Source organism: Candidatus Filomicrobium marinum, from assembly GCF_000981545.1.
Lineage (GTDB): Bacteria > Pseudomonadota > Alphaproteobacteria > Rhizobiales > Hyphomicrobiaceae > Filomicrobium > Filomicrobium insigne.
Genome location: NZ_LN829119.1, coordinates 798350 through 854501, shown reverse-complemented (window position 1 = coordinate 854501; position 56152 = coordinate 798350). Strand labels below are relative to the sequence as shown.

Sequence of the window (56152 nt, the reverse complement as noted above, 5' to 3'; positions counted from 1 at the left end):
GCTTCCGATAGGGCCTGATTCATTGCGGCGTCGCCAAGCGAATCCGTGTGACCTTCAATGCGAATCCGGAGACCGGCGCACTCGCGGGCTGTGGTAACCAGCTGCTTGAGGTCACGGTTGCTTTCGGAGGTCAGTTTGGCGCTTCCGGTGGCGAACTGAATGGAGCTGGCTTCCGTGATCTGACGTAGCGCTTCTGTACACGTCAGAGCATCAGAGCGAACATTCCGGGCCAGCGAGATGGCCGCGACTTGCGTGTGGGCCAACATGTTCCAGCGGGCACGGCGCGCAAGGTAGGCGTCGAGCGTGACCACCGGCAACGAAACATCAGCTTCGGAGCTTGTGATCGATGGTGATGAACCCCACGAGGCCCGGTCATTCAAGAGGTCGGTCAGAGCAGCGTTGACCGTGTTTGAATCGAGTTGGGCCAATACGGGCGCTGGGCGCTCGTCCGCGGGGTGAATGATGGGCGGCGTCACAGGACCTGCTTCAGGAAGAGCCGTGATCTTCGGCAGGCGCCGATTTGCGCCGGCGGCTAGCTTTACCCGAACTTTTTTGGGTTCGGAGCCCTCTCCCCATGCGGTGCGGCGGGCAAGGAACCGATCGAGATCGGTGGCTTCCCGAGCAACGCTGAGGGTCGGTTCGGTGCCGTATGAGGCCCGTTCGCTCAGCAATGTCGTCAGCGATGTCTTGACCTCGTTGACTGGTATCGCCGTCAATACCGGTGCCGGGCGATCCTCAGCAGGGTGAATGATTGGGGCCGGACCGCTCGTATCGACAGAGCGGCTCGGGATAACCGGCAAACGCCGTTTTGCGCCGGCAGCCAGCTTCACACGGATCTTCTTGGGTTCCGGTCCGACGCCCCAGCGATCACGGCGTGCGAGATAGGCACCGAGGTCTCCGGCGACGCGCGCTTCGGCGACAACGGGTTTCGATCCCCAGGATGCGCGCTCAGCCAGGAGCTTTTCTAAAGCGCCGTTTGTTTGGCTGGCGGGAATATCGGTGAGCTCTGGAGGGCGCTGTTCGTCGGCATGATGAATGATAGGTCTCGCCGCTTCGACTTGCGGAGAGATCTTCTCGATGCGGAGACGCGACGGGGCGCCGGCTGCCAATTTGACACGGATTGGCTTTGGCTTCGGACCCTCGCCCCAGCTGTCCCGACGCTTCAAATAAGCTTTGAGATCTCCTGCAAAGACGGCATGGCCGAGTGCTGGCTCGCTGCCCCAGGCTTCACGGGTGGCAAGCAATTCTCGTAGCGCTTTGCGAATGCGCAGCTGCGGAACCTCGGTCAAGTGTGGCACCGGCCGCTCTTCTGCAGCATGGATGACCGGCGAACCGGAATTGGTTACGGGGGCCGTCGCCAATCTGGGGAGTGTGCGGCTCGCACCAGCCGCCAAGGGGGCAGCAATGCGCTTCGGCTCTGGTCCGGGGCCCCAGCTTTCTCGTTTCGCCAAGTATTCGGCGAGTACACTGGCATTATCCATCGGCACAGCCTCGGGACTTGCGCCCCAGCTGTCACGGCGTGCCAGATATTCTTTCAGGTCCGTCGGCTCGCTGGACTGAGCAGATGCGTTCCAGGCGTCGCGACGGGCCAGGTAATCGTCTAATTCGTTCCGGGTATCGACGACAATGATAGCATCCTGCTGGCCGGAGTTCTCATTCCAGGCAGCGCGTGTATTCAAAAGGTTCGCCAGCGCCCTTTCGATAACGTTCTGGGACGGCGTGGCGTTATGGTGGGGAGCTGCTTCGGCCGCAAGCGGGCCGGCGCTCAAACAAATGAATCCAATAGCAGCGACGTTGCGCAACATAACTTGGGTCCTCCGTCATGGGCACACATGTTATGACAGGGTTTACCTTAACTTTCAGTAGCCATTTGCTTGTCTATGAGACTGAATCGGCGGTTTTTTTCGTCAACAAACTAATAACGAGGGGTCCGAATACCGAGCCCCTCCATTAGAGGTTGAGATTGAAGCTTTTCCTCGACTCAGCGAACCGAAAATTCGATACGCCGATTCTTTGCGCGATTTTCAGGGCTGGAATTCGGTACTAGTGGCCGACTTTCGCCGAACCCGATGGCTTCAATACGGCTGGAAACCACGCCGCCTTTTACAAGATAGTTAAGGACCGCCATCGCGCGTTGTTCCGAAAGCTTTTGATTCGTGCTTTCGGAGCCGCGGTCGTCTGTGTGGCCTTCCACGTGGATTGTCGTGTTACGGCAATTCTTTGCTCGTTGTGAAAGCTCGTCGAGAGTTGAGAAGCTTTCGGCATCGAGAATGGCGCTGTTGGTGCGGAACAATATCGTTCCCTTGCCAACGGTGTTGCGCAGCTCCGTTTCGCAGGCGTCCGCTTCGGCGGAGCGTGCGGCAACCTGCTGACCTGCGGAGCCAGGCGCGGTGCCCCAGCTCTCCCGTTCGGAAAGAAGCTCCGAGAGGGCTTTGTCGACATCCGCGCGAGGTATTTCGGTCATCTGCGCTGGAGGGGTCTTTTCGGCGGCGTGCACGAGAACGGATTGTTCGCTGCTGTCCGATGCAGGACTTGCCGTTGCGGTTGCTGTTGCGGGAAGTGGTGAGACTGCACCCGCGGCGAGGGGAGCTTTCACGGGTTTGACCGGGTTGCCAGGCCCCCAGGAGGCGCGACGGGCCAAGTATCCGGCGAGGGTATCGGGCTCAGCCTCTTCTGCCGAGGCCAGTTCAGATTTTGGTGTCGCGGCAACTTTAGGTGAAGGTTCAGTTCCCCAGCTTTCCCGTTCGGCCAGGAGATCAGTGAGAGCCTTACTAATATCAGCTTGAGATACTTCGGCCGTTTGCTGAAGTTTTGGCTCATTGGCGTTTAGAGGTTGAGCGGCTTTCTCAGCAGGACCCTTGCCCCAGCTATCCCGCTCGGCGAGGTAGTCGGCCAAGCTACCGACGGTGGCTGTACTGATCGGCGAGGCTGTTGCGCCACTCCAGCTTTCGCGTTGAGCGAGAAGGGCAGCCAGATTCTCTTCAATGATAGGTTGAGGGACTTCGGTGATCTTAAGCGGAGGGCGCTCCTCGGCGGGATGCACGATCGGAGGCGTGGCGTTTGCTGCAGGTGCGGCTGTTGTGGCACTCTTGAGTGGTATGGATGCTCCGGCTGCCAATCGAACATTCTTTGGCGTCAGCGAACTTTCTCTGCCTTTGCCCCAGCTTTCGCGTCGTTTGATATATTGCTCGAGAGTTTCTATCTTATCGGCGTCGCCTGAAGTTGCTGGCGTGGAGGTTTCGGAGCTGGAACTACCTATCGCAGATGGTACCGTCGTTCCGGTGGCAGCGGTATCGATTGTTCTAAGCTCTCGACCATGCAGTACTTGCAATTCGAGGCATTGAGAGAGAGACCGATAGCTTACGTAGGGCTCTTTAACTTCGCCGAGGCACGCATTCCGGTAATCATCGGGTAGCAGGCCCCAGCCCCCAAGGATTGCGTGCTTGGCTTGGAATTCGAAAAGTTGACATTGGCCGGCTGCGTTTTCGCTGGCGCAAATGGTGGCGATATTCCAGTTTGGAAGTTCAACCGCCTGCGCTGACGTGGCGTAAAGGAGTACCACTCCAGAAGCCAACTTGGAGACTCTCGACATCACGCACCTCCCCAGGTGTTAAGCAAGCTTAATCACGCCCCAACTTTTTGTGGGCAAGGTTTTTTGTTAGACGTTCCCTATATCAAAGAAACAGCAACCTTACAGAACACGCAATGTCTAATCTCGATACCCGACGCACCCAGAAGAACGATAATCAGATAAAGCGCTACAGCGCCGAAGACTTTGAAGGGATGCGCCGGGCGGGACAGCTCGCAGCAGCGGCGCTCGATATGCTCACCCCGCACGTTAAACCGGGCGTGACCACCGAGGCGCTGGACGAGATGGTTTTGCAGTTTGCGCTCGACAATGACGCGATACCGGCACCTCTCAACTATCGCGGCTTTCCCAAATCGATCTGTACGTCGATCAATCATGTAGTTTGCCATGGAATTCCGGGGCCGAAGCCGCTGAAGGAAGGCGATATCATCAATATCGATGTGACGTTGATCGTCGATGGTTGGTATGGCGATACGAGCCGTATGTATGCCGTCGGAGCAATATCGCGGCGGGCTGAACGTCTGATCGAGGTGACGTATGAATCGCTGTGGCGCGGTATCAACGCAGTGAAGCCGGGCCACACGACGGGACATATCGGTGAGGCGATCCAGACCTATGCCGAAGGTGAGCGGTGCAGCGTGGTCCGCGATTTCTGTGGTCACGGTTTGGGGCGGCAGTTTCACGAGCGGCCGAACATTCTGCATTATGGCGAGGCGGGTGAAGGCCCTGTACTTGAGCCGGGCATGCTCTTCACCATCGAACCGATGATCAATCTCGGGCGGGCGAATGTGAAGGTTCTAAATGACGGCTGGACTGCCGTGACCCGAGACCGGGAATTGTCTGCTCAGTTCGAGCACACCATCGGTGTGACCCAAGATGGATGCGAGGTCTTTACGCGGTCGCCCGGTGGATATGATTGCCCGCCTTATGTCACCGCAGCCTAGCATCACGCCTTAAACGCAGCCTTCCGCCTCTTCAGCGGCAGTACGGTGCCCATGACCGATCGACGTAAGGCCGAACGGCCAGAAGCACCCGAGACGGCTTCAGCGCAGGATGGCGGACAGGGGGCTTTTTTCGAATCTTCGACCCCGTCGCACGTTGGCCACCGCAGCAGGCTGCGGGAACGCTTCCGCAAAGGTGGGCCCGAGGCGTTACCCGATTACGAATTGCTCGAACTGGTTCTGTTCCGTGCCATTCCGCGGCGGGATACCAAGGAGCTGGCAAAGCGGCTGATCGCGCATTTCGGTTCGTTCGCGGAGGTGCTCAACGCGCCGGAGCACCGTCTGAAAGAAGTGAAGGACGTGGGCGATTCTGTTGTAACCGAGTTCAAGCTCATTCGGGCAGCGGCGGTCCGGTTGGTGAAATCGGAGATCGTTGAGCGTCCTGTTTTGTCTTCGTGGAGCCAGGTTCTCGATTACGTTAAAGCCGCGCAGGCTTACGGACACCGTGAACAGTTCCGTATCCTGTTCCTAGATAAGAAGAACCGCTTATTGGGGGATGAAGTCCAGGGGGAAGGAACGGTCGACCATACACCTGTCTATGTGCGGGAGGTCGTAAAGCGCGCTCTTGAGCTATCCGCTACAGCGCTGATACTGGTCCACAATCACCCGTCGGGAGACCCCACGCCGTCGCGCGCGGATATTGACATGACGCGGCTGATACAACAGGCGGCGCGTCCCTTGGGGGTTAGTGTTCACGATCATATTATCGTTGGGCGGGAGGGGCATACGAGCCTGCGCGGGCTAAAGCTGATTTAGTCTGGCTTGTTCTGCCGTGCACTGACTGCTCCACAACCGGGCCTCTGACGTAGATCACTGGCTATCGCATGACGGAACGTTTCGCCTTATATGAGGAAGCGTTTTTGAGGGGTCGAGATATGCCCGGCGAATTCGGAATTTCGGGTTCGTCCAATGGAAAGGAACACCAATGGCAGCAACACGGCACGTAAAGGTCTTGATTCTGGGTTCTGGGCCGGCCGGCTATACCGCAGCCATTTACGCCTCGCGCGCGATGCTGAAGCCGCTCGTTCTCCAGGGCATTCAACCCGGCGGACAATTGACCATTACGACGGATGTCGAGAACTATCCGGGTTTTGCTGAGCCGATCCAGGGGCCATGGCTGATGGAGCAGTTGCAGGCCCAGGCAGAGAACGTCGGAACTGAAATTGTGATGGATCATGTGAATTCCGTAGATCTCAGCAAGCGGCCGTTCCGGCTCGTCTGTGAATCGGAAGATATCTACACATGTGACGTGTTGATTATTGCCACTGGTGCTCAGGCGCGCTGGCTCGGTATTCCTTCCGAAGAGAAATTCAAAGGCTACGGCGTTTCGGCATGCGCCACCTGCGATGGCTTTTTCTATCGTGACAAAGAGGTGGTCGTGATTGGTGGTGGCAACACGGCTGTCGAAGAGGCGATATTCCTGACTAATTTCGCAAAGCGGGTGACGGTAGTGCATCGCCGCGACTCCTTCCGCGCCGAAAAGATTTTGCAGGATCGATTGTTCAAAAATCCAAAGGTCGAGGTCGTATGGGACAGCGCGCTGGAGGAGATAATCGGAACGGAAGAGCCGAAATCGGTGACCGGTGTCCGTCTCAAGAACGTTAAGACGGGTGCGATCGTGGAGCGACCTGCGGATGGTGTGTTCGTTGCCATCGGGCATGCGCCTGCGACGGAGATGTTCAAAGGACAGCTCGAGATGAAGGGCTCAGGTTATTTGATCACGAAGCCAGATTCGACGGCGACCTCGATCCCCGGCGTTTTCGCTGCTGGCGATGTTACGGATGATATCTTCCGGCAGGCCGTGACCGCTGCTGGGATGGGGTGCATGGCCGCTCTTGAGGCTGAGCGCTACCTCGCAGGTCTCGAGGTGGCTGCTGAGGCTGCGGAATAGGCGTTGGTCGAAACGAAGCAGCAGCCCGTTTTGCGTCTGCTCTTACTTGGACAGGCTTGAGCATGGACTGGGATAAGCTGCGCATTTTCCACGCTGCCGCCGAAGCGGGAAGCTTTACTCACGCCAGCGAGGCGCTGCAAATGAGCCAGTCGGCGGTAAGCCGGCAGGTCTCATCGCTGGAAAAGGACCTCGGCATCCCGCTGTTTCACCGGCACGCACGCGGGCTGGTGCTTACGGAACAGGGGGAGCTGCTCTACACGACCGTTGCGGAAGTGATGAACAAGCTGCAAACGGCGGAGGCGCAGCTTTCCGAGACGACGACAAAGCCGGCTGGCGAGTTGCGGATCACCGCGCCTGTTGGGTTTGGAACCGTATGGGTTACCCAGAGGATAAGGGAATTCCTTGAGCTTTATCCGGAGATAAATATCGAGCTCATTTTGAATGATGAGCAGATGGATATTGCGATGCGCGAGGCCGATGTGGGCTTGTTTGTGCAGGAGCCTGGGCATGTTGAGCTCATCCGGCGCCCGCTTTTTTCAATGACGGTGCGGGCCTACGCCTCAGTGCAGTACATACGGAAATTTGGGGCGCCGCAAAACCTCGCCGGACTGGGAAAGCACCGGATCGTTTCTTACAGCGGTCCACCTGCTCAGCACCTCAGCGCGATTGCCTGGATTGAAACCGTGGGGTTGACGGGTAAAGAGGTTCGCCATCCGCACTTCCGGGTCAATAGCATTATGGCTATGAAGTACGCCATTCGCACCGGCGTCGGGATCGGTATGCTGCCTGACTATCTCGTGGAAGGTGAAACGGATCTCGTGCCAATTCTGACGGAGATAGATCCGCCAAAGTTGCCGGTCTATTTCGTTTATGCGGAAGAGATGAAGGGTTCGAAGCGCGTTCAGGTTTTTCGCGATTTTCTGGTCGGGAAGGCGCGTCAGTGGCGGCATTGACACCGCTTCTTCCATGGGCCGCTTCGAAAAGAATTGATCAAGTTTAAAATTTTGGAGATTTTACTGGACTTGAGCTCGCGTACATGGCCTTGATCCGCCTGCGCGCGAGTCATCGCGTCACTTTAGCCAACCGGCGTCGCGTGCGGTTTCTTGCCACCACCTCATTCGATACTGGAAGGCTACGACGTTTGCCTCAATGCGCCGGGTCGAGGTTTATTCGATCCGGCATTTTTCTTGCCCTGAGGCGTGTCGGCTGGAATAGCCTATTTGATGCGACGTTCGCAGCGTTTGCGCGCGGCGTTGCCAATCGCTATCTAGTGTGCTGCAAAGAACAAAGTGCCCCGCAAAGATTGGCGATCCTTCGGTGGCGCGACATTTCATATCCGAAAAGAAAGAACGGCAAACCGTTATGGCAAAGACGCTGTACGACAAGATTTTCGATGACCACATTGTAGACCGGCAAGAAGATGGCACGTGCCTGCTCTATATCGATCGTCATCTCGTGCACGAAGTAACGAGCCCGCAGGCGTTTGAAGGCCTGCGTATGAGCGGCCGTAAGGTCCGCGCTCCGGAGAAGACGCTTGCCGTCGTTGATCATAACGTGCCGACTTCTGAGCGTACGAACGGGATCGATGATCCTGAGAGCCGGCTGCAGGTTGAAACTCTAGCGAAGAACGCGGCTGACTTCGGCGTCGAGTACTACAATGAACTCGATATGCGTCAGGGCATTGTTCACGTTGTCGGACCGGAGCAGGGTTTTACGCTTCCTGGTACAACTATTGTTTGCGGTGACAGCCACACGTCCACCCACGGTGCTTTCGGAGCGTTGGCCCACGGCATCGGCACGAGCGAGGTGGAGCATGTTCTGGCGACGCAAACGCTGATCCAGAAGAAGGCCAAGAACATGCGGGTGCTGGTCGACGGCAAGCTGCCCGAGGGTGTGACGGCCAAGGACATCATCCTGGCGATCATCGGTGAGATCGGAACGGCCGGCGGTACGGGCCACGTCATTGAGTATGCCGGTGAGGCGATCCGTGCGCTTTCGATGGAAGGCCGGATGACTGTCTGCAACATGTCAATCGAGGGCGGTGCGCGCGCTGGCATGATCGCGCCGGATCAGGCAACCTTTGATTTTATCAAGGGCCGTCCCAAGGCACCAAAGGGTGCCGCCTGGGATATGGCTATGAAATATTGGGAAACGCTCACGACGGACGAGGGCGCGCATTTCGATACCGAAGTGAAGCTCGATGCCGCGTCGCTTCCGCCGATCATCACCTGGGGTACGTCTCCCGAGGATGTCGTGTCGGTATCCGGCGTCGTTCCTGATCCCAACGCCGTCGCGGATCCCAATAAGAAGGGTTCCATGGAGCGGGCCTTGTCTTACATGGGGCTGACGTCTGGTACGAAGATGACGGATATTCCGCTCGACGTCGTGTGGATCGGATCATGCACCAATGGACGTATCGAGGATCTGCGCGCTGTTGCGAAGATCGTCGAGGGGCGCAAGGTTTCGGAACGTCTGGACTATGCGATGATTGTTCCGGGATCAGGTCTTGTGAAGGCGCAGGCCGAAGCAGAAGGCTTGGATAAGATCTTTGTCGATGCTGGATTCCAGTGGCGCGAACCGGGTTGCTCGATGTGCCTGGGTATGAATCCGGATCAACTTAAGCCAGAACAGCGGTGTGCTTCGACGTCAAACCGTAACTTCGAAGGCCGCCAGGGCTATAAGGGCCGTACGCATCTTGTTTCGCCGGTTATGGCGGCCGCGGCGGCGCTCGAAGGCCATTTCGTCGATATCCGGTCTTGGGCACATTAATCCTGAGAGGACCGGAGATGGATTGATCGGCAAGGCCGCGCGGAATTCGATACGCGCGGCCTTGTTGTTTTTCGGGCTGCTATTTACGCGCGCTGCCCTTAGTTGGCCCCTCTCGTAGAGGAAAAGGCCTCATCCAAATGCGGAGGTTCGCCAATGTCTCAAACGCTTGTTCAGCAGCAGTTCGGACCGAGCGCAAAGCATTATGCAGAGTGTGAAGTGCATCGCTCGGGAGCCAGTCTCAACCGTGTTGTTGAACTCGTCGGTCCGCACCGTAATTGGCGAGTGTTGGACGTGGCGACGGGTGCCGGGCATACGGCAGCGATTTTCGCACCTCACGTCGCTGAGGTTGTCGCCAGCGATATTACGGACGAGATGCTTGGGCAGACGGAAGCGTTGGCGCGAGAGAAGGGCCTCGGCAATTTACGGACGGCGAAAGCCGAAGCCGGAGAGCTGCCGTTTGATGCGGCGTCGTTCGACCTCGTAACATGCCGGTTGGCCGCGCATCATTTTCCCGACATTGCTCAATTCGTCGCTGCGGCACGCCGTGTGCTCAAGCCGGGCGGCCGCATTGCCGTGGTCGACAACGTTACGCCAGATGCGGAACGGCTTGCAGGTCTGACCGACGACCAAATCAGAGAAGCTGGTGTCGCCTACAATGCGTTTGAGAAACTGCGCGATCCCAGCCATGCCAGAGCGCTCTCCGTTGATGAGTGGGTTGGGATCTTGGACAAGGCTGGTTTTACCGTGTTGGCGCGGGAACAGATTGGCAAGGAGATGGGTTTCCAGCCGTGGGTAGACCGCATGCGCTGTGGGCCTCAGACGGTCGCAGAGTTAGAGCAATTGCTATGTGCGACGTCGCCGCTCTCGACGTTTCTGATGCCGCGTGAGATCGATGGGGATCTGCACTTTACGCTACAGGAATTCATCGTCGTGGCTGAGCTTAGCGATTAAGGGGCTTTATGTTGTTAGAAAATCGCAACGACTGACGCCTTATCAATCTAAACGGTATTTCTTGCCCCGCGTGGTTCGGAATCCGTGGGTCTTTGAAGTCCAGGGGTTGAAGACCGGGCTATTTCGGGCAAGGGTTGGATGTGCAGTCATCTCGCAACTGTCGGAGCGGGGATTTTAATGGGGCTTGGAAAAACGGCTGGTTGGATCGCGGTTGCCACTGCCACGTTCCTTTTTGCGGCGGCTGGCGCTAAGGCAGATGGCCCGCCGACACCGGAAGAGTACGTTTCGCACGTTGGCGGAACTGCCAGGATTCTGTCCCCGGGTGAGTTCAAGCTTGACGGCCAGACGCAGTGGTGCGGCCGCCGGCCCGTCGTGGTCGATCCGCAGTTGGATGACTACGGTGCGGCCTATCCGGGCTTTCTCATCATGAACCCGCGGTTGCTCGACAAGGTTTCCATCTCGGTGAAGCAGTGGATCTTTGCACACGAGTGCGGGCATCAGTTTCGCGGCCCAGATGAAGAGACCGCTGATTGTTTTGCGGTCCAACGCGGACGCCGCCAAGGTTGGTTGACCCCTGCCGGTTTGGATGAGGTTTGTACGTTCATTGCGCCGGCGAAGGGCGACATGATGCATTTGTCCGGCTCGCATCGCTGCGAGTACATGCGCAAATGCTACGCCGACCCTAAGGTCCATTAACGTTCATCTCGGCCTCGGGTCAGGAATCTATCTTAGCGTCTGGTTTGTCCCCGCCCCCGCCCACAATTTTAGGATTTGTGGGAAGCGGCGAGGTGATGGGTGACGGCTTACGCAAACAAAATCCTGAATTTGGCGCTGGTTTTGCACCAATGGTTGGGCGATCTCGCCGGGCTAGAACCGGAACGTCGCGCCCGTGTCGCTGATTATGCCGAGGCAATTGCCGAGACCTTGAACCGTGCAGGGGACGCCTTAGCTCGGTTTGAGCGCCGGCGCGGCGATCGATCTGCTCGGCGTCAGGTCATTCGGGAATTCGGGCGGATGCGCGGATATGTCGAGACAATCGTAGACGTTCTGCAGCATCGGCTTGACGGACGTAAGCTGGCTGGCGTTAAAAGGCGTTTGGAAACCATCTGCGCCAGTGAATTGCGGGATTCTGAGGCTTTCGCGGTCAATTCCTTCCGAATCGACCGACTGGCTGATGCTGAAGGCTATTTCCGCGCTTTAGCCGATGGACTACGCGCCTAACGCGATGCATGGCCGTAGGCCAGAACGAGGATTGAATGGATAAGTTCACGACTTTGACCGGTATTGCTGCTCCCTTGCCGCTGCGCAATATCGATACCGACATGATCATTCCCAAGCAGTTTCTTAAGACGATCAAGCGCACCGGGCTTGGTAAGTCGCTGTTTTATGAAATGCGCTATGGGCAAGGTGGCTCGGAAAATCCGGATTTCGTTCTCAACAAGCCTGCATACCGGAGTGCGCAGATCCTCGTTACGGGCGACAACTTCGGTTGCGGTTCGTCGCGCGAGCATGCCCCGTGGGCACTGTTGGACTTCGGTATCCGGTGCGTTATCGCTCCAGATTTCGCGGACATTTTTTATAACAACTGCTTCCAGAACGGGATCTTGCCGATCAAGCTGCCGCAGTCTGAGATCGACAAGCTCATGGACGATGCATCGCGTGGAGCCAATGCGACGATTACCGTCGATTTGGAAGCCCAGGAAATTCGCGGACCGGATGGCGGTGTGATCCGCTTTGAAATCGACCCGTTCCGCAAGCATTGTCTACTCAACGGTCTCGATAATATTGGGCTCACGCTCGAAAAGGCGGATAAGATCGATTCCTTCGAGTCGCAGATGTCGCAGTCGCGTCCTTGGGCGTGACGCGCAATTAACATTGCCGTTGGCCCGTGCATTTGCCGTTTGCACCTTCGTGGCTACATATGGGGCCATACGCGTAACGCTGCAGGTGATTGATCTATGGTGCTCGTCGTCGACGCGCTTGACCCCAAGGACAAGGCGTCCGTAACCAGACCGGAACCGTTGCCTAGCCTCGCCGGGGCTGGGCGCGGTGAGCTGTGTGCGGCGCTGACGTCGGTTGGGGTGCCGGACAAGCAACTTCGGATGCGGGTCAATCAGCTCTGGAGTTGGATGTACGTACGCGGTGTTCCTTCGTTCGACGCTATGACGGATGTTTCGAAGGATCTGCGCGCGCGGCTGGCTGAACGCTACTCTCTCGACCGTCCGGAGATTGTTAGCGAACAGGTCTCGCAGGACGGCACACGCAAATGGCTTCTCCGTTTGCGGCGCAGTGGTACGGAAGTGGCGGCTCCAGAAATCGAAACCGTTTACATCCCAGAGTCCGATCGCGGTACGTTGTGTATTTCTAGCCAGGTAGGCTGCACGTTGACGTGTACCTTCTGTCATACAGGTACGCAGCGCTTGGTGCGCAATCTGAGCGCGGATGAGATTGTCGCTCAAATTCTAGTGGCGCGCGATAGGATCGGGGATTGGCCGGATGCCGTTGCTCCGGACGATGGGCGGTTGCTACCCTCCACAGAGCGCAAGATCACAAATATCGTGCTTATGGGCATGGGGGAGCCGCTCTACAATTTCGATAACGTCAAAGCGGCTATGGCCATTGCGTCTGATGGTGAAGGACTTTCCGTTTCGAAGCGCCGCATTACGCTCTCGACTTCTGGGGTCGTGCCGGAGATCGCGCGTTGGGGCGGCGAAGCGCAGACAATGCTGGCGATTTCTCTGCACGCAGTGCGCGACGACCTGAGGAACGAACTGGTTCCGATCAACAAAAAATACCCCATCAGCGAATTGCTCGATGCGTGCCGAAGCTATCCTGGTCTGTCCAACGCCCGGCGCATCACGTTCGAATATGTCATGCTGAAGGGCGTGAACGACAGCCTCGCCGATGCCAAAGCCCTGGTGCAGCTGCTCAAGGGCATTCCGGCGAAGATTAATCTTATTCCGTTTAATCCGTGGCCCGGGTCACAATATGAATGCTCGGATTGGGAGCAGATCGAGCGGTTTGCCGAGGTCGTCAACAAGGCGGGATACGCCAGTCCTGTGCGGACGCCGCGCGGACGGGACATTTTCGCAGCTTGTGGTCAGCTGAAATCTGAAAGTCTCAAGATCAGGGCTTCCGCGCGGGGGGGCTCTGTAGCCCAATCCGGCACGGCCGGCTCCGGACAGGGAGCTTAACGGGGACGTGGGGCGCGCACTTGGGCGATTGCTGGTTGTACCCTTGTCGTTTCTCATCGCAGCGGTGGTGACGATGGCCGTGCTGTTTACGCTAGGGTTAGAGCGCGTGACGCACGTGATGCACCGTTACGGCGATGTCGAGAACCCTGATGTCCTCTTTGGCCTGATGGAAGACGGCATCCTACTGGTCGCGGGAGCCACGATCATTCCGGCGCTTGCCGTTGTCGTGATCGGTGAGGTGGCCCGCATCAGGTCGGTGATTTACTACGTGGTCGGGGGCGGAATCGCGCTGGTCTCCATCCCGTTGTTCTCCGGATTTGCGTCAGGCTTTGGCGCGGCTGACGTCACCTTATGGCAGGTGTTCGCGACCGCAGGTTTTGCCGGGGGATTTGTTTATTGGCTGCTGGCCGGTCGATGGACCTGAAGCCATCTGCTCAATTTTGCGTCCTGCGCCTTTTGGCGTAGGGTCTTCCGCTACGGGTCCAAGAGTTATTTTGCCAGGCAGATTATGATCGCGTCGTTCTTGCGCATTCTATTGGGGTTTGTATTCGCCTGTCTGGCGGCAGCGATGACGAAGGTCGCTTTCGTTATAACGCCGGCCGACATTTTGGCTTTGGGTCCTGACGCCCAATTGGAGCGGCTCGCGCGTGCTGGTGCGTTAATCCTCGCAGTTGCCACTCAATCGGCGATATTTGCGCTCCCCTTCGCGGCGATTGCAATCGGTCTCGCCCATTGGCTCCGTATCCGTGGGTGGCCGTACTATGGTTTTGCTGGTCTGCTTATTTCTCTTTTGGGTTTTGCCGCTTTGTATGCGTCCGAGCCGTCAGGCATCCCGACGATTGCCAATGCGTATGCTGTTGCCGCCTACCTTTTTGCCGGAGTGATCGGTGGTTATGTTTATTGGGTGATTGCCGGCCGTGTTGCGGGACGGCGATCTCCTCCTCCTAAGCCCGATTTTGTGGCGCGCCGAGGCGAAGCTAGGGACGGAAACGGTGAGGGACGGGGCGCGACCGGCGAGTCCGCACCTCAGGACGAGCGTTTGGCGCAGGTCAAACTGAATGCTCGGGTCAATGGTACCGGGTCTGCGCCTAGGAGCGGCAGGCAGCTACAAGCCTAAAGCGTGTACGCCGGAAGATCGGCCTCATTTGAGCTCTTGCTGCATTAAAATTCAGCTTCCGCGTCAAGTTCGCCTTGTTGCACTGCAAAAATTGAAGTACTTTTGGTGCGGCACTATTTCGCGATCGGCAAAAATACTCGCCAGGGCGAAGGCAGCCAGATTTATCCGTCGCCTTATTCCGCAGAGGAAAGTTTGATCGCCATGTTTGATGCACAGGCTCAAACCCGCATTAACAAGTGCTGCAGCGATGCGGCCTTTGGCTATCTGACAGCGACGGGGGCTGCTTATGCCGCTTTTGCGGAACAGGCAGCTGGCTATTGGACGGAAATGCTGAAGGCGGCTGTGCCTGCCCCGGCTCCGGAAAAGCCGAAGTCGTGGTATGTGCCGCCGCCTGAGGTTTCATCATCGACAAGCCGCGCGTCGACACCCGCTGGACCATGGGCCTGCATGATGCCTTGGATGGGGGCCAGTCAGATGTCGGCAATGCCCGGTGCCGCGAATGACAGTCTTTTGGGGTTTCCGACGTGGATGTGGGGGCCCTTCGCTCCATGGGTGGCAATGTCTGATCCGCGCACGGCCATGGCTTGGCCGATGGCCTGCGGAATGATGGCTATAGGTGTTCCACAAACTGTGGCTTGGCCGACGGCGCAGGCCAATGTCGCGGCTATGGATGCGCTGAATACCGCGGCCAAGTCTGTTGAGTCGGCGGTTGTGAGCTACCGCTCGAGCGGTGGTCATGCCGTGGCTCGTATCGTAAACTCGGCTCCTGTTGCCGCGCCATTTGCTTTGCTGTTCTTGATAGCTCCGCTCTCTGCTGAGGGCTTAACGATGCTCTCCGACCTGGGGCGCGTGGGCTTCTGGTAAGGCATAGCGGCCGACGGGTCGGTACGAATCTCTCTTTGACGCAGCCAAATATCTTGGTGTCCCGCTTGTCGGCGTTCGCGCGATGCCTATAGTGCGGCGCGCGATGCGTCATGCGTCGCATGCTTTCATACACGCAGCACTGATGGACGGTGCGCGGTTCAGCGACGGGAAGACACATGGCCTCGGGCAATTCAAACGGCAGCGACAAGGCACAGGCAGGCAAGATCAAAAAGGTCGTGCTCGCTTATTCCGGTGGCCTTGACACCTCAATCATCCTCAAGTGGCTGCAGGAAACGTATGGCGCCGAGGTTGTTACCTTCACTGCTGATCTGGGACAGGGTGAAGAGCTGGAGCCCGCTCGCCGCAAGGCTGAACTGCTGGGCATTAAGCCTGAGAACATCTTCATTGAGGATCTGCGCGAGGAATTCGTCGCGGATTATGTTTTCCCGATGCTGCGGGCCAACGCACTCTACGAGGGTATTTACCTGCTTGGAACGTCGATCGCGCGGCCGCTCATCTCCAAGAAGCAGATCGAAATTGCCCGGGCGACTGGGGCTGATGCTGTCTGTCACGGCGCAACCGGGAAGGGCAACGATCAGGTTCGGTTCGAACTTGGCTATTACGCGCTGGAGCCATCTATCCGCATTGTCGCGCCATGGCGGGAGTGGGATTTCAATTCCCGCGAAGACCTGATTGCGTTTGCGGAGAAGCATCAGATCCCCGTGGCGAAGGACAAGCGCGGAGAAGCTCCGTTCTCTGTCGACGCGAACCTTTTGCACTCGTCATCGGAAGGCAAGGTACTCGAAGACCCCAACGTCGAGCCACCAGACTATGTCTACCAGCGGACAATCGCGCCGGAGGATGCACCCGATAAACCGACCGTCATCACGATCGGATTTGCCAAGGGCGATGCCGTTTCCATCAACGGTGAGAAGCTTTCGCCGGCAACGATTTTGGCGCGGTTGAACGATCTCGGCCGCGATAATGGCATTGGGCGCGTCGATCTGGTCGAGAACCGGTTCGTGGGCATGAAATCGCGCGGTGTTTATGAAACGCCGGGTGGAACGATCCTGCTCGCGGCGCATCGGGCAATTGAAAGCCTGACGCTGGATCGCGGCGCAGCGCACTTAAAAGACGAGTTGATGCCGCGTTACGCTGAACTCATTTACAACGGCTTCTGGTTTTCACCCGAGCGGGAGATGCTGCAGGCTCTGATCGACAAGAGCCAAGAGCATGTCGAGGGTGAAGTGAGGCTGAAACTCTACAAGGGCAACGTGATCGTCATTGGACGCAGCAGTCCGCAATCGCTTTATTCGGAAACGCTGGTTACGTTCGAGGACGATAAAGGCGCTTATGATCAGAAGGATGCGGAAGGGTTCATCCGTCTGCAGGCGCTGAGATTGAGGACGCTGGGTTTGCGCAATCGTGGTGGGGCGTAAGACGCCTGTCCGGGGCTAGGCACAAGGCGTCGTCGCTCGAAGGAGTGTGATGCCCGTGCCGCGAGCCGCCCGATGACCCGGACCAGTCTCAATAAGAAGCTGTGGCTGGTTTACGTTTCGATACTCCTAGTGATCGGAGTGTCCTTTCTCGCGACGTTTGCCGATCTCGTTCCGGGGCTTCCTCCAGCATTTCTCGCCGCAGCCGGTAAGATCTACAAGCTCGTGAGTGATATGGCGCTTCTGATCGCCACGTTGGCTGCTGCCTATCTGGCCAACGTCTTTCAGAAGCGCGCCAGCTTCGTCACGGCACTGGAAGACGAATGGCGCAGCATTGTTCGGACGAAGTCGGCGTTGTTCACCTTCTGCGAAAAGCAGAACCCTTCGGCGGATGATTACATCGAGGCTTACTGCCGGGTGTCAGAAGTCATCGATACGATGCGGGTCGTTTATAAGAACGCCGGCGAGACGGATGATCTGATCGGGCTTTATCCTTACGCACCGCTCCACGATATGCGCCGTGCGCTACAATCGGTCGATCCACGCAAGCGTTCCAATATTACTGCAGAAGAGCGCAAACTCGCTGGCGATGCGATCATGCAGTCCTTTTTTGCGCTCCGCGAAAATTTCCTCGAAGAGCTGGATCTGGAAGAGCCGCGCCATCCTTTGCTAATCGCTGCCGGACGCCGCTTAAAACGGCCCGGCGCACGAAGTTATGCTCGCAAACGGCAAAATCGGCAAAGGCGACAACAGGACCGAGATGCGTCTCAGCGGCCGGATATCGATGCCTTCTTGTGGGGGCTTTACGCAGACGAGAACGGTGGTGCGGACAGCCAGGAGAGGTCCCGTGAAAGCGTTCCTCCGACCGTCGCCCGATGACACCGTCAATCGTGACGCGGGCGCTGGAGCTGGACAGGGTTCGAAGTTGTCTTAGTTGATCTGGCGCGTTCTCATTGCCATATAAGCGTCTCTCGTCGCCGCGTCACGAAACCTAGAGCCCCCTTTGCTGAAGCGGAGCAAAGGCGTGGTTAAGACCAACCGTGGCGGCAAATTGCTGAGATTGAGCTTTGGATCGCTCCGGGAGGTTGTGCGGCAAGCCGCTGGCGGTTCAGCCTGCAATATGCTACGTCCCGGCGACAAAATGGTGCGCTGCAAAATTGGGCGGCACCGTATCAATACATTATCCGATGTCGGAGTTTTCATGGAATTGCGAAACATTGCCATCATCGCTCACGTCGATCATGGCAAAACAACCCTCGTGGACGAACTGCTGAAACAGTCAGGTGTGTTCCGAGAAAATCAGCAGGTCGCCGAGCGGGCGATGGATTCTAACGATATTGAGCGCGAGCGCGGCATCACTATTCTTGCCAAGTGCACATCGGTGGTTTGGAAGGACACGCGGATCAACATTATCGATACGCCCGGCCACGCTGATTTCGGTGGTGAGGTTGAGCGTATTCTCAACATGGTTGATGGTGCCATCGTTCTTGTCGACGCTTCAGAAGGTCCTTTGCCTCAAACGAAATTCGTCGTGTCGAAAGCCCTGAAGCAAGGGCTGCGGCCGATCGTTGCGATTAACAAGATCGACCGGCCGGACGAGCGTCATCAGGACGTTCTGAACGACATCTTTGATCTGTTCGCTAATTGTGACGCGAATGACGAACAGCTCGATTTTCCGGTTCTCTACGGTTCGGGCCGTAACGGCTGGATGGCTGAAGATCCGGCTGGGCCGCAGGAAAGTCTCGCGCCTTTGTTCGACTTGGTTTTGCGTCATGTGCCGCCCCCGAAGGTTGACACTGGTCCGACGCGGATGCTTGCCACAACGCTTACGGCTGATCCGTTTCTTGGCCGTATTCTGACGGGGCGCATTACGTCCGGGAGTATCAAGCCTAACCAGGCTCTCAAAGCGTTGCATCACGACGGCTCGTTGGTCGAGAATTTCCGGGTGTCGAAAGTGTTAGCCTTCCGCGGCCTTGAGATGACGTCGGTCGATCTGGCCGAGGCTGGTGATATCGTCGCGATTGCTGGGATGAGTGAAGCGACGGTTGCGGACACGCTTTGTGATCCAGAGGTTTCGGAGCCGCTAGCCGCTCAGCCAATCGATCCACCGACTCTCTCGATGCTGTTTCGCATCAACGACGGGCCATTCGCTGGTCAAGAAGGCGATAAGGTTCAGAGCCGCGTCATTCGCGATCGGTTGTTGAAGGAGGCAGAACGCAACATCGCCATTCGGATCACCGAAACGGCTGAGAAGGACTCTTTCGATGTTGCGGGGCGCGGAGAATTACAGCTCGCTATTCTGATCGAGAATATGCGGCGTGAGGGGTTTGAGCTTACGGTGTCGCGGCCGCGTGTTGTCTACAAGAGAGATGAGACAACGGGGCAGCGGCTTGAGCCCATCGAAGAGGTGATTATTGACGTCGATGAGGAACACTCCGGCGTCGTTGTTCAGAAGCTTTCCGAGCGTAAGGGCGAGTTGATTGAGATGCGCCCTTCCGGCGGCGGACGCACACGCATGGTACTTTATGTGCCTACGCGTGGTCTTCTTGGCTATCAGTCCGAGTTGCTTACGGATACGCGCGGTACGGCGGTGATGAACCGAATCTTCCACGAATACGCACCTTATAAGGGTGAGATCTCCGGGCGTCGTACAGGGGTTCTGATCTCAAATGGAAATGGCGAGGCTACGGCCTATTCGCTGTTCAACCTGCAGGATCGCGGGCCATCGATGATCGGACCGCAGACGCGCGTGTACGAAGGGATGATCGTCGGGGAACACACCCGCGACAATGACCTTATCGTCAATGTCATTCAGGGTAAGAAGCTGACCAACGTCCGAGCTTCCGGCAAGGACGATGCGCTGATCCTGACACCGCCGATGCGTTTGTCGCTTGAAAAGGCAATGAGCTACATCATGGACGATGAGCTTGTTGAGGTGACGCCGGAAAACATCAGGTTGCGCAAGCGCTGGCTTGACCCCAACGAACGCAAGAAGCAAGAGCGCAAGAAGGAAGCCGAGGCTGCTGACGCCAACGTCGCTTAAGCGACGTTGGCGCGTCCAACGCAACGGCCTCGGCTGGACCTAATTTGCGGTGGTGTCTAACGCATAGGCCAGGCGCAACCCGCCCCAGTGCTTTCCATTGACGTAGATTGGCGACGACAGATCGACCATGGCGGCGAAGTGACCACCACCCATGTCGCGCTGATAGGTCTGAACAAGGCAAGGCTTCTGGTTGCGTCCCGCACCCAAACCTACGCGATCGTTGAAGAAGCGGCGGTTGCGGCTTCGTGCAGCGTTTTCGACGGGATCATCGCCCTGCGGCCGCGAGAACTTTGAATTGTGTGTCGGCAGGTAGCCGTTCTCGTCGATCGCGGCACAGAAGACGCAACGCGGATCGAAACTCAAGGCGCGATCGAAGATTGGCTGCAAGGTGTGGTCGAAGAAATCCAGATAGCGGGTGCGAAACTGCTCCGGGTTGGTGCCGGCGATGGCTTGGTAGCTGCGATCGAAGACCGTGCTGTGATCGAGGGTGCCAGAGGTGACAGCCAGGCTGAGGATTTCCGAGATTTGTGCCGCAACTCGCTGCGTTTCGGTGGCGAAGCGTGAGTCCGCGGTTTCGATACCGCAATCGATGGTGGTCTCAACCAAGGCTTCGGTCGAGATCTGTAGATCCGTCATTCGCTGCTTCGTGCGTACAAGGTTCTGTCCGGTCTTCTCGAAAACAGTGGCCAGCCCATCAATGGTTCCAGCTAAAGCAGCTCCGCGTGTGTCGATGGCGGTTGCCGCTTTCAAGATTCCGGAAGTTTCGTCGACAACTTGTTTCACGCTGGCTTCGACGCCATCGAGTGTGCTGCCAATCACGGACGACGCCGATCTTGTGGTCTCCGCGAGCTTTGAGCTGTTCTCTCCCTGACGCAGCAGTTGCTGGGACTTGCCTTCCAGGTCCGCAACGGTGCCCGCGATGGCTTTTGTGGCACTCGCTGTCTGGCCTGCGAGCGTTTTCACTTCATTGGCCACTACAGCGAAGCCACGACCAGCTTCCCCGGCTCGTGCGGCTTCGATCGTTGCATTCAGTGCGAGCATGTTGGTTTGACGCGCGATGACTTCGATGCCTTGGGCGGCTCGCGCCACTTCGGTGAGGGCTTCGCGTAGCGAGGCGATCAAGGTCTGCCCCTCTGACACGGTCGTCGCTAGCGCTTCCATGCTGGAGATGGAAGCGCGGACCTGTTGGACAGACTGCGCTATGTTCTCTCTGGCTTGGTCAGCTACGGCCAGGCATTCCTGCGCGCTGGCCGCGATCAGAGAGTTCTCGCCCTGCAACTCCTTCATTTCACAACGCACTTCGTTCAGCAGCACATCCTGCTCGGTCATGTGCTTTGAGAGTTCCTCGATGTTGCATGATACGTGTGCGAGTCGATGAGCTGTCGTCGTGGCGTCCTGAGCAAAGCGATTCAGGAGCGCGTCAGTATCCTTGACATCCGATGTTGTTGATGAGGATGGAACGAGTTGGGATGTATCTGATTGCAATTGCAGCATGGCTAATATCGCTTCCAAATTAAAATATAAATGCCCGTGCGGGGGTATTCTCTGTTACCTAGCTTGCATGAAGCTAAGCACTCATCTGTTGACAGTCCGGGGGGTGATTTTGACAATTGCCCGTGCACGTCCTAAGCGGAAGAAAGCTCTCGGTGGCGCCTATTTGGCGCTGCTTGCGCCGTTGATTTGCGGGATGTTTGTGTGCGTTGTCCACTCGCCGCGCGAGATCGCTGTTGTGAAGCCAATACCCTTGAAGCAGGCCCTATGACCAACGCCGTCGCCGTCTGGCCGGCCGGGTTGACTCCGACCGAAGAACACCAAGCGGCGCTTGACTACGCGCGGCATGGCGAGGGGCATCTGTTTGTTACGGGGCGCGCCGGTACAGGGAAATCGACCCTTCTTCAAAGCCTAAGGGACATGGTCGAGGGGGAAATGGTCGTGCTGGCGCCAACGGGGCTTGCCGCCGTGAACGTGGGTGGGCAGACGATCCATTCGTTTTTCGGTTTGCCGCCACGTCTGATCCGCACAGAAGACATTCGCAGGAGCCGTAATGGCCGCGTGATGCGACGCCTAAAGCTCGTCATCATCGACGAAGTTTCCATGGTCCGTTCCGATCTTATGGCAGCGATGGACCAATCTCTGCGCATCAATCGTGGTCGTCCGCGCGAACCCTTTGGCGGGTGCCGCCTTCTTATGTTTGGTGATTTACATCAGCTGCCCCCGGTCGTTCAGGAGGCAGAGGTTGCTGAGCATCTCGAGTCGAATTTCGGCGGTCCGTTCTTTTTCTCGGTGCCATCGCTACGGGAGGGTGCGGGTACAGCGCTTATTGAGCTCGCGCAGGTGTTCCGGCAGCGGGATGAAGCGCTTATTCGCGTGCTCAACCGGGTGCGCGACGGTGAGGCGGATGAGGATGATCTTAATGAGCTCAACGAGCGCGTTATGCCGATCCGGACGCTGAGCGAGGGTGATCCTTTTGTGATCCTTACGCCGACTAATGCCGCGGCTCAGCGCATCAACATGGCCTATCTCGATGCGCTCCCCTCCCAGTCTCGTTGCTACGATGCGAATATTACGGGCGAGTTTAATCAGAACGCGCATCCGACCGACACTCGGCTTATTTTGAAGGTTGGCGCCAAGGTCATCTTGTTGCGCAACGATGCCGATCGTCGCTGGGTGAATGGTACCGTGGCGCGTATTTCGCGCTTGGAAGAACGCCAGGTGTGGGTCGAGATCGAGGGCAAGGAATATGAGATCGAGCCCGTGGCGTGGGAAGCGCGTCGGTATGCCTACGATCAGACGCAGGACAAGACTGTCGAAACGGTTTCGGGCACCTTCACCCAATTTCCCGTCCGTTTGGCCTGGGCACTGACGATCCATAAATCGCAGGGTCTCACGCTAGATCGCGTTTATATCGATCTCGGACGGGGAACCTTTGCGCACGGTCAAGCATACGTCGCATTGTCACGCTGTCGGACATTGGAAGGGCTCGCGTTAGCGCGTCCGCTCCGGCCAGGGGATATTCTCTTTGACCGTTCTGCTATGGGTTATCGCGATCTTTTCGATAACCTTGCCTGATCGCGGTTTTAACTTTTTGAATTACCTGTAGGATTTGTGAGCATATGCACAATCTCTATAGGACTTGCAATTGGTCGTAGATGCACCAAAATGCTTAAGAGCGGCTTAAACGCTTATGTCTGAGCATGGTGCAGCGCAAAATGTCGCGGCGCCTTTAGTTGCGGGAGTTTCTGTTGCACCGCACAAAAAATCGCACTATATTGCTTTTCGTCGGATACAGAGAACCGACGAAAGTTTTCGCTGAAACGAGCTCTTATCAGTGCCGTTCAGGCCAGTTCTTACGTGCCGCCGCCCCAAAGCCACCTTCCCCAGGAGATTGTCATGACTGAGCAATTTACACGTCAAGCCCAAGACATGTTTGCCGCCGCCAAAGACGCCCGCATCCCTGAAAATGTTCAGGCCTTCGCTGAAGAAAGCGTCGCAAAGAGCCGCGAGGCCTATGCCAAGTTCAACGCGACCGCTCAAGATGGCGCGAAGGCTATGGAAGAAGTGATGTTGGCTGCGCAGGCTGGCGCCAAAGCTATTGGCGATAAGCTTGTGAACAATACTGCTGTTAACACCGAAGCTGTGTTTGACGCAGCGGAAGCCATCGCCCGCGCCAAGACCCTTCCGGAAGCGGCTCGCCTGCAAGCCAATTTCTTTCAGCAGCAATTTGCTGTTGCTGGTGCTCAGACAAAGGAATTGTTCGAGCTTTCGACGAAGGTCACGCGTCAGACTTTTGAGACGATGAATACGGCGGCCTCTAAGACGTTCGACCAGATCAAGAAGTCGGCTTAAGCCCCTCCGTTCGAGGTCGAAGTCAACGGTCAGAGGCGGTGTGCTCCTTCGGGGTACGCCGCCTTCGCTTTTTCATGGCAGCCAGATTATTTTCTCACGCAAGCGCGTTCACTCTGCTAGTCTTCTCAGTATGCTGGGGTCGAGTGCGACAGTAAGAATTAGGTATGCCGAGCCTAAGGATGCCGGGGCTCTGGAGAATGTCTATCAGCGTTCCTGGCGGCATGCTTACGCGGGCATTATTCCCTACGATAAACTCGACCGAGTCATTTCTCGACGGGGCAGTGGTTGGTGGCGCAGGACACTTAGATCAGGTGATCGTGTGCTGTTGCTCGAAGTGATGGAGCAGGTCGCCGGCTACGCTACGTTCGGCCCTTCGCGCCATGGTGGAGGCGAAGAGGGCGAGATCTATGAGCTTTATCTCGCTCCGCTTTATCAGGGCCTCGGTTTTGGAGAGATCCTGTTTGAGGCTTGCCGATGGCGGATGGACCGGCGCGGCCTTAAAGGGTTGATCATCTGGGTTTTGGCCGAGAACGATGTCGCGCGAGGGTTCTATGACCGTCGCGGTGGCCGGCCCGTTTATCAACGGCTCGACCGTAGTTCCGGATATCCGCTCGAGAAGATCGCGTATCTTTGGGAATAGGTGCGCCGCGCCCAGACTGTTCCAGTTGTTCGAGCCCATGGGAATTCTGTACGAGTGTCCATATGTCGCGTGCGGCTCGGATGCTGTGGCGGTTTAGTTCGTCGTCGGATACACGTCCGCCAAGCACTATTTTCATACGACAAGGAGAGAGAACCGATGCGTATTGAGGCGATCGCCATTGGCAAGAGCCCGCCGCATGACATCAACGTCGTGATCGAGGTGCCGCTCGGCGGTGAGCCGATCAAATACGAGATGGACAAGGCTGCGGGAACCCTCGTTGTCGACCGGTTCTTGTATACGCCGATGCTCTATCCTGGGAATTATGGCTTTGTCCCCCATACGCTATCCGCCGATGGCGATCCTATCGACGTGCTGGTGTGCAATACGCGGGCGATTTTCCCTGGTGCAGTGATGAACTGTCGCCCAATCGGCGTGCTCGTCATGGAAGATGACGGCGGTGGGGATGAGAAGATCATCGCGGTTCCAAGCGCTAAGCTCACGCGCCGCTATGATCGTATTAAGTCGTATACGGACCTCCCTGAGATCACGATGCGCCAGATCGAGCACTTCTTTGCCCATTACAAGGATCTAGAGCCTGGAAAATGGGTGAAAATCAAACACATGGGTGATGTCGACGAGGCAAAGCAACTCATCCTTGAGGCTATTGATCGTGCCGCCAAGGCGTAAGTATTAACGGCATCGCGATGAGTAGACTTGCGGTGCCGCGTACGTTCAATGCAATCTGTATCGCGGTGATGGCTTCCCCCCTAAGACTTTCGCTGGTCTCCGGGGGCTGCTATAGCCATGGCCTCCTCCTGAACAGCAACGGACTTAGCTAGGTTCATGAACGACCTCAGAATCGCGATAATGGGTGCTGAGGGGCGTATGGGCCAACAGCTCGTGCGCGCCGTTGCCGCGTCGGAAGGTTGTGTGGTGGCCGGGGCGACGGAACGCCCTGGATCTGTCGCGGTGGGCAAGGATATCGGCGTGCTGGCCGGCCTCGGACCGATGGGTGTCAATGTTAGTGACAACGCCGAGGCGGTCATTGCAGCGTCAGATGCTATTTTGGATTTTACGGCTCCGGCGGCGACGTTGAAGTTTGCCGATATGGCCGCATGTGGCGGCATTGTCCACGTGATTGGCACAACGGGTTTCAGTCAGGAAGACGAGGCCAAGATCCGCGTGGCCGCCGAGCGTGCGCGGATTATCAAGGCCGGCAACATGAGCCTGGGTGTCAATCTGCTTACTGCGGTTACGCGACGAGTTTCGGCGGCTCTCGACATGGATTTCGATATCGAGATCGTCGAGATGCATCATCGCCATAAAGTTGATGCTCCGTCTGGCACGGCGCTTATGCTCGCGCATGCGGCTGCTGATGGCCGTGGCGTTTCCCTCGAAGATACTGCAGTTCGGGTTCGCGATGGTCACACTGGGCCGCGCGCCAAGGGCGCAATCGGTATGCAGTCGTTACGCGGAGGGAGCGTCGTCGGCGATCATACAGTGATCCTCGCTGGTGAGGGAGAACGGATTGAGCTCACTCACCGAGCCGAAGACCGTTCTATTTTTGCCCGCGGTGCCGTAAAAGCGGCGCTTTGGGGTCGTGATAAGGCCCCAGGTCTTTATTCAATGATCGACGTGCTGGGCCTTTAAGGTTGAGTTAGATCGTCGGCTGGGAGGTAAACTTCTCAAGATGGACAACGTCCTCGTGCTCGTCCGACACGGCCAAAGTGAGTGGAATCGCCGTAATCTGTTCACCGGGTGGTGTGACCCGGACTTGACCGAGCAGGGCGTTGCGGAGGCCGTACGCGCGGGGCGACTGCTCAAGGCGCAAGGGTTCCACTTTGATCTAGGGTTTACCAGCGCGCTCTTGCGCGCCAACCGCACGCTATCGCTCATCCTCGATGAGTTGGGACAGCAGGACCTCGAAACCATACGGGATCAGGCCCTTAACGAGCGCAATTACGGTGAACTTTCCGGCCTAAATAAAGATGAAGCGCGCGTGAAGTGGGGCGACGAGAAAGTTCTTCTTTGGCGCCGCAGCTACGACATTCCACCGCCAGGCGGCGAGAGCTTGAAGGATACGGCGGCGCGTGTGCTGCCCTTTTACAAGACCCGTATCTGGCCCGCTGTGAAATCCGGCAAGAACGTTATTGTTACGGCTCATGGCAACTCAATCCGCGCGCTGATCATGTACCTTGAGGAATTGTCGGCGCAGCAGATCCTTGAACGTGAAGTCGCTACGGGTGTTCCAGCAGTTTACAGGCTGACGATGCACGGGCATGTCGAAGATCGCAGGGATCTCGTCGCCTAAGGGTACGCACTTTAAAATGCGGGGCGTTGGGGGGATATGTGATGGACGAAGTGGTTGGCGCCGTCGATGACGCGCGGCCGAGCCACCGTGATCGGTGGATCGGTGTTTATATCGGTGTGCTCGCCGTTGTCTTGGCCATCGCGGCTATGGGGGGCGACAATGCGGCGAAGACGGCCACGATCAAAAATATAGAAGCGTCCAACACCTGGGCCTTCTTTCAGGCCAAGAATCTTCGTCGACAGATCGTGCGCACACAGATCGAGAACCTTGAGCTGACGCTTCTTGCGTCGCCCGGTCTGGATGATGCGAGCAAAGCTCAATTGATGGCGCGCATGGCGGAACACAAAGCCAGCGACTCCAAGCTGACGACCGATCCGACAAGTGGCGAGGGGCTCGATGAGCTGTTCGTCAAAGGAAAGGTGCTGGAGCAGGAGCGGGACCGCGCTATGGCCCAAGATCCTTACTTTGACTACGGTCAAGCGCTTTTGCAGATCGCGATTGTGCTCGCCTCCATTGCTATTATTTCCGGAGGCAATGCTCTGCTCGGGTTGAGTGGCGTATTAGGGATTGCCGGCGCCCTGCTGACAATCAACGGATTTACGCTGGCCGTCAGTATTCCGGGCCTAAGCTGAGCTGCCGCTTGCAGGTGTCTACAGGGCGTGTCTCCAGATTCAGAGGCACGGCCCGTTGGCCTGCGTTTCGGTCCGGGCCCATTAATCGGATCGGGCACGCGCATTTACACCGCACAGGTTTCGATTGTGACTACGAGCGTGCGGCGCTTTCGATCGCTCGCGGCAATGGATAAGCTCAGCTTCAACTTTGGAGAAGAAGCATCATGCCCCGAGCATCAGCCCATCCGGACGACCCGCACTACGTGTCTCGCAGCGGCTGGCTGCGCGCTGCAGTCCTGGGCGCGAACGATGGGGTTGTGTCAGTCGCATCGTTGATCGTCGGCGTAGCCGCAGCCGATCCGAACCCAAGTACAGTGGTCATAGCGGGTATTGCGGGGCTTTCGGCGGGTGCAATGTCAATGGCGGCCGGTGAGTATGTATCCGTCTCTTCGCAATCTGATACGGAACGGGCTGACATCGCACGCGAAACCGAGGCACTGAAAGAGCTTCCAGAGGCGGAACTTGCCGAACTCGCCGCCATCTATCAAGAGAAGGGGCTTAGTAAAGAGACGGCGCTCATCGTTGCAAAAGAACTCACCGAGCACGATGCATTGGGCACCCATGTTCGAGACGAGCTTGGGTTGTCGGAGGTACACGCGGCCAATCCGCTTCAGGCCGCATTCACTTCGGGCCTGACGTTCAGTGTCGCCGCGGGAATCCCGTTGTTGGCTGCATTCGCAGCACCCGCAGGTTCGATCATTCCGGTTGTTCTTGTCGTCACGGTCATCACCTTGGCGGCTCTCGGCGCGCTAGGAGCAAAAGCAGGCGCTGCACCGGTATTACGCGCCACCTTTCGTGTGGTGAGTTGGGGAGTGTTCGCAATGGCTGTTACTGCCGGAGTGGGTTGGCTTTTTGGTGTCAGCGTCTGAGTGAATCCCGATAAGCCGGTTGGCGGCGAACTTCCTCGCCGCCGTGTGTATCGCGGCCGCCGTCAGCTCCTAGTTATGAGCCGACGCTAGGGCTTGATGTAGGTGTAGCCCTGTCCTTGCAGGTATGAGAGCTCTGCAACGCCTGAGGGGACGATGTCTTCGTCAAAGACCTCGAACAGATCATTGTCCTTGTCGATCTTGCGGCCCTTGAGGGTATTGTTGCAAACGGCGAAGGCGACATTCTGGAGCTTCAGGTTTGAGACTGTGCCCTGCAGCTGAAGATTATCCTTGGCGACACGTAGCAAGTTGACGCCATCGCCGTGCAGAACGACTTTGACGTCAATATTATCCTTACCTACGGCGTTGATGTGGTTCTGAATGTTGCCTAGGGCGCCTTTGTAGGCTTTTCCGTCTTCCCCACCATCATAGTTAATATGATAGACAACTTTCTGTTTGCTGTAGCGATCGCCTTCCGCCATTGCAATGGGGGCTGCGATGACAGCCAATGTGCCGAACGCTACAAGGCAAGATACTAATTTTCCTAGCATTTTTCTCACCCTTTAATTTGTGTGCGTATTCGTTTGACGGCTTGCTTTGCCGATTTCGCTCGTTGAGTTCGTAGCCCCGGGGTCAACAAGGCCCGACTTATTGTCGAATGCGTCGGGTTCAATCGCCGACTTTATGGCTCTCCATGCGCTGCAACCGCTTGCAAGCTCACGCGCCGGGGGCTAGCAGTACGCACTTCCAATCAGACGAAATCCAGAACAATTTCTTCACAAACTCATCAAATCGCGGGGGAACCCAGACTATGGCAACGCACAAGCTGCTCCTTTTGCCAGGCGATGGCATCGGCACGGAAATCATGGCCGAGGTCGAAAAGATCATTGACTTCCTTGGCTCGCAGGACAGCTCGGTGACATTCGAGGTCGAGCGCGATCTCGTTGGCGGCGCAGCTTACGACGCACATGGTGAAGCAATCACCGATGCTGCGATGGCGAAGGCTGATGCCGCTGATGCCGTGATCTTCGGTGCTGTTGGCGGGCAGAAGTGGGATGACGTTCCCTACGAACACCGTCCCGAGGCCGGTTTGCTACGTTTGCGCAAGGATCTTGATCTGTTTGCGAACCTGCGGCCCGCGATTTGCTATCCCGCTCTGGCGGACGCTTCGAGTCTTAAGCGCTCGCTCGTTGAAGGTCTCGATATTCTCATTGTGCGCGAGTTGACAGGCGGCACCTACTTTGGAGAGCCCAAAGAGATCGTGGACCTTGCCGACGGCGAGCAACGTGGTGTCGATACGACGGTCTACACGACGCGCGAAATTGATCGCGTTGTGCGCGTGGCGCTGGATCTTGCGAAGGTCCGCACCAACAAGCTGCACATGGCGGCCAAGTGGAACGTGATGAAGACCGGTGTGCTTTGGCAGAAGGTAACGACGGCTACGCATAAGGCGTATGCGCCGGATGTCGAACTCAACCTCATCCTCGCTGACAACTGCGCGATGCAGCTCATCCGTAACCCGCGGCAGTTCGACGTGATCGTGACCGACAATCTGTTCGGTGACATCCTGTCGGATGAAGCTGCGATGATGACCGGTTCGTTGGGTATGCTCCCATCGGCTTCGTTGGGTGCTCCTGATGGGTCAACTGGCCGGCGCAAGGCGCTCTATGAGCCGGTTCACGGCTCAGCGCCCGACATCTCCGGACAAGGTCTTGCGAATCCAATCGCGATGATCGCGAGCTTTGCCATGGCGTTGCGCTACTCCTTCGGCATGGGCCAGCAAGCCGATGCGATCGAGCAAGCGATTGCGAAGGTCTTGGACAGTGGGCTTCGCACAGCGGACATCATGCAGGACGGCAAGACGAAGGTCGGTACCGAGCAGATGGGCACGGCGATCCTGCAAGAGCTTCAAGCGACCCTATCGTAAAACTTCGTAGGGTCGTGGTGACAAGGTCGCTGCAGCCGGAGGTCCGATGGCCAGTAATTTTGACTGCATTGGGCTCGGTGTCACGAACGCCGCCGAACTCGGAGATCTTGTTGTCCGGTTGGCGGGAGAGGCTGGCGAGCGCCTTGTCACAGATGCTGGTGAGTACGCGATCTGGCGATCGCGTACCGGAGCCGAGCTTTGGATACATCTCGGGGCAGCAGAAGACGGAGAGCGCGAGATCATTGGTCTGACGCCCTTTTTTGAGGGGCGCTCAGAAAACTCGCTTGACGTTGAGCGAGCTATCACGCGTCCGCACGATAATGCCTATGAGGGTGCGTTCCTTGGCGCGGTTCGTACGCACGCGGGTGGGCAGTCTCCTCTGATTTTTGACGCGGTTGATTTTGCTGCCCACAGCACGCGGCCTCTGCCAGCACGCTGGCTCGTCCGGCTTACGGGATTTGCGCGTCGGGTGGACCTTCTGGAGGAGGTGGGCGATCACGCTCGAGGTGAGCTGGCGGCGACCGGTGCAGCCACGGAGGGCGAGGCCACTGCGCGCGTTGTGGGGCAGATCGCAGGCTGCGAGACGCTGATCAACGAAGCCACGGGACACTCATTTTGCTGGCTTTTCATCGATGGAGCTGATGTGTCTATCGATGTTGTCGCGCCTCTTGACCTCTTGCACGGCGACATCAAGTTGGGTGGGACGGTCAAGGTTGATTGCGCGTTGTTCGGCCGGATCATCGACTGACGGGGGCTCGCGTTAAGTAACCGGTTTCGTTTTTTTGCCAATTTCGTGTAAGGAAGGCCCGAATTGCCGACGGGCCATCACTAAGGATTGTCGCGAGACGCCTTGAAACGCGCGTCAACCCCGAGTATGGGACGCCGTCGCCATTTAATCGCGCCACCGGAAACATGCTTCCCGCCGTGGCGGCATGAACTTCGAGGATTCCTTTATGGGCTATAAGGTCGCCGTTGTCGGTGCCACGGGTAACGTGGGCCGCGAAATGCTGAATGTGCTTGCCGAGCGTGAGTTTCCTGCTGACGAAGTGATCGCTCTTGCCTCGCGGCGTTCGCTTGGCAAGGAAGTATCCTTTGGTGACAGCGTTTTGAAATGCCGCGACCTTGAGACTTACGATTTTTCCCAGACAGACCTTTGCCTAATGTCGGCTGGCTCTTCCGTTTCGAAGGAATGGAGCCCCAAGATTGGCGCGCAAGGCTGTGTCGTAATCGATAATTCGTCGTGCTGGCGCTACGACGTCGATGTTCCTCTGATCGTGCCGGAGGTCAATGCGGATGCCGTTGCCGGCTTCACGAAGAAGAACATCATCGCCAATCCCAACTGTTCGACGGCTCAGCTCGTTGTTGCGTTGAAGCCCCTTCATGACGTGGCCGGCATCAAGCGAGTGGTTGTTTCGACGTATCAGTCCGTTTCCGGTGCGGGCAAGGATGCGATGGACGAGCTTTGGGCGCAGACCAAGGGTAAGTTCGTTCCGGGGCAAGAAGTCGAACCGACCAAGTTTCCGAAGGAGATCGCTTTCAACTGCATTCCTCACATCGACGTCTTCATGGAAGACGGCTACACGAAAGAGGAATGGAAGATGATGGTTGAGACGAAGAAGATCATCGATAAGAAGATCAAGCTTACGGCGACGTGTGTGCGCGTGCCGGTCTTTGTCGGCCATTCGGAAGCGGTGAACATCGAGTTTGAACGCCCTATCACCGTTGAAGAGGCGCGGGAGATTCTGCGCACGAGCCCGGGGATCATGGTCGTCGATAAGCGCGAGCCTGGTGGCTATGTCACGCCGTGCGAAGCCGCGGGGGAGTATGCGACCTACGTTTCGCGTATCCGCGAGGATGCGACGGTCGACAACGGTCTGGCGCTTTGGATCGTTTCAGACAATCTTCTCAAAGGTGCGGCGCTGAACACCGTTCAGATTGCAGAGACGCTCATCAATCGCGGGCTTCTGAAGGATCGTGCCGCCGCGTAAGGATTGCTTGCAAAAACCGGCCGCAAAACGTGCGGCCGGTTTTTTGTGTTTCGGGACGTAAGACGTGAAACGCTAGGTTTTGCGTTTTCCCTTTGGTGCCTCTGCTATCATCGTCGTTTCCATACTGCCCAGGGCAGAGACGATCGTCAGCAAGTCCGCTATGAACCGCTCCCGCTGTTCCTGGTTTGGCAGTGCGGTGAGAATCCGTTGGTCGACGCGACGGGCCAGCGGTTCGCATGCCTGCAGGGAGCGCCGCCCCAGCTCGGTGAGCTTTACGGCGTAAGCCCGCGCATCCTCCCGGGTCCGACGACGTTGTACGAGACCCTTCTTCAACATGCGGCGAATGACGTCGGCCAGGGTTGACCGATCAATTCCAGTACGTTGAACGAGATCGGTTTGGCTGAGCCCTTCATTCTGCGCGATTGCAACGAGCAGCGCATATTGGCGGGGGGTCAAATCTTCTGTACCCATCTCGGCCTGAAATATGTTGCCCGCACATTGGCTTGCACGATGCAGGAGATGGATGGGTGAACGTTCCAGTACGTCGCTTGGCGAGGAGCCGGAGGTGAGTTTAGGCGAAGCGCTTTTTGCTTTTTTGGCCATCTGAAGTCAGCTGTTGTTGGAAATAGGCGCAGAACAGAATGTCAACGCTGCAGAACGAGTTTCGTTTCATAAAAAATTAGCAATGACGTAGATATGCGGATGGTTCCATAGGTCTGCATAAATATTATATTAGGGCCGACCAATAATCGGCCTTACCCTGACAAGTCAGGTGTCTCGGAAATGATGAGTTTTTCCGTCAACAATTTGGCGAGCAGCTATGGTGTTTTCGGACTTGCATCATATTTCTTGAGTAATCCGACCTGAGCCATCGCGAAGACGAGTGTCAAAGGCATGATGCCGAATAGCTTGAAGCTGATCCAGAACTCGTCGGAAAAGTTACGCCACACGATCTCGTTGAGAGCTGCGAGCAAAAAGAAAAACATAGCCCAGCGGATCGTCAGTAACTTCCACCCTTCATCCCTCAGACGGAAGACTTCTCCAAACACGTACTTCAGCAAATATTGATTGAAGAACAGGCCTGCTGCCAGGATCGACCCAAATAGGGTATTCACCAGGGTTGGTTTGATCTTGATGAAGAGATCGTCGTGCAGCCAAAGCGTCAATGCGCCGAATACAAGAATGAATACCCCCGAGATGAGGGGCATGATGGGAATTTTTTTATAGATTATGAAAGACAGGGACAGTGCGACGAGCGTTGCTGCCATAAAGCACCCCGTCCCCCAAAATATGCCGCCTTGCGAATTCGCAAAGAAAAAGACCCCAAGTGGGCCAACCTCAAGCAACATTTTGCCGAGTTGAGCTCCCCCTACCGCCGGTTCTGCGTCGCTTTGGACAGGCTTGGTATTGTTTCTGCTGTCCGGTGCGGCGGAATTGGTCATCGCGTCCTTCGTCCTTGCCGTTTTCTTGCGCAGAGATGGCGAGCTTCGGTTGATTATTTTGGCAGGCGCCTAGCCATTAGGGAACCCCTCATGGCCGGATCCGTGTGCACGTTTTCGACGACGTTTAAGGCTTGAGATCGGCGCCAGCTTGCCGCAGCGTTGAGGATGGTTTTTTTTGCTCGTTCGGCTTGGCGAACTCCATGCCCTTGCCTGCGGTCGCAACTCCGCCGGGACCGACTTCTGCGGGCGCCTTCTTATCCTCAATACGGTACTTTTGCATCAGGCGCGTCAGATACCAAGCATACAGACCCGACAACGGCATGATGAAAGCAACTTTGAACAGGATCCAGATGTTGACGCCGTCCATCTGAAAGCCCAGCACGTCATAGACGTGGGTGTCGATAAATGTTTGACGCACCACCTCATTCAGGATCGCAGTCAAAACGAAGAACCAAGCAAAGCTCCAGGTGAAGCGGTCCCAGCCTTCCTTTGTGTAGTGGAATGTCTGTTCAAAAATGTACTTGAAGAAATTTTTTCCGGCCATCAAGCCGCCGAACAAGAACACGGCGAACATGATGTTGAAGATCGTTACCTTGATCTGAATCCACATCGGATCGCCAGTCAGCAGTGTCATGGCGCCAAAGGCGACGGTGACGCTTGAGGCTATAAGTGGAAAGATCGGCAGTCGCCCGAGGACTCGGAGCATGGCAACCATCGCCAAGCCGGTCGTGATCATCAGTGCCCATGTTCCGGCGTTGATGCCGGCAATGGCGTTGACGATAAACATCGCCACGAGGGGGCCGAACTCGCTCAAAATATTGACGGTTTGTTCGGCGGTGAACGGATAGAAACGCCGGCGCTGGGTCATCAGTCCCACAGTTCCTTTTTGTTCGGCATGGCCCTCGAGTTGAGCACCACTGTTTGCCCCCCAGGTCTTCTTCTCGTCACATGGACGCTATCGCTTTCGCGAACTGTGCGGCGTCGAAAGGTTGGAGGTCTTCAACTCCTTCCCCGACGCCAATGGCATATACGGGAATGGCGAATTTGGACGCGATCGAGACAAGAATTCCACCCCGGGCGGTCCCATCCAATTTCGTCATTATCAAGGCCGTAACACCGGCCCGTTCGCGGAATACTTCGACCTGCTGCATGGCGTTTTGACCTGTGGTCGCGTCAAGGACCAGCGTCACGTCATGGGGGGCGTCCGGGTCCAGCTTTCGGAGCACGCGAACAACCTTCACCAGTTCGTCCATTAAAGCTTGTTTATTCTGTAGTCGGCCAGCCGTATCGACAATAAGCACGTCATATTGGCCCTCGCGCGCCGCTTTCAAGGCATCGTAAGCCAAGCCTGAAGAATCGGCACCCACGTCACGGGCGATCACAGGCGAACCGGTGCGTTCACCCCAGATCTTGAGCTGGTCTATTGCTGCAGCGCGAAATGTATCTCCAGCCGCGAGCATCACCTTTTTGCCATCTGCAGCGAATTTTGCGGCGAGCTTGCCGATTGTCGTGGTTTTACCAGCTCCGTTGACTCCAACGACCAGGATGACGTGGGGGCGAGCTGAGGCGTTCAGCTCCAAAGTTTGGGCGACGGGGGCCAGAACACGTTCGACCTCCTCTGCGAGCACGCGGCGTACGTCTTCGGGGGCAATGCCTTTTTCGTAGCGCCCCTTTGAGAGTGTATCGGTAATGCGCATTGCCGTGTCGACGCCCAGGTCGGCTTGAATCAGCAGGTCTTCAAGATCCTCTAGCGTTGTCGCATCGAGTTTCTTTTTAGTGAAGATACCGGTGATTCCATCAGAAAGGCGTGATGACGTTTTCGTCAGGCCGGATCTGAGTTTTTGGAACCAGCTTTGCTGAGTGGGTTTTTCGGGCTCTGTTGGGGCTTCTGACGCGACATCGGGGGAGAACTCTTCCACCGCCGTCACGGCGACCTCTGTCCCGGACCGAGGATGCGTGTCCGTAACAGCGCCTTCGCTCAAGTCGTTAGTGACGGTGCCGGCTTCAACGTCAGACGTGTGTTCAGCGCTCTCGTGGCTTTGGATCTCATCCGGTGTTTTGGGCGCATCCTCGGGCCCTGTTTCTTCGACGCTTGTCTCGCGTCCGAAGAGGCGGCCAAACATCCCGCGCCGTTTGCCTTTTTGCTCGCTCAAACTACTGCCTCGCCAACGAGCCTGCGGCCGTCGTGGCCGATGACCTTTGCTTGCATCAGAACGCCAGGTTCGGCGTTTATATCCTCGATCAGGATCTCGGTGAATTGCTCGGTGCGCCCGAACGTCGGCTTTTCCATCAATGTCTCAAAGGTCCGGCCGGTCTGACTATTCAAATAAGTGGTCAGGAGCCGATCGCCCAGTTCGCGAAGCTGTGCTGCGCGCTGCTTGATAACGGGCTTGGCGACCTGCGGCATCCGCGCGGCGGGTGTGCCTGTTCGAGGGGAGAACGGAAACACGTGAAGATAGGTGAGGCCGCAAGCTTCGGCGATACGCATCGTGTTCGCGAACATCTCGTCTGTTTCAGTCGGGAAGCCTGCGATCAAGTCGGCGCCGAATGCAACATCGGGACGCATGGCGCGGACGCGTTCGCAGAACGCAATGGCGTCCGAACTCGTGTGCCGCCGCTTCATACGCTTCAGGATCATGTCGTCGCCCGCCTGCATGGACAAATGTAGGTGCGGCATGAGCCGGTCTTCTTCAGCGATTGCATCCATCAAATCCGGATCGGCTTCCACTTGATCGATGGAGGACAGGCGTAGACGTCGGAGTTCTGGAACGAGATTTAAGACCTTGCGTACGAGCTTGCCCAGAGTCATCTGGCCCGGCAGATCGCGGCCGTAGGCCGTCATGTCGACGCCGGTCAGAACGATTTCGGGATAACCGTTTTCTACGAGCCTGCGAATTTCGTTCACGACCTCTCCGGCCGGGACGGATCGCGACGGTCCGCGGCCGTAAGGGATGATGCAGAACGTGCAGCGATGATCGCAGCCGTTTTGGACTTGAACGTAAGCGCGTGTTCGCGATCCGAAGCTATCGATCATGTGCGCGGCTGTTTCGGTGACGCTCATGATGTCGTTGACGACAACGCGTTCGCTCTCGTCGAGCGACAGCCCTTTGAAGGTGTCTGCTTGCAGTTTTTCGGCGTTGCCGATCACGTGGTCGACCTCCGCCAATTCAGCAAATTTTTCCGGTTCGATCTGCGCTGCGCAGCCCGTGACAATGATGCGCGCGTTGGGCCGATCGCGCCGCATTTTGCGTATGGTCTGCTTGGCTTGGCGCACGGCTTCGGCTGTCACCGCGCATGTATTGATGATGACCGTATCCTCAAGGCCGGCATCATTGGCGTGGCGGCGCATCACCTCGGACTCGTAGGTGTTCAGTCGGCAGCCAAGGGTGATGATGGTCGGTTCGGTCATTCGCATTTGCTGTTGATGAGCGGGGTGCCTGAGATGATAGGCACGACGGCCCTGCGTGACGTGACATCTTGGCCTAGTAAAAGCAAGTCTCAGCAGATCCGGCCAGAACTGGGCAGTTAGGTGGCTGGTGCCGGTGCTTCAGGCAAAATTCCAGCATGTTCGTGTGTAGCAGCGCCCGTCATCAGTATTCGGTCGGCCGCGGTCCATTCAATTTCGAGGTTTCCGCCCGGCAGGGTCACTGTAACGCGACGCTCGGTGAGACGCTTGCGCATAGCGCATACGGCTGCGGCGCAGGCGGCGGAGCCACAAGCCTTTGTTAACCCTGCGCCACGCTCCCAGGTTCTCAGGATGATGTGTTCGCGAGAGACAACCTGCGCCAATGATATGTTGGCGCGTTCCGGGAATACAGGATGGTTTTCGAGCAGTGGTCCGAAGCGGGCGAGATCGTACGCGGCGACGTCCTCAACCCAGAAGATCGCATGAGGATTGCCTACGTTCGCCACGGAGGGGGAATGGAGGATCGGCGCGTCGATTGGCCCGATCTGCAACTCGATGGCGCGCGTATCACGAAATTCTTCGGCAAGAGGAATGTCCTGCCAGTCGAATTTCGGTACACCCATATCCACGGTTATGCGGTCTGCGCTTTCAACGCGGGCGGCCAGCAGCCCGGCGTCGGTTTCGAATGTCATTTCTGTCTGGCCGGTGTCTTCAGCGACGCTGAGCGCGACGCAGCGTGTTCCGTTTCCGCATGCTGAAACCTGCGATCCGTCCGCATTATAGATCCGGACAAATGCCGTGGTTCCCGGGGTTGAAGGGTCGTGCAGCACCATCATCTGGTCGAAGTGCGTTTCTGCGCGTCCTGCGAGATTTTTCACTTCAGCTTCACTGAAGGATTTGGCGCGGCCGCGTAGATCAACGACGAGAATCTCGTTGCCGAGCCCGTTCATTTTGCGAAATGGGATGTTTTGCGCCGTCTGCATGGTCCCTTATATGGCGGAGGCTTGTGCATTGGCAATTGCGCCCGTGCAAGATGGTTGGTTGATGCAAATTAGGGGCGGCAGCAGGGCTGCCGAAGTGCTTTGTCGAAGGATGCTTCGGAATGGGTGAGACGGTTTCTGCCAGGTGTTCGCCCAGGCGGCCGTGTCCTGGACGTGGCTTGCGGCAGTGGGCGGCATCTCAGCTTGGCGTTGGGTGCAGGCTACGTTGTGACCGGGATCGACAGAGATACGTCACGCGCGCGAGATACGCTCACGGGTGAAGCCGGCCGCTGGCCAGCCAATGTTGATCTGGTTGAGCTGGACCTTGAAGACGGTTCACCATTTCCGGTGCCGGCCGGGACCTGTGATGGGGTGATCGTTACGAATTATCTCTGGCGGCCGCTCTTGCCCGGGATTGTGGCGGCGGTGTCGCATACCGGGCTTCTGATCTATGAGACTTTTGCCACTGGAAACGGCCGGTTTGGAAAGCCTTCGAATCCCGCGTTTCTTTTGCAGCCAGGCGAACTCATCGACGTTGTGGCTGGCCGTTTAACGCCGATTGCCTACGAGCATGTGCATCTGCGCGATCCGGATCGCTATGTGCAACGTATTGCCGCAGTTGGCCTGAAACACGATTGGCTGCGTGATCCTCCCGCGTTTTGAAACCCGTTCCCTCCGGCTAAAGCCTTGAATGTTCAGGCAAGGGCACGAAGTGAGACTCCCCTTGTGGCAGACCAATCAAAACAGATGATCATCAGGAGGAAGAACGGGTGACTAAATGTAAAAGCGATCTCTCTTTTGTCGCGGCTGGCGTCGTGGGCGCTCTTGCTTTGGTGAGCGCGGAGGGGGCGTTAGCTGCGCAGACCAATGCACCGAAGGTTCCGGCGACGTCTGTGACGGTTGAGACAGTGGCCGAAGGGTTGGAAAATCCATGGGGCCTTCAATTCCTCCCCGATGGGCGCATGTTGGTCACCGAGCGTCCGGGGCGGCTGAGGATTGTCTCGAAGGATGGTCAGCTGTCCAAGCCTGTTTCGGAGGTGCCGAAAGTCTACGCGCGTGGACAGGGCGGTCTGCTCGATGTGCGGTTGTCACACAATTTCGCTGATGACGGCATGCTGTTCCTTTCCTACGCAGAACCGCGCGATGGTGGGAAGGCCGCAACAGCAGTCGCGCGGGCGCGTCTTGAACTCACGGACGACGGCGGCCGTTTAAGCGATGTGAAGGTCATCTTTCAGCAGCAGCCCGCCTACAGCACGACCCGGCACTTCGGGTCGCGGATTGTGATCGACAAGAAAGGCGTTCTGTTCATTACGACAGGTGATCGTGGCCAAGGCGAACCTGCGCAGAACCCCGACGAAACGGTCGGCAAAGTCATTCGCATCAACGCCGATGGGTCTATTCCAGACGACAACCCAAAACCTGAGGGCTGGAAGCCAGAGATCTGGTCGATCGGACACCGCAATATTCAAGGGGCGGTGCTCGACGTAGAAACCGGCCAGCTCTGGACCGTGGAGCACGGTGCGCGCGGTGGCGACGAGTTGAACCACCCTGAAAAGGGTAAGAACTACGGTTGGCCGGTCATCACGTATGGGCGCGACTACTCGGGTGCGAAAATCGGAATTGGGACTGAAAAGGCCGGGATGGAGCAACCCGTTTATTACTGGGACCCGTCGATCGCGACATCGGGGCTCGAACTTTACACCGGAGACCTCTTTCCACAGTGGAAAGGGAATTTCCTCGTTGGTGGATTGGCGGGCGCTCAGCTCGCGCGGCTCGTTATGAAAGATGGACAGGTCGTCGGGCAGGAGATCCTTCTCAAGGACGAAGGCCTCCGGATCCGTGATGTGCGACAGGGGCCGGACGGCGCGGTCTATCTGCTCGTTGACGAGAGCGACGGGGCGATCCTTCGTCTCTCGCCGGAAAGCAAATAGCCGGTTGCCCGATGGTTCGTTCCGGACGCCTTAGTAGCGTCCGGGACCGGCGTCGGGCATGTTGGGCTGGCCGCTGCCCTTGTCCTTCATCTGCTGGATCTGCCGTGTCTGCACCATTTCGGTTGGTGCGATCTTGCAGTCCTTGTCGCGATCGAGCATCTCGAAGGCTGGATTACGGGCGCCTGTGAACTCCTGCAACGTCAAACGACCATCGCCGTTGCCATCGAAGTGGGGCATGCCGACGACATCGAACAGGCGATCCTGCGACACGATCTTTTTATATTCTTCCGCTGTCACGATCCCGTCGCCATCCTGGTCTGCAGCCTGGAATAGCTCAGTCGTGTATTGGACCCACTCGTCACATGTGACGGAATTGTCCTTATTGAGATCCCACGTTTGAGCCGCACTGACGAATACCAGATCGGTGGACGGGGCTTTTGAAAAGGGTGACGTGGCGCCGCCGCAGGCCGCGGCAGCGACGGATGCGGCCAGAGCTGCGGATATGGCGAGCGCATTTCGGCTCATTATGGCGATTGCCCCCGTGTTTTTGTTGCCCCCCGGCCTGAGCGGGATAACCTTGAAATATAGCCATGTCCACTATGAGGCTTCACGCTAGGCTTTAAGTGCACGGGAAAGATGGCGATGCTGCTGAAATTGTCACTGCAAGTCTTTTAGGCAGTAATAAGCGAACGTCTTATAGGGGAAGGTTACCGTTTCTGAGTTTGCAAGTTCGGGCGTTGTGGCGATCAGCTCGCGAACCCGCGTTTCGATTTTTTTCCGTTCGAAGGCCGGGAGTGCGGCAACGAAGCTTGTCGATAGTGTTCGCGCAACGATGACATCGTCAGGGGCGCCTGCGTGGCTGTGTGGGAACTGCTTTTCCTGCAATGGGCCGAAACCTTTAGCCGGAAACAATTTTCGCCAGTGGCCCGTTGCATACTGCGGCGTGGCCCCCTGGTAAGGCGCGATAATCTGCATGAGGTTCACGACCCAGGCGACGTTGTCATCCCTGATGTTCCAAACCAGCCCCAGGCGTCCGCCCGGTTTAAGTACGCGCCGTATCTCGTTAAGTGCCTGTTCGTTCGCGAACCAATGGAACGCTTGTGCGCAAACAACCGCATCCGCCGATGCATCAGGCAATGGGATCGCCATGGCTGAACCGGGCGTGATGCGAATACCCGGGTGGTGCATTGCCAACTGGATACGCATAGCTGCCACGGGCTCTACGGCGGTGACCTCAGCGCCTGTTCTTTTCAGGAAGGTCGTGAATTTACCCGTGCCGGCGCCAAGGTCGACCGCTTGGCTTCCATCGTCTAGGGCGAGCGTATTTGTTAACCATTCGGTTATCTGACGGGGATATTCCGGCCGACCTTTAACATAGGTTTCCGCGCCGGCTGTGAAGCCGTGCTCTGCAGATCGGTGGAGGCTTGTCACGGGGCTTCTTACTCATCTTGCTCAAGCATTTCAGCCATTGGATGTGATTAAACCTCTCGGCGTACATCGGCCAATCACGTGTTTATGCTTGGTGTCGGTGGCAGTTCGGTCTGCCAACCATTGACAAATATTGTCGTTTGCTACAGGTTCGCGGCCTTATCTACGTAGGCCCGTACATCGAGCCACTCCTCGGCACGAGGCGCAGTCACCCTTTCAGGTTGATCGGCGCAGGAGGCAAAGGAGGCAACATCCGCCGGCGAGTTTCGCCCGCGGGTGCTTTTTTGCTTGGCCAGTCGGTGGATCGATAGTTTGGACAGGACGCAAGAGAGGCACAAGTGGTGTTGAGGATTTGGGGACGTGTGACGTCCATCAACGTACAGAAGGTGCTTTGGGCAGCCGATGAAATCGGGCTGTCCTATGAGCGCGTCGACGTTGGTGGTGAGTTCGGCAAAACCGATACGCCGGAATACCTTGCACTCAACCCAAACAAGAAGATTCCCGTTATCCAGGACGGCGATTTCGTCCTTTGGGAGTCAAATGCCATCGTGCGCTATCTTGCGGAAGCCTATGGTGTTCTGGCGCCTGCCGAGTTGGAAGATCGTGCGTTGGCCGGGCAATGGAGCGATTGGTCTCTATCGTCGCTTTACAGCGATCTGATCACGAATTGCTTTCACCAGCACATCAGGGTGACAGCTGAAAATCGCGATCATGCGCTTATCGCGGCGGCGTCGGAGCGGCTGGTGGAGCAGTTCACGATTCTGGACCGCCATCTGGAGGGCAGGAGCTTTATCGTTGGCGATGCGTTGAGTTTTGCGGACATCGTCGTCGGGGCTCTTATGTTCCGTTACTACACGATGCCGATCCAGCATGTTGAAGCTCCCAACGTGGAGGCTTGGTACCAGCGCCTTCAGGAACGCTCGGCCTATCGGGAGCATGTGATGCGCGATTGGCAGCAAATGAAGATTGCGGGCGCTTGAGGCTTCATGCCCGCAGCACGCGAAAAGAGATTGCAGGTCGTTGATGTTTCAAAGTCTTTCTGACCGATTATCCGGCGTTCTCGATAAGCTGACCCGTCGCGGGTCTCTTACCGACAGCGACGTCTCGGAGGCCATGCGTGAAGTCCGCCGGGCGTTGCTCGAAGCTGACGTTGCGCTTGATGTGGTCAAGGACTTCACGGAGAAGGTTAAGGCTAAGGCCATCGGCCAGGACGTCGTCAAGTCGGTGACGCCGGGGCAGATGGTCGTCAAGATCGTTCATGACGAACTCGTCGCGATGCTTGGCTCTACTGCCGAGCCGATCGATCTCAATGCAACGCCTCCCGTTGCTATTCTGATGGTGGGGCTGCAGGGGTCGGGTAAGACGACGACCACCGCTAAAATCGGTTACCGGCTGAAGACGCGCTTCAAGAAGAAAGCGTTGATGGCGTCGCTCGACACGCGGCGCCCCGCGGCGCAGGAACAGCTCCGGGTTCTTGGCGAGCAGACTGAGATCGATACGCTGCCGATCGTTGCCGGACAAACCCCGCTCCAGATTGCGAAGCGCGCGCTAGAGGCGGCACGGCTCGGCGGGTATGACGCGGTGCTTCTGGATACGGCTGGTCGCGTCACGGTCGACGAAGAGCTGATGGATGAAGTCGCCGAGGTTCGCAGCGTGACACAGCCGCACGAAGTGCTGCTGGTGGCTGATAGCCTCACTGGGCAGGATGCTGTTAACACCGCGAAAGCGTTTGACGGACGCATCGGCATCTCGGGCATTGTTCTTACGCGTGCGGATGGCGATGGCCGCGGCGGTGCTGCACTGTCCATGCGCGCGGTCACAGGTAAGCCCATCAAGCTGCTCGGTGTGGGTGAAAAGTGGGACGCCCTGGAAGATTTTCATCCAGAGCGGGTCGCCGGCCGTATTCTGGGTATGGGCGACGTCGTCAGTCTTGTCGAAAAGGCGGCGCAGACGATCGATGCGGAAAAAGCCAAATCGATCGCGCAGAAGATGCGCAAGGGCGCATTCGACCTAGAAGACCTCGCGGACCAGCTCAAGCAGATGCAGAAGCTCGGGGGTATGGGCGGCCTGATGGGCATGCTGCCCGGCATGGGCAAGATCAAGTCGCAACTCGCTGATGCAAATATTGACGACAAAATCATCAAGCGTCAGCACGCGATCATCACGTCTATGACGCCTAAGGAACGGCGCAATCCGAAGATTCTGGACGGTAAGCGCAAGCGGCGTATCGCGGCTGGTTCCGGCACCAAGGTGGAAGACGTCAACCGGCTCATCAAGATGCACCGGCAGATGGCTGACATGATGAAGGCCATGGGTAAGAAGGGCATGATGGGCCGTATGCTTGGCGGCATGGGTGGCGGTGGATCACCGAGCGAAGCAGAGATGCAGGCAATGCAGGCTGAACTCGGTCGTCTCGATCCCAAGGCGCTTGAACAGCTTCCGTCGGAATTAAAGGAGTCCCTGCCGAAAGGTGGAGGGCTGCCAGGAGTTCCGGGCACAGGCGTGCCACGTCTTCCCGGTTTGGGGGGCGGAGTGCTGCCTGGGCTCGGCGGTGGTTTCCCGGGACTTGGCCGCGGTGCGGCTTCGGGAAATTCCAAAAAGCGAAAGAAGTAACTGAGAAATGTAACGCCACAGGCTGATTGGTGCTTGTGGTGTTAGATCAACGAAACCAACGAACACGACAAAGCAAGGAAGACTTAGATGGCAGTTAAATTGAGATTGGCCCGCGGTGGTGCGAAAAAGCGGCCTTATTATTTCATCGTTGCCGCAAATACGACATCGCCTCGCGATGGCCGTTATATTGAGCGGATCGGTTCTTATAATCCAATGCTTCCGAAAGATTCGGCTGAGCGCGTTAAGATCGACGAGGATCGCGTGAAGTACTGGCTGTCCGTTGGTGCGCAGCCGACGGATCGCGTTGCACGCTTCTTGGATGCGGCCTCGCTCTTGAAGCGTGACGCACGCAACAACCCGGATAAGGCAAAGCCGAAGAAGAAGGCGCAGGAGCGCCTGAAGGCAGCTGAAGAAGCGCGCCTTGAAGCTGAAGAGGCGGCAAAGGCAGCAGCTGAGGGCGGCGAAGCGGCTGCCGAGTAACTCAAGCTTCGCTTGTCATTCCAAGAAAGGCCCGTCTGCGTTTTTCGCGGCGGGTCTTTTTTGTTTCACGAGTGGTCGACAGATCAGGCGGCGATGCCGGTGGCAAGTTCCCGTCCGTGAGGTATCGGGGGGGCTGCCAGGGCTACCGCTGCGCGATTCAAGGGGAGCGGGGTCATATCTAGCCCGGCGACGAGGTTGGGTGCCACGGCGGATAGCTCAAGCTTCAGACGCTGCAGAGCATAGTCAGCGGCATCCAGGCAGTTGGTCGCGCTCGTGTGGAGCTCCTCAAGCCGCAAGGCCTGTTGCGTGGCCATTGAGCTGACTTCATCGAAGTCGACCCAGGGGTTGGTTTCCGTCGCTGCGTTCTCGTCCATTACGATGGCGGGGGGCTTTGCAACGTCGAACTGAAGCCTCGGAGTATCAGGTGCGCGCTTCCACCCGCAGGCCTGCAATAGGCTTTGGGCGCGTTGGCGAATGTCTGAGGGACTAGCGCGCGTTGGGAGGGCGGAAGAGACGATCGCGCGCAGTTGACCGAAAACATCGGTAAAGGCCTCTGCGATCTGGGCAGATAGGCCGTATGTCTCTGGCGCGGTCACGGATCTTGAGGATGTATTCCCCATTGCACTTCCCTATCGGTAGTTCCAGGTGGAGCTGATGCAACCCTGCATTGGAAAATGCATGTATGGCGCATAGGTTCCGTGTGTGCGTGGAAATGCGGTACGAGGATGCCGGCGCAACGATTTGGTAGGATTGGCTTTATTGGTTAATAAATACTTATACTGATTCCTTGCCTAAGCCTTTCGCATTTCAACTTTTAAGGAAGCGCAATTCGATATTTTTCGAAATCAATGCCGTTTTGCAGGGGGATTGGATTCTGGGATTACTGCTCTTCGGTTCGTTTCTCCATGTGTGGTTCTGTTTGGAACCTGTAATGCCCAGTTATTTTGTCCGCGAAAAGCCAGTCTTCTTCCTGCACGCCATAGCCGCGATTGTGAATGACGAGAGGAACGCCATTTATGTTCTCGCGGTTTGAGACTATGGCAATATGCGTTTTTGAAAAGGTGCCATCAGGCACGTAATACGTGACGAGATCGCCGGCGCTATAATCTTTTGGGTTTTTGGTAATAGGGAGTGACACGCCACGGCGTGCGAAGAACTTACCTAAGACGTTGACACGACGGTGGTCGATGTTGCGATCACCAGAGCCAACGTTGGATGTGTGTACCAATTCCTGAAGATCGATTCCGAGTTCGCGGTAGGCGCGTACGATGACGTCGGTACAAACGCCGATGTACCAGGGGACATCGCCAGCAGGGTACGGAATTTTTCGGTAGGTCGGATCGTAGAGTGTGGGCACCGATATTTGTGCACGCGCGGCGTCCACCAGCCGACTCGCAAATGTTTGCGAGCTTTCGTCCGGTTGCGGGGCGTCTTCACCTCTCACACCGATGCTTGAAAGTATTAGTGCGGCCAGCAGTGTCAGCGCGAATGCTGGGGAGGCCGTTGGTCGGAGTGTTCTCAAGCGGGTTAGTCCTTTGGGCAGCGGTGCGGTTTGCGGCTTCGCCAAGCCGTTCTGTTTGAAGCTGGATATGGCGACTACGGTTAATTTAACGACTGCTGACTGGGAAATCGCGTGAATTCTGATGAGTGTCGTTGATGGCTTCAAGGACTTGAGCTGGGGTCCAGCCAGTGTTTCGCAGATCGCGCAAGCTTCGCGCGCCCGAACTTTTAGAAAGTTTATTTCCGTTTGCGTCCACGAGGAGGCGATGATGGTGATAGATCGGTTCAGGGAGATCGAGGAGGACTTGGAGGAGCCGGTGAATGTCGGTTGCAGCGAACAGGTCCTGACCGCGCGTGACATGTGTGATGCCCTGCCTGGCATCATCGACCACCACGGCAAGGTGATAGCTGGCTGGAAAGTCCTTGCGTTGGATGATGGCGTCACCCCACCGATGCGGCTGGGCTTCAATCGTTTCTATTTCACCGTTGGGATGGAGTTCTCGGAAGGTTAGCGGGCGCCCTCCCAGACGCTTCGTTGCCAGCTCCATGGCGGCATCCATGCGGATGCGCATGGCGGGCTGTTCACCGGCTGTAATGCGGCGCTCTACCTCTTGTTGTTGCATGCCGCGGTGCAGGCCGGGATAAACGATGGCGCCGTCGGGATCGCGTTGTGGGTCGCGCCCTCCGGCGGTTGCCGTGATCGCGATCTCGGAGCGAGTTGCGAAGCAAGGATAGAGAAGGTTGAGTTTATGTAGGTGTGCGGCTGCGCGCTGGTAGATCGGAGTTTCCTGTGATTGGCGAAGTATCCTTGGGTCCCAAGTTAAACCCAACCATTCGAGGTCCTCGAAGATCGCCGACACGAAAGCTTCGCGTGTGCGCCCCTGGTCGATGTCCTCAATACGAACTAAGAACTTTCCGCGAAGCTTTTGCGCTAGCTGGCGTCCAACGCGTGCGGACAGCGCGTGACCTAAATGCAAGTAGCCATTTGGGCTGGGGGCGAAGCGGAGAACGGGAAGTTCGGACATTTGCCTGTGATGTAATGCGTCGGCGTCAAACTACAGAAACTTAAGCGGCGTTGGGAATCGGGTCGAGGTGCGGTTTTGGGCAAGGTAGTTGAACGCGGTGTCATCGAGACTGAAGAAGATATTGCCAAAGGCGTTCGTGCTCTCAGGCGTAAGTGCCCGCATATGCGGCGTGTGCATGATGTGGTTGGTACCCCGCCATTGAGGCGTCGCCCCGGCGGTTTTACGGGACTCGTGCGTATAGTTGTCGGCCAGCAGCTCTCTATTTCAAGTGCGGCGGCGATCTGGTCGCGGGTCGAGGCTGGCGTTGTCCCGTTCGATCCTGCGCAGATTATGAGACTAGATGACGACGCACTGCGCAGCTTTGGTCTGTCGCGTTCGAAAATCGCAACGATTCGGTCGTTAGCGACAGCGGTGCTCGATGGGACGTTCGATGTGGCTGCGCTTGATGGCGCTCAAGATCAAGATATCCACAAAGCACTGACCGGCCTGCGTGGCTTTGGTCCCTGGTCGGCTGACATCTACATCATGTTTTGCCTCGGACGGCGGGATGGGTTTGCTGCCGGCGACCTGGCTCTGCAGGAGGGGGTGCGCTTGGTGATGGGGTTGGAGGCGCGTCCTAACGCGGCTCAACTTCAGGACATCAGTGAGCGATGGCGCCCCTGGCGCGGTGTGGCCGCGCGCCTTCTGTGGGCACACTACGGAATGATGAAGAAGATTTCATCTGCAACGCCGGGATGATTCGCTAAAGTGGCTCGCCTGCTGATAGAAGAGTTTGTGCGGAATACTATCTAAGCGTTTCATCGAGGCCGGCATTTGCCGGTGGGTTGGGTGTTTGTGACGGCTTCACAGAGCTGACATGCAGGTTTAGTATTCCTTCGTCCGGATCGGGGTGCGATACCGATTCTCGTCGGGTAACCGTCAGGAAACAGGATCGTGACCGCTGAAGCGTGCATACCGGACGCCAGTCCGGCCCTGGTTCTCAATGCCGACTTCCGGCCCCTGAGCTACTATCCTTTGTCGCTCTGGAGTTGGCAGGAGGCCGTGAAGGCCGTTTTCCTGGACCGGGTCAATATTGTCTCAGAATATGACCGGTATGTCTCCAGCCCCTCTTTCAAGATGCGGCTGCCGAGCGTCGTCTCGTTGAAGACGTACGTTAAGCCGGCGCTTTACCCTGCTTTCACGCGTTTTAACGTTTTCCTGCGCGACCGGTTTTCTTGCCAGTATTGCGGCGCGCGAGATGATCTGACCTTCGACCATCTGATTCCGCGGGCGCTTGGCGGTCTCACGCGCTGGGATAATGTCGTGACCGCATGTGCTCCTTGCAATCTCGCCAAAGGCAGCGAATTGCCGGAAGACGTAGGCATGCTGCCTATGCAGGAGCCTTATCGGCCGACGGTTTTCGAGCTTCACCGCAATGGGCGGCGTTTTCCGCCCAATTACCTGCACGAAAGCTGGCTCGATTACCTTTATTGGGATTCCGAACTCGAACCTTAATCGCTTTCGTCGACACAGTTTGGGGGTGATCCGGCCTCAGGCTGCGCGTCGGGAGGGCTGATGCGCGCAGAGTTCCTCGGCGATCACCTCAACGACTTTACTCCAATCGCTGAACTGCTCGCCGGCCGGCTTAGTGATCCCGAAAGCTGCGAGTGCGTCCGCGGGCGTTCCGCCATCGCGGAAGATGCGCGCGCAGGATTGCCGGGCATAGCCGATCGCTTGATGCCACTGTAGCGGGTTGATGTGTTCATGGGACATGTGCTGCCTCCAGCGGTTACGCGTTTGCTGGCTCTTATGCGAGCCTGGTGCAATTGAAACGAACGAGGTCGGCAGATACGACACGTGTCAGCAGTATCACTACGCTGAACCTTGAAACGCGATACCGTTTGCGAGATGAAGTCTCAGACATTTGCCGTATCTGCCATTCCGATTGAGGTGATCTGCAGAGGGCGGTCTCACCTCGAATTCCTCGTATGCCGTGTTCAAAGCGACGCGCCGTATGCGCGCCGTCATTGAACGAGTTACGCCAACGCTTTACTCATCGTCCGTACGCGGGTCCCTTGGCTTCAGGACATCGGACGGAGGGACGTGAGCCCCGATTACGCTACTCAGCAAAGTGCCGATCTGACGCCACGTCTCACTGTTTTCTGTCACGATACGCCTCTACTTCACGCTGAACTGATGTGGACTAAACGCTACGCGGGTGGGGCTGGCTATGAAACGCGGCCAGCGACCGGTTACTGAAAACGCAACAACTCAAACGCAACGCTTACAAGGTGGGCCACTGTCACCGAACCCGGCGAGGGTCAGTCGAGTTCGGAACTGCGGCTCATAATGTTCTTTATGGGGACGAACCGCTCGGTATTACGCAAACACTTGTTTCGCCGAGCAGTTCGTCTCAATTGCAAGAACACGGTGGATAACGTGCTCTTCAAAGGGTGGTTCGACTCATACGCAACGGGACGCAACAAACACGAACTCAACGCAACAGAACTCGACGCATACGCAACGCTTACTGGGGACGGTTTACGCAGAACACTGAGCTGCGGAACGGAGCTGGGTGAGGACGCGGACGGCGAGTTAGCCAAGTGCTGATACGCGCGACTTAATGACCAAATTCGTCGGGCCGATTTCGACTGCGCGGCTGGAACAAATACTGACATCGCCGCGCCTCCAAACTCACCAACAGTTCGCTTTGTGTTCCGCGAATGAGGGAGAATTAATCGTGCTATTCCGGCGACAAAAAGACCACAATCTGGCTGAGCGATGTTATTTCGCTAGACAAGTGATGAACGGGCCACGGTCGTGCGTTGCGACGTGTTGCAATAGACGAGGAGGCTGCGGATTTATCTAACTTAAGTTTATGATATTATTATTATTTATAAACGCTGGCGAAGGCTGCTTTAAGTGCCAAAGTGAAGAGAATCAGTGACAGCACGGCGTTCCATCCGGCGAACGAAAGCTGGGCAAAACGCCAAGAAGCTTCGTCGCAACGTATGACTGAGGTCGTCTCGAGGCTGGACAGCAAGTCCTTTGCGTTCGTGACAACGCCGGAGCCACCAGAACAGCTGTCGGGGCCGGGCCACCACCCCCATTCGGCCCCCGACTGGTAGACACCAAGACCAGTGTTGATGAGGAACGCGATAGCGATCACGAGAAAGAGAATTGCAGCTAGTCGGCGCAGGTCTGCGCTGATGGCTACCAAGGCGAAGAATGCCAGCGGAATACCCGCGTAGTAAGCGTAGCGCTGCTGCAGGCAAAGCGGACAGGGGGCGTATCCGCCGATGTGCTCAAATGCCAGTGCGGTGAGGATGATCGCTGTGGCGCCGAACAGCACGAGGCTACCGAGGAAGTAAGCTGGCGACTGGACCACGTTTGGCTGTTCGACACGCATGATGCTGCTCCCGCGCACGCTTTCGTTAGATCAAATATCGGATCGCTACGAAGCCACCGATAAGGCAAACCACAAACACAGTGAAAACGAGACCGAGTCGCTTTTCGATGAAGTCGCGAACCGTTGGCCCCAGCCAATAAAGTAGCGCTGCAACTACAAAGAAGCGCAATCCGCGGGAGGCAATGCTCGCAAGCAGAAATACGCCAATATTCAATGCGGTGGCGCCGCTGGCGATGGTGATTACCTTGTACGGGAAGGGCGTTACGCCGAAGGCGAAGACGATCCACGCGCCGTATTCATTGTACTGACTTGCGAACGTCTCGAATTTGTCGAGCGCCCCATAAAACTCGAGGAGAGGTTTGCCGACTGTATCGAATAGCGCGTAGCCGATCAGATATCCGAAAAGGCCGCCTAGGACTGACCCCATCGTTGCGATTGCTGCAAACCACCAAGCCTTCGCGCGTTCGGCCAACACCATCGGTATGAGCATGACATCCGGCGGTATGGGAAAGAACGAGCTTTCGATGAAGGATACCGCGAACAACGCTTCGGGAGCGCGCTTGTGCGAGGCGGACCGCATGGTCCAGTCGTAAAGGCTTTTGAGCATGGATGCCGGTGAGTTGAGGATAAACTGGAAAGATCAAACGCGGTTGTGAGGGTGGGACGGCTCTCAAGGAAACCGCACGGGAACGAAGCTTCGCGACAGATGTAGAACTATTTCATTCAGAATAAAGCGTCCACGGCCTACGGCTCGTACGCGACCTGCGTTTTCGTCGCGTTCGATCACTCCGAGCCCAATGAGTTGCCGTAACGTTTCGGGGTTTGGCCTTACACCGCAAATGCGCGCAAGCCGCGCGAGATCCAAGCCTTCGGTGAGGCGCAATCCCATCATCAGCATTTCGTCTGCGGCTTCTGCATCGCTAATTGATTCTTGTGTGATCACGCCGTGGTTGCTGGCTTCGACCTGAGCCAACCAGGTTTCGGGATGACGTTCCGTGGCCGTAGCCAATCGCTCGCCGTTCGAGAGAACGCGGCCATGCGCTCCGGGGCCAATGCCAGCATATTCGCCATATCGCCAGTAAACGAGGTTGTGACGGCTCTCTTCTCCAGGGTTCGCATGGTTGGACGTTTCGTATGCGGCCAGACCAGCGGCTTCGGTCAATTCCTGGGTCAGTTCGAACAGATCGGATGCGGCTTCGGCGGGCGGAACAGAGAGTTTGCCTGCGTTATAGAGTTTCTCGTAAGCGGTGCCGGGTTCGATGGTCAGTTGATAGAGCGACAGGTGCGTTGGCCCTAGGGCCAACGCTTCACTGAGTTCGGTTCGCCAGTCATCGCAGGTTTGCTGAGGCCGTGCGTAAATCAGATCGAACGAGATGCGTTCAAAATTCGCGCGCGCGATGTCGAGCGCCGCAAGGGCTTCCCTTGACGTGTGGATGCGGCCCAACCTTTTCAGGTCGGGATCACGTAAGGACTGAAAGCCGAGAGATACGCGATTGGCGCCTGCAGAGCGGTACCCAGAAAAGCGTCCTGCATCTACCGATCCGGGATTGGCCTCGAGAGTGATTTCGGCGCCGGACGCCAAGCCCCACACGTGATCGATATGTTCGATGATGGCCCCAAGTGTCTGGGGCTGCATCAAGGATGGTGTGCCGCCACCGAAGAAGACGCTGGCAACGCTGCGAGAGCCAATTTGTGCGGCGGTGTGATCAAGTTCGCGAAGATACGCTGCGAGAAAGCGCTTTTCGTCCCAGCCGTCGGAGCGGACGTGGCTGTTGAAGTCGCAGTAAGGGCACTTCTGAGCGCAAAACGGCCAATGAACGTATACGGCAAAGCCGGGCTCCGAGCTGTCCGATACGGTCAAAGCTTCGGGGGGCGCTGGGGATGGCATCAGCGGCTTGCTGCGAACAGGGCTTTGGCTAGATACCGCCAACGCGGTTCCTCCTCCTCGCTATCGAGTGCACTGACGCTCTTCTCAAGTGCCGTCAGAAACTCGGTGAGGGTGTGTGTGCCCCAGGTTGCTCCGTGGGTTTCGTGATCTTTGCGCAGGTTGGCAATAAAGGTCACGAGTTCGTCGCGCGTTGAGAGATTGCGGGCTGCGGCTGCAAAGCCTTCCAAATCGCGGCCCGTCGCTTTCGATGGCGGCGCTAATGGAATGCCTTCGAGGCAAGCTTCCTTGAAAAGAGAGAAGGCGCGGGTGCGATGGGAGATCGCGTATTTCTGGGCTGGCTCCATTTCGCCGAAGGTCTGTTCCTTACCGTCGGCGACAAACATTGGATCATAGCCAAAGCCGTTTCCGCCGCGAGCGGGCCAGACCAAGTGGCCAAAAACCTTTCCCTCAAAATTCTGAGCTGTGCCATCTGGCCAGACCAGGCTGAGTGCGCAAGTAAAGTTGGCCCGAGGGGGGGAGCTCCATCCCGTGCGGGCCGAGATCTCATCGGCAAGCCGCTTCATGGCTGCGCCGAAGTCTTTTGATGGGCCTGCCCAGCGGGCCGAATAGATGCCAGGAGCGCCGTCGAGGGCTTCAACTTCGAGGCCGGAGTCATCTGCGAGCGCGGGAAGATTGGCGGCGCGCGCGGCATGGCGCGCCTTGAGTTCGGCATTCCCAACGAAGGTGGTTTCTGTTTCTTCTGGCTCTTCCAGGTTCAAATCGGCGGCGGATATGGCGTCTAGGCCATAAGGAATGATCAACTGTTTGATCTCCCAGACCTTGCCGGGGTTGTGACTGGCCACAACGAGCTTGGTGCCGGGTTCCAGCTTATGGTTCATTTCAGTCCCCAGATCCTGGGCTCGGCGAATTCCAAACAGTTGCCTGCAGGATCGCGGAAGTAGATGGAATGGCCTCCCTGCGGCCATTCGAATTCCGTTTCGATCTCTACGCCGTTTGCTTTCAGCTTCTCTTTCCACGCCATAAGAGTGTCGCGGCTGGCGGGGAAACAGATGTGACCGGGACCATGCGCGCCGTGCGGTGGAACCGGTATATGGGCGTCGGGCGCTGGGTTCGCCGTTACAGTGGGGTTAAACACCAACAGCATCTGGTTGCCGCAGCGATAAAACAAGTGACGCCCTTCCTCCTTGGCTTGAAGTTTGAGGCCAAGGAGGCCGGAATAGAAGGCTTCCGCCCGGTCGAGGTCGTCGGCGTAAAGAACGGTTTCGAGAACGCCGTCGATAGATGAATGTGTTTGGTTCTGCTCGGTCAAGGACACTTAAGCCATCAGCTAACGGTGAGCTTTTGCAATTGCAGGAGTTCGCCGATGCCCTTTCTGGCAAGAGCCATAAGCTCGTCGAAGCTTTCCTGGCTGAACGGGACTGTTTCGGCGGTACCCTGCACCTCAACGATACCACCCGCGCCCGTCATGACGAAGTTGGCGTCGGCCTCCGCATTCGAGTCTTCCGCGTAATCGAGGTCGAGGACCGGTGTCGTACCGTATATGCCACACGAGACGGCTGCGACCTGGTCGCGCAGAACATCGTCTTTGACCATGTCGCGCAGTTTCATCCACTGGATGCACTCGTAAAGAGCAACCCATGCGCCGGTGATAGCTGCCGTGCGGGTGCCGCCGTCGGCCTGGATAACGTCGCAATCGACAGTAATCTGACGCTCGCCAAGACGTGGCAGATCGACGACAGCGCGCAGGGCGCGACCGATTAAGCGCTGTATTTCCTGTGTGCGGCCAGATGGATAGCCTTTCGTGACTTCACGGCGCGTGCGTTCGTGCGTGGCACGAGGCAACATCGAGTATTCGGCGGTGATCCAGCCGCGCTGCTGGCCCTTGAGCCAGGGGGGAACACGTTCCTCCAGAGATGCCGTGCAGAGGACATGGGTGTTGCCGAACTTGATCAGGCAGGAGCCTTCGGCATGCAGGGAAACGGCGCGTTCGATGGAGACGCGTCGTAGCTCGTCGGGCTGGCGTTTTGATGGGCGCATGAAGAAGCTCGGCCTGTTTGTTTTAGGGACTGCGGGATATTTCGGTGGAGCGTGCCAGGACACTCCTGGAACGGCCGATCCGCGCCGGACCCTAGAAGAGGGGCGCGGTGTGTTCAATATGAAATAGGCTCGGAAATGGTATCGTCTGAGATGTTTGCGAGGACATTTGACGAAGAGCCGTTGGTTTACCAATACTTATCGGGCGGGCGGACTTTTCCGGCGGGGCGAGAATAGTCCTTACATTTTTGGCCCCAATGCCCCCTTGAGCCAGGCACGAGCAATGCAGCGGATTACTGAAATCGCGGAGTTGAATGAACGATCGCGTACCGTCCTTCGTCAAATTGTTGAAACTTATTTGTCGACCGGAGAGCCGGTAGGCTCGCGCAACCTGTCACGTGTGCTTCCGATGACGTTGTCGCCGGCATCGATCCGCAACGTCATGTCGGACCTCGAACATTTAGGCCTCATCGTATCGCCGCACACTTCGGCAGGTCGGCTGCCGACGCAATCCGGTTTGCGGCTTTTCGTTGATGGTTTGCTGGAGGTTGGGGACCTCAATGCCGAGGAGCGGCGTGCCATTGAAGGTCAGCTCAGCATTCGCCACCAAGGCAACTTCGATCAGGTGCTGCACGAAGCCAGCGAGATGATTTCGGGCTTGTCGCATTGCGCTGGCGTTGTTCTTGCCGACAAGCAGACGATCCGGCTTAAGCACATCGAGTTTGTTCCGTTGGATCCGCGCAAAGCGCTTGTCATCCTTGTGGATGAGGGCGGCCGCGTCGAAAATCGGATTATCGAGCTGCCGCCGGGCTTGCCTTCCTCGGCTCTTAGCGAAGCGGCGAACTATTTGAATGCGCACGTCATGGGAAAGACCATTTCGGAGGCGCAATTGCTGATCGAGCACGAGTTAACGACGGCGCGCGCGCAGTTGGACAAACTGACGCAACGGGTCATCAAGGCGGGGCTTGCGGAGTGGTCTGGAGCCCATGACGACCGCCAGAGCCTTATTGTGCGCGGCCAGTCCAACCTTCTGAAAGATGTTTCTGCGGAGGAGGACCTTGAGCGTATCCGTCAGTTGTTCGATGACCTGGAGGCGAAACGTGAGTTGCTGCAACTCCTTGGGCTCGCAGAGACGGCGGAAGGGGTGAAGATTTTCATAGGCTCGGAGAATAAGCTGTTCTCCTTGTCCGGTTCGTCGCTGGTGGTGGCGCCATTTCACGATGAACAGCGCAGAATTGTCGGTGTTATTGGGATAATTGGCCCCACCCGGCTTAACTATGCCCGTATCATTCCTATGGTGGACTACACGGCAAAGCTGGTTAGCCGCTTGCTCACTTGATCTGGCGGCGAACGCCCTGATATCGAAAGCGTTGGAAACGCACAGTGGTAGCGCGACGCAGAGTCTTGCGGCGCGGACCGCTGATTGCGGCACTTGCTAAGTGGAGAGAAGATGGCCGAAGAAACGAAAAAGCCTAGTCAAACCGATAACGGCGCGACTAACGGCAGGTCGCCGGACGTATCAACGGCTGCGGAGGAGATGGCAGAGGGTGCGCAGTCTGCTCCAGGAAAAGAAGGCGCACCGCTGGAAGACGTTAGTGCTCTCGCTACGAAACTCGATGAACTAAACGCGCAGAAGGCGGATCTCACGGACCGGCTGGTTCGTGCGCATGCCGAAATTCAGAACCTACACAAGCGTCTGGAGCGTGAGCGCGAGGAGACGTCGAAATACGCCATCGCAAAGTTTGCGCGCGACACTGTAGCGGTCGCGGATAACTTCGAGCGGGCCATTTTGTCTGTTCCTGAGGAGGCGCTGTCGGACAATCCGGTGCTGAAAAGCTTGCTCGATGGCGTAACCATGACGGAGCGCGAGTTCCTGAATGTTCTGGAAAAACATGGTGTGGTCCGAGTCGACCCGAAGGGCGAGCCGTTTGAT

The 56152-nt window shown here is 57.2% G+C and carries 58 protein-coding genes (2 of these 58 cut by a window edge); 36 read left to right on the top strand and 22 right to left on the bottom strand.

The window, feature by feature from the left end; translation table 11 throughout:
- Positions 1-1805, bottom strand: the 5' portion of a protein-coding gene (locus YBN1229_RS04170; protein ID WP_052743685.1) for an OmpA family protein. Its footprint begins 160 nt before the window's first position; only the first 1805 of its 1965 coding nucleotides appear in the window; it begins with the start codon at positions 1803-1805; its stop codon lies off the left edge, out of view.
- A gap of 176 nt (positions 1806-1981) precedes the next feature.
- The gene (locus tag YBN1229_RS04165; protein WP_082101008.1) at positions 1982-3592 is read right to left on the bottom strand and encodes an OmpA family protein; all 1611 of its coding nucleotides are present in this window, start codon (positions 3590-3592) and stop codon (positions 1982-1984) included.
- 113 nt (positions 3593-3705) lie between these two features.
- Between YBN1229_RS04165 and map the strand changes: the two genes are divergently transcribed.
- The 16 genes from map (at position 3706) to typA (ending at position 19855) form a co-directional block, all read left to right on the top strand.
- Positions 3706-4533 (top strand): type I methionyl aminopeptidase, encoded by an 828-nt coding sequence (map, locus tag YBN1229_RS04160; RefSeq protein WP_046476925.1) that lies wholly within the window; start codon positions 3706-3708, stop codon positions 4531-4533.
- Between the two features lie 51 nt (positions 4534-4584).
- Positions 4585-5346, top strand: a complete 762-nt coding sequence (gene radC / locus YBN1229_RS04155) for a RadC family protein (RefSeq protein WP_046476923.1) — start codon at positions 4585-4587, stop codon at positions 5344-5346.
- 169 nt (positions 5347-5515) lie between these two features.
- Complete coding sequence (gene trxB, locus YBN1229_RS04150) at positions 5516-6481, top strand: thioredoxin-disulfide reductase (RefSeq protein ID WP_046476921.1); 966 nt, start codon at positions 5516-5518, stop codon at positions 6479-6481.
- 62 nt (positions 6482-6543) lie between these two features.
- Positions 6544-7434 carry a LysR family transcriptional regulator gene (locus YBN1229_RS04145; protein WP_046476919.1) on the top strand — a complete coding sequence of 297 codons (891 nt, stop codon included), beginning with the start codon at positions 6544-6546 and terminating at the stop codon, positions 7432-7434.
- A 409-nt stretch (positions 7435-7843) separates the two neighbouring features.
- Entirely contained in the window at positions 7844-9250 is a 1407-nt protein-coding gene (gene leuC / locus YBN1229_RS04140; RefSeq protein WP_046479941.1) for a 3-isopropylmalate dehydratase large subunit, read from the top strand.
- A gap of 153 nt (positions 9251-9403) precedes the next feature.
- Positions 9404-10201 (top strand): class I SAM-dependent methyltransferase, encoded by a 798-nt coding sequence (locus YBN1229_RS04135; protein ID WP_046476917.1) that lies wholly within the window; start codon positions 9404-9406, stop codon positions 10199-10201.
- Between the two features lie 177 nt (positions 10202-10378).
- The gene (locus tag YBN1229_RS04130; RefSeq protein WP_090230524.1) at positions 10379-10897 is read left to right on the top strand and encodes a hypothetical protein; all 519 of its coding nucleotides are present in this window, start codon (positions 10379-10381) and stop codon (positions 10895-10897) included.
- Between the two features lie 99 nt (positions 10898-10996).
- Positions 10997-11422, top strand: a complete 426-nt coding sequence (locus YBN1229_RS04125; protein ID WP_046476914.1) for a hypothetical protein — start codon at positions 10997-10999, stop codon at positions 11420-11422.
- Between the two features lie 35 nt (positions 11423-11457).
- On the top strand, positions 11458-12063 hold the full coding sequence (gene leuD / locus YBN1229_RS04120) for a 3-isopropylmalate dehydratase small subunit (RefSeq protein ID WP_046476912.1): 606 nt from the start codon (positions 11458-11460) through the stop codon (positions 12061-12063).
- A gap of 96 nt (positions 12064-12159) precedes the next feature.
- Positions 12160-13395, top strand: coding sequence for a 23S rRNA (adenine(2503)-C(2))-methyltransferase RlmN (rlmN, locus tag YBN1229_RS04115; RefSeq protein ID WP_046476910.1), 1236 nt, complete (start codon positions 12160-12162; stop codon positions 13393-13395).
- Positions 13396-13402: 7 nt separating this feature from the next.
- A complete protein-coding gene (locus YBN1229_RS04110) occupies positions 13403-13819 on the top strand; it encodes a hypothetical protein (protein WP_046476908.1) in 417 nt (138 codons plus the stop codon).
- Between the two features lie 144 nt (positions 13820-13963).
- Positions 13964-14512, top strand: coding sequence for a hypothetical protein (locus YBN1229_RS04105; protein WP_152024955.1), 549 nt, complete (start codon positions 13964-13966; stop codon positions 14510-14512).
- A 105-nt stretch (positions 14513-14617) separates the two neighbouring features.
- Positions 14618-15376 (top strand): hypothetical protein, encoded by a 759-nt coding sequence (locus YBN1229_RS04100; RefSeq protein WP_046476906.1) that lies wholly within the window; start codon positions 14618-14620, stop codon positions 15374-15376.
- Positions 15377-15552: 176 nt separating this feature from the next.
- Positions 15553-16815, top strand: a complete 1263-nt coding sequence (locus tag YBN1229_RS04095) for an argininosuccinate synthase (protein WP_046476904.1) — start codon at positions 15553-15555, stop codon at positions 16813-16815.
- Between the two features lie 72 nt (positions 16816-16887).
- Entirely contained in the window at positions 16888-17691 is an 804-nt protein-coding gene (locus YBN1229_RS04090; RefSeq protein ID WP_046476903.1) for a hypothetical protein, read from the top strand.
- Between the two features lie 322 nt (positions 17692-18013).
- Positions 18014-19855, top strand: coding sequence for a translational GTPase TypA (gene typA / locus YBN1229_RS04085; protein WP_046479938.1), 1842 nt, complete (start codon positions 18014-18016; stop codon positions 19853-19855).
- Between the two features lie 39 nt (positions 19856-19894).
- Here typA and YBN1229_RS04080 read toward each other — a convergent pair whose 3' ends face one another.
- Entirely contained in the window at positions 19895-21349 is a 1455-nt protein-coding gene (locus tag YBN1229_RS04080) for a methyl-accepting chemotaxis protein (RefSeq protein ID WP_052743682.1), read from the bottom strand.
- A 264-nt stretch (positions 21350-21613) separates the two neighbouring features.
- Between YBN1229_RS04080 and YBN1229_RS04070 the strand changes: the two genes are divergently transcribed.
- From YBN1229_RS04070 to YBN1229_RS04035, 8 genes are all read left to right on the top strand, one after another.
- Entirely contained in the window at positions 21614-22924 is a 1311-nt protein-coding gene (locus YBN1229_RS04070; protein WP_046476899.1) for an ATP-dependent DNA helicase, read from the top strand.
- Between the two features lie 321 nt (positions 22925-23245).
- Entirely contained in the window at positions 23246-23701 is a 456-nt protein-coding gene (locus YBN1229_RS04065; protein ID WP_052743681.1) for a phasin family protein, read from the top strand.
- 40 nt (positions 23702-23741) lie between these two features.
- A complete protein-coding gene (locus tag YBN1229_RS04060) occupies positions 23742-24341 on the top strand; it encodes a GNAT family N-acetyltransferase (RefSeq protein WP_244466792.1) in 600 nt (199 codons plus the stop codon).
- Between the two features lie 156 nt (positions 24342-24497).
- Positions 24498-25028 (top strand): inorganic diphosphatase, encoded by a 531-nt coding sequence (gene ppa, locus YBN1229_RS04055; RefSeq protein ID WP_046476895.1) that lies wholly within the window; start codon positions 24498-24500, stop codon positions 25026-25028.
- 156 nt (positions 25029-25184) lie between these two features.
- Entirely contained in the window at positions 25185-25991 is an 807-nt protein-coding gene (gene dapB / locus YBN1229_RS04050) for a 4-hydroxy-tetrahydrodipicolinate reductase (protein ID WP_046476892.1), read from the top strand.
- 40 nt (positions 25992-26031) lie between these two features.
- Positions 26032-26652 (top strand): 2,3-bisphosphoglycerate-dependent phosphoglycerate mutase, encoded by a 621-nt coding sequence (locus YBN1229_RS04045; protein ID WP_046476890.1) that lies wholly within the window; start codon positions 26032-26034, stop codon positions 26650-26652.
- Positions 26653-26693: 41 nt separating this feature from the next.
- On the top strand, positions 26694-27284 hold the full coding sequence (locus YBN1229_RS04040) for a DUF4337 domain-containing protein (RefSeq protein WP_046476887.1): 591 nt from the start codon (positions 26694-26696) through the stop codon (positions 27282-27284).
- A 203-nt stretch (positions 27285-27487) separates the two neighbouring features.
- Entirely contained in the window at positions 27488-28192 is a 705-nt protein-coding gene (locus YBN1229_RS04035; RefSeq protein WP_046476884.1) for a VIT1/CCC1 transporter family protein, read from the top strand.
- A gap of 86 nt (positions 28193-28278) precedes the next feature.
- Here YBN1229_RS04035 and YBN1229_RS04030 read toward each other — a convergent pair whose 3' ends face one another.
- Complete coding sequence (locus YBN1229_RS04030; protein ID WP_046476881.1) at positions 28279-28740, bottom strand: DsrE family protein; 462 nt, start codon at positions 28738-28740, stop codon at positions 28279-28281.
- 260 nt (positions 28741-29000) lie between these two features.
- Between YBN1229_RS04030 and leuB the strand changes: the two genes are divergently transcribed.
- The 3 genes from leuB to YBN1229_RS04015 all read left to right on the top strand — a co-directional run bounded on the left by leuB (position 29001) and on the right by YBN1229_RS04015 (position 32104).
- Positions 29001-30116, top strand: a complete 1116-nt coding sequence (leuB, locus tag YBN1229_RS04025; RefSeq protein ID WP_046476878.1) for a 3-isopropylmalate dehydrogenase — start codon at positions 29001-29003, stop codon at positions 30114-30116.
- Between the two features lie 46 nt (positions 30117-30162).
- A complete protein-coding gene (locus tag YBN1229_RS04020; RefSeq protein WP_046476876.1) occupies positions 30163-30864 on the top strand; it encodes a hypothetical protein in 702 nt (233 codons plus the stop codon).
- Between the two features lie 205 nt (positions 30865-31069).
- Complete coding sequence (locus tag YBN1229_RS04015) at positions 31070-32104, top strand: aspartate-semialdehyde dehydrogenase (RefSeq protein WP_046479935.1); 1035 nt, start codon at positions 31070-31072, stop codon at positions 32102-32104.
- A 72-nt stretch (positions 32105-32176) separates the two neighbouring features.
- Here YBN1229_RS04015 and YBN1229_RS04010 read toward each other — a convergent pair whose 3' ends face one another.
- The 6 genes from YBN1229_RS04010 to dapF all read right to left on the bottom strand — a co-directional run bounded on the left by YBN1229_RS04010 (position 32177) and on the right by dapF (position 37935).
- A complete protein-coding gene (locus YBN1229_RS04010; protein ID WP_046476872.1) occupies positions 32177-32707 on the bottom strand; it encodes a MarR family winged helix-turn-helix transcriptional regulator in 531 nt (176 codons plus the stop codon).
- Between the two features lie 215 nt (positions 32708-32922).
- Entirely contained in the window at positions 32923-33546 is a 624-nt protein-coding gene (locus tag YBN1229_RS04005) for a septation protein A (RefSeq protein ID WP_046476869.1), read from the bottom strand.
- Positions 33547-33670: 124 nt separating this feature from the next.
- Complete coding sequence (locus YBN1229_RS04000; RefSeq protein ID WP_076605280.1) at positions 33671-34414, bottom strand: inner membrane-spanning protein YciB; 744 nt, start codon at positions 34412-34414, stop codon at positions 33671-33673.
- Positions 34415-34490: 76 nt separating this feature from the next.
- Complete coding sequence (gene ftsY / locus YBN1229_RS03995; protein WP_046476866.1) at positions 34491-35699, bottom strand: signal recognition particle-docking protein FtsY; 1209 nt, start codon at positions 35697-35699, stop codon at positions 34491-34493.
- Positions 35696-36955, bottom strand: coding sequence for a tRNA (N(6)-L-threonylcarbamoyladenosine(37)-C(2))-methylthiotransferase MtaB (mtaB, locus tag YBN1229_RS03990; RefSeq protein WP_046476864.1), 1260 nt, complete (start codon positions 36953-36955; stop codon positions 35696-35698). Before mtaB ends, ftsY begins: the two co-directional genes overlap by 4 nt.
- 116 nt (positions 36956-37071) lie before the next feature.
- Positions 37072-37935: a diaminopimelate epimerase gene (dapF, locus tag YBN1229_RS03985; protein ID WP_046476862.1), complete on the bottom strand. Its 864-nt coding sequence runs from the start codon at positions 37933-37935 to the stop codon at positions 37072-37074.
- Positions 37936-38058: 123 nt separating this feature from the next.
- On the opposite strand from dapF, the gene YBN1229_RS03980 reads away from it, so the two are divergent.
- A complete protein-coding gene (locus tag YBN1229_RS03980; RefSeq protein ID WP_197540880.1) occupies positions 38059-38595 on the top strand; it encodes a class I SAM-dependent methyltransferase in 537 nt (178 codons plus the stop codon).
- Between the two features lie 107 nt (positions 38596-38702).
- Positions 38703-39863, top strand: a complete 1161-nt coding sequence (locus tag YBN1229_RS03975; RefSeq protein WP_244465003.1) for a PQQ-dependent sugar dehydrogenase — start codon at positions 38703-38705, stop codon at positions 39861-39863.
- Between the two features lie 30 nt (positions 39864-39893).
- Here YBN1229_RS03975 and YBN1229_RS03970 read toward each other — a convergent pair whose 3' ends face one another.
- Both YBN1229_RS03970 and YBN1229_RS03965 read right to left on the bottom strand, forming a co-directional pair.
- Complete coding sequence (locus YBN1229_RS03970; RefSeq protein WP_046476857.1) at positions 39894-40388, bottom strand: EF-hand domain-containing protein; 495 nt, start codon at positions 40386-40388, stop codon at positions 39894-39896.
- A 132-nt stretch (positions 40389-40520) separates the two neighbouring features.
- Positions 40521-41294: a class I SAM-dependent methyltransferase gene (locus YBN1229_RS03965; protein WP_046476855.1), complete on the bottom strand. Its 774-nt coding sequence runs from the start codon at positions 41292-41294 to the stop codon at positions 40521-40523.
- 335 nt (positions 41295-41629) lie between these two features.
- On the opposite strand from YBN1229_RS03965, the gene YBN1229_RS03960 reads away from it, so the two are divergent.
- From YBN1229_RS03960 to rpsP, 3 genes are all read left to right on the top strand, one after another.
- On the top strand, positions 41630-42271 hold the full coding sequence (locus tag YBN1229_RS03960; RefSeq protein WP_197540879.1) for a glutathione S-transferase family protein: 642 nt from the start codon (positions 41630-41632) through the stop codon (positions 42269-42271).
- Between the two features lie 43 nt (positions 42272-42314).
- A complete protein-coding gene (gene ffh, locus YBN1229_RS03955; RefSeq protein ID WP_046476853.1) occupies positions 42315-43904 on the top strand; it encodes a signal recognition particle protein in 1590 nt (529 codons plus the stop codon).
- An 87-nt stretch (positions 43905-43991) separates the two neighbouring features.
- Positions 43992-44384, top strand: a complete 393-nt coding sequence (gene rpsP / locus YBN1229_RS03950) for a 30S ribosomal protein S16 (RefSeq protein ID WP_046476850.1) — start codon at positions 43992-43994, stop codon at positions 44382-44384.
- Between the two features lie 83 nt (positions 44385-44467).
- Here the strand turns inward: rpsP and YBN1229_RS03945 are convergent, their stop codons facing one another.
- The 3 genes from YBN1229_RS03945 to gluQRS all read right to left on the bottom strand — a co-directional run bounded on the left by YBN1229_RS03945 (position 44468) and on the right by gluQRS (position 46909).
- Positions 44468-45004: a hypothetical protein gene (locus YBN1229_RS03945; RefSeq protein WP_046476848.1), complete on the bottom strand. Its 537-nt coding sequence runs from the start codon at positions 45002-45004 to the stop codon at positions 44468-44470.
- Between the two features lie 260 nt (positions 45005-45264).
- A complete protein-coding gene (locus tag YBN1229_RS03940; RefSeq protein ID WP_197540878.1) occupies positions 45265-45906 on the bottom strand; it encodes a DUF1287 domain-containing protein in 642 nt (213 codons plus the stop codon).
- Positions 45907-45991: 85 nt separating this feature from the next.
- Entirely contained in the window at positions 45992-46909 is a 918-nt protein-coding gene (gluQRS, locus tag YBN1229_RS03935) for a tRNA glutamyl-Q(34) synthetase GluQRS (protein ID WP_046476846.1), read from the bottom strand.
- Positions 46910-46984: 75 nt separating this feature from the next.
- Here gluQRS and YBN1229_RS03930 point away from each other — a divergent pair, with 75 nt between their 5' ends.
- Together YBN1229_RS03930 and YBN1229_RS03925 are read left to right on the top strand one after the other, a co-directional pair.
- Positions 46985-47647 (top strand): DNA-3-methyladenine glycosylase family protein, encoded by a 663-nt coding sequence (locus tag YBN1229_RS03930; protein WP_046476843.1) that lies wholly within the window; start codon positions 46985-46987, stop codon positions 47645-47647.
- 195 nt (positions 47648-47842) lie between these two features.
- On the top strand, positions 47843-48403 hold the full coding sequence (locus YBN1229_RS03925; protein WP_046476842.1) for an HNH endonuclease: 561 nt from the start codon (positions 47843-47845) through the stop codon (positions 48401-48403).
- Between the two features lie 36 nt (positions 48404-48439).
- On the opposite strand, the gene YBN1229_RS03920 is transcribed toward YBN1229_RS03925, so the two are convergent.
- From YBN1229_RS03920 to rph, 7 genes are all read right to left on the bottom strand, one after another.
- Positions 48440-48661 (bottom strand): hypothetical protein, encoded by a 222-nt coding sequence (locus YBN1229_RS03920; protein WP_046476840.1) that lies wholly within the window; start codon positions 48659-48661, stop codon positions 48440-48442.
- 1117 nt (positions 48662-49778) lie between these two features.
- Entirely contained in the window at positions 49779-50297 is a 519-nt protein-coding gene (locus tag YBN1229_RS03910) for a disulfide bond formation protein B (RefSeq protein WP_046476836.1), read from the bottom strand.
- A 25-nt stretch (positions 50298-50322) separates the two neighbouring features.
- The gene (locus YBN1229_RS03905; protein WP_046476834.1) at positions 50323-50904 is read right to left on the bottom strand and encodes a YqaA family protein; all 582 of its coding nucleotides are present in this window, start codon (positions 50902-50904) and stop codon (positions 50323-50325) included.
- A gap of 63 nt (positions 50905-50967) precedes the next feature.
- Positions 50968-52185, bottom strand: a complete 1218-nt coding sequence (gene hemW, locus YBN1229_RS03900; protein ID WP_046476832.1) for a radical SAM family heme chaperone HemW — start codon at positions 52183-52185, stop codon at positions 50968-50970.
- Entirely contained in the window at positions 52185-53063 is an 879-nt protein-coding gene (gene rdgB / locus YBN1229_RS03895) for an RdgB/HAM1 family non-canonical purine NTP pyrophosphatase (protein WP_046476830.1), read from the bottom strand. The genes hemW and rdgB overlap by 1 nt, the downstream gene beginning before the upstream one ends.
- The gene (locus YBN1229_RS03890) at positions 53060-53500 is read right to left on the bottom strand and encodes a VOC family protein (protein WP_244465002.1); all 441 of its coding nucleotides are present in this window, start codon (positions 53498-53500) and stop codon (positions 53060-53062) included. Before YBN1229_RS03890 ends, rdgB begins: the two co-directional genes overlap by 4 nt.
- Positions 53501-53508: 8 nt before the next feature.
- Positions 53509-54222 (bottom strand): ribonuclease PH, encoded by a 714-nt coding sequence (rph, locus tag YBN1229_RS03885; RefSeq protein WP_046476827.1) that lies wholly within the window; start codon positions 54220-54222, stop codon positions 53509-53511.
- A gap of 280 nt (positions 54223-54502) precedes the next feature.
- Between rph and hrcA the strand changes: the two genes are divergently transcribed.
- Positions 54503-55558, top strand: a complete 1056-nt coding sequence (gene hrcA / locus YBN1229_RS03880; protein WP_046476825.1) for a heat-inducible transcriptional repressor HrcA — start codon at positions 54503-54505, stop codon at positions 55556-55558.
- 111 nt (positions 55559-55669) lie between these two features.
- A protein-coding gene (gene grpE, locus YBN1229_RS03875) for a nucleotide exchange factor GrpE (RefSeq protein WP_052743679.1) crosses the window boundary here: on the top strand, positions 55670-56152 show its 5' portion. 252 nt of this gene lie beyond the right edge of the window; only the first 483 of its 735 coding nucleotides appear in the window; its start codon is at positions 55670-55672; the stop codon falls past the right edge of the window.

Coding starts and splice junctions, on each gene's coding strand:
- hemW (WP_046476832.1), bottom strand. CDS start 52,185: ATGCCATCCCCAGCGCCCCCCGAAGCTTTGACCGTATCGGACAGCTCG.
- dapB (WP_046476892.1), top strand. CDS start 25,185: ATGAACGACCTCAGAATCGCGATAATGGGTGCTGAGGGGCGTATGGGC.
- YBN1229_RS04015 (WP_046479935.1), top strand. CDS start 31,070: ATGGGCTATAAGGTCGCCGTTGTCGGTGCCACGGGTAACGTGGGCCGC.
- YBN1229_RS04105 (WP_152024955.1), top strand. CDS start 13,964: ATGACGAAGGTCGCTTTCGTTATAACGCCGGCCGACATTTTGGCTTTG.
- YBN1229_RS04045 (WP_046476890.1), top strand. CDS start 26,032: ATGGACAACGTCCTCGTGCTCGTCCGACACGGCCAAAGTGAGTGGAAT.
- leuC (WP_046479941.1), top strand. CDS start 7,844: ATGGCAAAGACGCTGTACGACAAGATTTTCGATGACCACATTGTAGAC.
- gluQRS (WP_046476846.1), bottom strand. CDS start 46,909: ATGTCCGAACTTCCCGTTCTCCGCTTCGCCCCCAGCCCAAATGGCTAC.
- YBN1229_RS04010 (WP_046476872.1), bottom strand. CDS start 32,707: ATGGCCAAAAAAGCAAAAAGCGCTTCGCCTAAACTCACCTCCGGCTCC.
- YBN1229_RS04080 (WP_052743682.1), bottom strand. CDS start 21,349: ATGCTGCAATTGCAATCAGATACATCCCAACTCGTTCCATCCTCATCA.
- YBN1229_RS04005 (WP_046476869.1), bottom strand. CDS start 33,546: ATGACCAATTCCGCCGCACCGGACAGCAGAAACAATACCAAGCCTGTC.
- mtaB (WP_046476864.1), bottom strand. CDS start 36,955: ATGACCGAACCGACCATCATCACCCTTGGCTGCCGACTGAACACCTAC.
- YBN1229_RS03905 (WP_046476834.1), bottom strand. CDS start 50,904: ATGCTCAAAAGCCTTTACGACTGGACCATGCGGTCCGCCTCGCACAAG.
- YBN1229_RS04000 (WP_076605280.1), bottom strand. CDS start 34,414: ATGACCCAGCGCCGGCGTTTCTATCCGTTCACCGCCGAACAAACCGTC.
- YBN1229_RS03970 (WP_046476857.1), bottom strand. CDS start 40,388: ATGAGCCGAAATGCGCTCGCCATATCCGCAGCTCTGGCCGCATCCGTC.
- YBN1229_RS03945 (WP_046476848.1), bottom strand. CDS start 45,004: ATGGGGAATACATCCTCAAGATCCGTGACCGCGCCAGAGACATACGGC.
- rpsP (WP_046476850.1), top strand. CDS start 43,992: ATGGCAGTTAAATTGAGATTGGCCCGCGGTGGTGCGAAAAAGCGGCCT.
- leuD (WP_046476912.1), top strand. CDS start 11,458: ATGGATAAGTTCACGACTTTGACCGGTATTGCTGCTCCCTTGCCGCTG.
- YBN1229_RS04035 (WP_046476884.1), top strand. CDS start 27,488: ATGCCCCGAGCATCAGCCCATCCGGACGACCCGCACTACGTGTCTCGC.
- YBN1229_RS04065 (WP_052743681.1), top strand. CDS start 23,246: ATGACTGAGCAATTTACACGTCAAGCCCAAGACATGTTTGCCGCCGCC.
- trxB (WP_046476921.1), top strand. CDS start 5,516: ATGGCAGCAACACGGCACGTAAAGGTCTTGATTCTGGGTTCTGGGCCG.
- typA (WP_046479938.1), top strand. CDS start 18,014: ATGGAATTGCGAAACATTGCCATCATCGCTCACGTCGATCATGGCAAA.
- YBN1229_RS04135 (WP_046476917.1), top strand. CDS start 9,404: ATGTCTCAAACGCTTGTTCAGCAGCAGTTCGGACCGAGCGCAAAGCAT.
- radC (WP_046476923.1), top strand. CDS start 4,585: ATGACCGATCGACGTAAGGCCGAACGGCCAGAAGCACCCGAGACGGCT.
- YBN1229_RS03910 (WP_046476836.1), bottom strand. CDS start 50,297: ATGCGTGTCGAACAGCCAAACGTGGTCCAGTCGCCAGCTTACTTCCTC.
- YBN1229_RS04145 (WP_046476919.1), top strand. CDS start 6,544: ATGGACTGGGATAAGCTGCGCATTTTCCACGCTGCCGCCGAAGCGGGA.
- YBN1229_RS04095 (WP_046476904.1), top strand. CDS start 15,553: ATGGCCTCGGGCAATTCAAACGGCAGCGACAAGGCACAGGCAGGCAAG.
- YBN1229_RS04020 (WP_046476876.1), top strand. CDS start 30,163: ATGGCCAGTAATTTTGACTGCATTGGGCTCGGTGTCACGAACGCCGCC.
- rph (WP_046476827.1), bottom strand. CDS start 54,222: ATGCGCCCATCAAAACGCCAGCCCGACGAGCTACGACGCGTCTCCATC.
- YBN1229_RS04165 (WP_082101008.1), bottom strand. CDS start 3,592: ATGTCGAGAGTCTCCAAGTTGGCTTCTGGAGTGGTACTCCTTTACGCC.
- map (WP_046476925.1), top strand. CDS start 3,706: ATGTCTAATCTCGATACCCGACGCACCCAGAAGAACGATAATCAGATA.
- YBN1229_RS04130 (WP_090230524.1), top strand. CDS start 10,379: ATGGGGCTTGGAAAAACGGCTGGTTGGATCGCGGTTGCCACTGCCACG.
- hrcA (WP_046476825.1), top strand. CDS start 54,503: ATGCAGCGGATTACTGAAATCGCGGAGTTGAATGAACGATCGCGTACC.
- rdgB (WP_046476830.1), bottom strand. CDS start 53,063: ATGAACCATAAGCTGGAACCCGGCACCAAGCTCGTTGTGGCCAGTCAC.
- ppa (WP_046476895.1), top strand. CDS start 24,498: ATGCGTATTGAGGCGATCGCCATTGGCAAGAGCCCGCCGCATGACATC.
- YBN1229_RS04040 (WP_046476887.1), top strand. CDS start 26,694: ATGGACGAAGTGGTTGGCGCCGTCGATGACGCGCGGCCGAGCCACCGT.
- YBN1229_RS04070 (WP_046476899.1), top strand. CDS start 21,614: ATGACCAACGCCGTCGCCGTCTGGCCGGCCGGGTTGACTCCGACCGAA.
- YBN1229_RS04030 (WP_046476881.1), bottom strand. CDS start 28,740: ATGCTAGGAAAATTAGTATCTTGCCTTGTAGCGTTCGGCACATTGGCT.
- YBN1229_RS04090 (WP_046476903.1), top strand. CDS start 16,888: ATGACCCGGACCAGTCTCAATAAGAAGCTGTGGCTGGTTTACGTTTCG.
- rlmN (WP_046476910.1), top strand. CDS start 12,160: ATGGTGCTCGTCGTCGACGCGCTTGACCCCAAGGACAAGGCGTCCGTA.
- leuB (WP_046476878.1), top strand. CDS start 29,001: ATGGCAACGCACAAGCTGCTCCTTTTGCCAGGCGATGGCATCGGCACG.
- ffh (WP_046476853.1), top strand. CDS start 42,315: ATGTTTCAAAGTCTTTCTGACCGATTATCCGGCGTTCTCGATAAGCTG.
- YBN1229_RS03920 (WP_046476840.1), bottom strand. CDS start 48,661: ATGTCCCATGAACACATCAACCCGCTACAGTGGCATCAAGCGATCGGC.
- dapF (WP_046476862.1), bottom strand. CDS start 37,935: ATGCAGACGGCGCAAAACATCCCATTTCGCAAAATGAACGGGCTCGGC.